The organism is uncultured Gelidibacter sp., from assembly GCF_947500795.1.
Classification (GTDB): Bacteria; Bacteroidota; Bacteroidia; order Flavobacteriales; family Flavobacteriaceae; genus Gelidibacter.
The window spans coordinates 344483-398215 of the sequence record NZ_CANMTE010000004.1; the positions used below are offsets into that span (position 1 = coordinate 344483).

The following is a 53733-nucleotide window of genomic DNA, read 5'->3' on the forward strand; positions in this document are numbered from 1 at the left end:
AAATGGCTATAGAATAATACATCACCGTCGTTATAAAATTTTCCAGATGCAAGGTTATTGAAACGTTCTAGCGTATATACCTTAGTACCTTCGCTGACGTAGAGCATCCCTTCATTGCTGGTCTGCGCCATTAAACCGCCGGTAAACAGTAAAAAAGCACTTATATGTAATAAAGATTTTTTCATTAATCTATTATATTTAATTTAGGATAGTGTTTTACTCTGAGAACATATATATGGAAACCACTAAACATTTCCGGTTCTAAACTTCAAATCAAAAGCCTTTCAAGGACATTAATTTGACTGACTGAATAATATCGGCCATTGACGCTTGTATTCCTGTTGTGCAATACAAGCGTCATGATCCGCTTAAATTAAATTTATTTTTTAGCAACGATAATCGTCATATATGACGGTAAGTTGCCACTATTAGCTTTAACAGTATACGTTAATACGCCGCTATCGCTAATTTGAACATTCTCAAATTTTGTAGTATCATACCATGTAATGAAAAAATTCAATTGGCTGCTTGGTACCACTGGAAGGGCAGCTGTAGCGCTTGGATTTTGAACCATTGGAGAACCTTGAGCTTGGTACATTGCGTAAACATTTACACTACCAAAAGTTTGCCCTGAAGGAACTTGGTTTTGATTTGTATACACAGGCACTGGAGGCAAGTATAAGTAAGTTGGCACTGAAGTACCAGAGTCTCCTTTAGGACCCTGTGGACCTTCTGGACCTTGTGGACCTGCTGGACCTGCTGGACCTGCTGGACCTTCATCACCTCTTTGCCCCTGAATTCCCTCTGGTCCTACTGGACCTTCCAAACCTTGAGGACCCGCTGGGCCTTCAATACCTTCTGCTCCAACTGGACCTGCTGGACCTTGCGCACCAATTGGACCACGTGGTCCTGCTGGACCTTCTGGACCTGCTATTCCTGCTGGACCTGCTGGACCTGCTAATCCTCTAGGACCTGCTGGGCCGGCTGGGCCAACGGCACCTGTAATACCTTGAATTCCTCTTGGTCCTTCTGGACCTTCTTGACCTTCTGGACCTACAGCCCCTACATCTCCTTTTTCTCCTTTTGGACCTTGAGGACCTGTTTCGCCTTGTGGACCTGTTAGACCAGTTGGGCCTATTGCTCCAGTATCACCTTTAACACCTTTCAATCCCATTGGACCTTGTGGACCCGCTGGACCAACTGGACCTTGAACTCCTGGATCTCCTTTGTCTCCCTTAGGACCTTGGATGCTTACGGTAACAGAACTGTTATTTTCGTTTGTAAATGTGAACGTCCCATCATTGTTATCAACAAGGTTCGTTACACTTTGGAAATTTTGAATAATTGTCTTTAGATCAATTTTTGTAAGATTTTCATCCTCATCCATATATTCTAAAGTAAAGCCGTCTGCATTTAGACGTAACATTGTAAGCGTTTGAAGACTCGCATCTCCAATAACTTGAACGTCGCCATTCGCATCAATACGTATAAATTGATTGTTTACAACATCCCAAAGAACAACGTTGTCTGGCAAAGTCATCTCTGTACTTGTAGCCAATTTGTTCCAACGTCCTTGGCTCCAGTAATAATAACCAGGTGTTACTGCGTTGCTGTTACTCGTATTGTATACAAGTAAACTCTCAACATTACCTCCAGTGATGGTCACTTGATCGGTAACGCCTGTTAACGCTATCTGAGGAATTAATACCCCTCTATCTGATGATTTTATTTCTAATTGAGTTGAAGGATTAGGCACATCTGTACCAATACCAACCTGTGCAAAAATAAAATTACCCGTAAGTAAAGTAATTAGTAGTAATAGTTTTTTCATAATTAATTAATGTGAGAGCTGTTCTTATTTAGTTTTTGTTGAATAGATTAATTTTAAAATTCCTTTAAATCAAGCTTTTGTAGTAAAATACTGAACAAAGAATATTCGTCAAAAATATATTGAAAATCATGCGAAAACAAGCGTTCTGTTAAAAATAAATTAAAAATTTTAACATAATTAATACAATAAAATCACAACAACCTGACTATCAACACTTTAAAATATATTATTGTTTAAGTCAATTCTCATTTAATTAAACAAATGAACTCCTTTGACAGGGCAAATTTAGTGTTTAGACCAATTTACATTGCTCTATACGCTAAAAAACAGAACTCAAAAGAAAACAATCGTCAAAAATTATTTCTACAGAGCTCACGATTCCATGGGTTGGAAAGAATGTGGTATGTTTCATTTATCGTCCTTACCCTTAATACGATAATTATTTTTAAAAGATTAATTTTATAGAAAAAAGTAGATGAGTGGAAATATTCTTTTAGAAGCCATAATTTTTCTTGCCGGTGGTGTCATTTGTGTAGCGATTGCCAAAAAGATCGGACTCAGTTCCATAATTGGCTATTTATTAGCAGGGATGATGATTGGCCCGTTTATACTTGGGTTCATGAAACATGAGGGCGAAGAAATTTTAGCCTTTGCGGAATTTGGTGTGGTGATGATGCTTTTCCTTATTGGTTTAGAAATAGAACCCAAGAGCTTTTGGAAAATGAGAAAATCCATATTAGGACTGGGGTCAATGCAAGTTATTGGGACCATGGCACTCACCTTTATAATTTGCCACTTTATGGGTCTGGAATGGAAAATGGCCCTTACCGCAGCAATGGCGGTAGCACTTTCGTCCACTGCCATAACTCTTCAAACCAATAAGGAAAAGGGCTTAATGAAAACCACTTACGGTGCATCGTCATTTTCAATTTTATTATTTCAGGATATTATGGTCATCGTCATGATAGCCGCCCTACCCTTATTATCCAATGTGCCCGAAGAATCATTAACTGAAGAAGGCGTCGCTGCTTCATCCGCCAACCTCCTTGACAGTTTACCTTTGGCCTTACACGCCTTAGCTATTTTTGTCCCTATCGTACTTATTATTTTGTCAGGACGCTATTTGATTGTGCCTATGTTACGGTTGGTAGCTCAAACTGGCGTAAGGGAATTATTGGTGGCTTCAGCCTTATTGATCGTTTTTTCAATTTCATTTTTAATGGAATTGGCAGGCTTGAGTCCAGCATTGGGAGCCTTCCTAGGCGGTGTGGTATTGGCGTCCAGCGAATTTAAACATGAACTTGAAAGTTCTCTCGATCCTTTTAAGGGCCTGCTTCTGGGATTATTTTTTATGGCCGTCGGCGCTTCGATTAATTTTTTGGTGATTGCCGATCAACCTGTATTAATCGTTAGCCTAGTTTTTGCTGTCATTTTAGTGAAAGCAGTAATTCTGTTTATTGTAGGTTGGATTTATAAACTGAAAATAGACCAGCGCATGTTATTGGTGGTAGGTTTATCCCAAATTGGTGAATTTGCCTTTGTCCTTCTATCCTTCGCGTTTCAACTAAATATTTTCTCACAGGAGGAACATGATATTCTTCTTGTAGTAACAGCACTAACAATGACCTTAACGCCCATTTTATGGATGATTAATGAACGCTTATTCTTACCTAAAATCGGCACCAAGGAATCGCAAAAATCTTCGGATAAAATTGAAAAACATCATAAAATTATTCTCTTAGGATTTGGACATTTTGGAAGCACTATAGGCCGATTTTTACGTGCGCACGGCATTGAAGCCACCGTCATTGACTCCAACTCAAATCATGTAGATTATTTAAGAACTATGGGATTTGATGTTCTTTATGGCGATGTGTCGCGTATTGATTTGCTTGAGTCCGCGGGAATTGCAGAAGCCGATTTTTTAATCTCGGCTATTGACGGCCCGGATGTGAGTCTGCATTTAATGAAGAAACTAAAGAAGAAATATCCCAAATTAAAACTCATCGTTCGCGCAAAAAACAGCTTTGATGCCTACGATTTTTATAACTTAGGAGTAGATCACATCTACCGTGAATCGTTTGCCACATCTGTAAAGTTAGCGAGTGATTTACTTTACAATATGGGATTCGATAAAAAAGCGACGGAAGAGCAAGCTGAGAAATTCATTCAATTGGATATGGAAAGTTTTGAACGACTTGCCAAAACATCCGCTACGGGAAAAGAATACATCTTTAAGGCTCGTGAAGAAATGGAGATGCAAGAAGAAATTTTACAGGGTGCATTTAACTTACGGAGTAGCGCCATTGACAGCCATAAAAGAGAGTCCTAAAAAAATGATTCTAAAAAAAACATCCTTCTTGTCAATGAAGAAGGATGCTTAAAATATTTAAAAAATTCGAAAGTTAAATTCCTATTGTTAATCCGCTAAGAGGACATTTGTAGTTCCACCACCAGTCAAGCTGATATCTACAGGCGCATTCGTTTTCCAATGCCCTCGTGTAAAATCTGGCACATCAATAGAGTTAGAACGATTTGCTACAGATTGCTCACTTAGAGGCGTCACGGCACTCCATAATGCCGCGTCATACACGTCTTGATCTAATGGAAGTCCGTTACGCAAACAGTCAATTAAGCGCCAGTCCATAATAAAGTCCATACCGCCATGACCACCAACGCGCTTGGCAAGATCACCTACTTTTTTTACAATTTCTGGGGTGTATTTTTCTTCCACCGCTTTATATTCTTGCTCGTTTAACCACGAGTGTCCTTTCGAAATTTTTCCCGGTTCTGGATATTTTTGAGCAAAACCTTCCGTACCGCTTACCATATGAATTCGCGAATAAGGTCTTGGCGAACTCACATCATGCTGCATCATCATACTTCTACCATTCTTTGTTTTAATGATGGTCGTGTTCATATTTCCTCTAAAATTAGCGTTTTTAAATTCGCTGAAAAAAGGATCTTCCCCAGCCAATTTGGTGGCTCGTTTATGCATCGAAAAATCGGCACTTGAAAGCGATGTTAAATAATCCATTTGATCACCTCTATTCACATTCATAATCTGACAAATTGGACCTAATCCGTGCGTAGCATAAAGATTTCCGTCGCGACCAATGTTTTCCTTTAAACGCCACATATCTTCGTAACCGTTTTTATCAAAATTTAAATCCACCAAATCATGGATGTAAGCACCTTCACCATGTACAATATCACCAAAATACCCTTGGCGCGCCATGTTAAGTGTCAATAATTCGAAAAAGTCATAACAACAATTTTCAAGCATCATACAATGCATCTTGGTACGCTCTGAAGTTTCCACCAATTCCCAGCACTCATCAATCGTTTTTGCTGCTGGCACCTCCACGGCCACATGACGTCCCGCATTCATCCCATATACGGCCATAGGCACGTGCAAATCCCACGGTGTAGCAATATAAATCAAGTCTAAGTCTTCAGTGTCGATCATTTGTTTCCAAGCATCTTCACTGCCACTATAAACTTTCGGGTTGTGTTTTGTACCATCTAAAAGTTTCTTGGCATATTCAGCTTGTTTAGGTCGTAAGTCACACAAGGCTTTTATTTCCACACCGTCTATATAACTCATTCTTTTAACTGCCGATGGGCCTCGCATTCCCAAACCGATAAAGCCAATCTTTACGGTTTCAATTTTAGGCGCGGCGTAGCCTGACATGTTAAAACGAGAAGTCCCCATGTTTGGTGGGACTATAATTCCCGAAGTGGAACTGCAGCTTACGAATCCGCCAGTTGCAACACCCAGTCCTGCTAATCCAGTTAGCTTTAAAAAATTTCTTCTGTTATTTGAATTACTCATTGTTTAGGTATTAGTTGTATATCAATTTCTAACTTCAAAAATCATTAGAAAAAAATTGACAATTCAATAACCAAAATGAGCGATTATGAAGGTCAGACACTAATGACTTAACCTATAAAGATATTCCGTTTATTGAAAATGGCAAAAGTTATTTAGAATAAAAATCCACTTGCACTCTAATGTGGAAGCTTGCACCACAGTGAAGTGATGACTCTCAAGTGGATACTTGAATCGTCGAAAAAACAATCAAAAAAAAATGCCTCTACATCCAAAAGGGCGTAAAGGCATTTTATTATTTATAATCATTTAGTGTCCAGCAAAAACCAATTTTAAATTATCAAACCCAATTAAAGTAAGGGACATTGGATAATTTTCGAAATGGGACTTTGCTTTTTTAAAATTATTTCTACCGAGATTGAATGGGAGATTGCAATTTAAATTACCGCTGTTTGTTATTTAGTTTCAAGCAAATCTTTATTCTTGATTCTAGAAGCGAAGCGGACTTGATTCTTTTTCGTCCAACAATGATTTATAAATTAAAACTTACAATTTATTCCAAGTATCATTTAACATATTGACATCTGCCAACATTTTATTCGGATCTAATACGACGCGTTGCACGCTTTTAGTCGTTTTTAATAAATGGCTCCACGTATTTCCACGCTGCCAAATTTCAACTGGAAGTCTAACATTTTCGGTAGTATTATCTGAATAAATCACCTGAAGTTCTACAGGCATCGGAATTTCTCCAGTATTCTCAACAGTAATCAAATAGTTCCCTTGATATTCCTCCACGGAAGCAATTCCCATGTCAATGTTACCATTCCCATAAAACCATCCTTTCCAGAAATACGACAAGTTTTCACCAGATACATTTTCCATATGATTGAAAAAGTCATTAGGCTGTGGGTGTTTAAAGGCCCAATGGCGGATATAACTATTAAAAGCATTATCAAAGCGCTCAGGTCCTAAAATGTACTCGCGAAGCATAAATAAGCCAGATGCCGGTTTGTAATAGGCAGTATAAGCCAAGTTTCTTGCATTGGCAACATCTGGAGCGGTATCAATACCTTCACGTTTTTCGTAAGTTAAATAATTTACCAAATTACGCGGCTTGTCTATTGAGGTGGAAAATTCACCCTTATTGAATGCTGCCGTACTGTAATGGTTGATAAATGTATTAAAACCTTCGTCCATCCACGGATAAAGACGCTCATTACTTCCCACAATCATCGGGAACCAATTGTGTCCAAACTCATGGTCTGTAACGCCCCATAAATCTGAGCCTACACTTTGATAATGACAAAAACTAACCCCAGGATATTCCATTCCGCCCACACTTGCCGCTACGTTAATGGCATTGTAATATGGATAAGGAAAGTAAGTGGTTGAATAAAATTCTACCGACGCTTTTGTAAATTCCGTTGAACGCGTCCAAGCTGCCTTACCTGCACTTTCTTTAGGATATACGGATTGCGCCATCCCTGTTTTGCCGTTACCAAGATTCATACGTGCAGCATCCCAAATAAATGCTTTTGATGAAGCCCAAGCCACATCACGCGTATTTTCCATTTTATAATGCCAGGTCAGCGTGCCGTTTGGTTTTGCTTGCGACGCAGGTTTGCCTACCTCATCAGGCTTGATAATATAAACGGTTTCATCGCTCTTTTCTGCTTTTGCAAAACGCTCTTGTTGCGTTTTTGTAAGCACCTCTTTCGGATTTTGTAAAACCCCAGAACACACCACCGTGTGATTTGCCGGAGCCGTAATTTTTACATCAAAAGTTCCGTATTCGCAATAGAACTCCCCTGCTCCTAAATACGGTTCTGTATTCCAACCCGTAACATCATCAAAAACCGCTACACGTGGATACCATTGTGCAAGTGCGTAAATAGTTCCGGCTTCAGTTTCCAATCGGCCCATACGGTCCATCCCTTCTACAGGAACTTTGAATTTAAAGTCCATACCAATGGTCACTTTTCCTCCATTGGCAGCCAAAGGTTTGTCAAGAAAAAGTTGCATGCGGGTATCGGTCACTAAGTATTTTGAAGAGGTTCCTGTTGCCGTTTTAGCAGACACATTGTTCAATTCAAATCCGCCTTCAACATCACCAGCATAACGGCTTCCTAAGACAGAGGTCGTTAAGGTGCCTCTTGAAGTTTCCGTAAAACGGTTTTGTTCCAAATACAGCCAAATAAACTCTAAAGCTTCTGGGCTGTTGTTGGTATAATCAATGGTAACGGTACCAGAAACGGTATGATTTTTATCGTCTAAGGCCACATCTAAATTATAATCGGCTGAATTTTGCCAATATTCTGGACCAGGTTTGCCTGATGCCGTTCGATAGATATTGCCTTGGCGATAAGACACATTGTCAAATAAATGCTGATTGTTCTTTACTGCTTCTTGAGCAACTACAGACAAGGAAAAAGCGAATAACATGAGCAACATGCTATTTTTTAAATACTTCATAATTAAAAATTTAATGATAGGAATGCGAATATACTAATTAGAACGAAAGAAAACAGGCGCTACGCTTGCTTGAGGATGAGTTTATGGATTATTTAACATCCTGATTTCAATCGCCAACAAATGTTTAAACTTGAGCGTATTTTAAATTCCTAAGATTAACAATAACCCATTCCAATCATCTACACACAACATGTTTACAAAATAAAATCCGCCGCCAATCCATTTGTAAAACTTTAACAATTCGTTAAAAAAACAGAAGGGTGTTCATAAATTCACTAATTTTGCAACGTATGAAACAATTTTTACAAAAATCAATGGCTTTTTTTATGGCATCTGTCGTTCTGATGACGACATCGTCATTTGCTGTTGATTTGCATTATTGTGGAGATACAATGGTCGATTTTTCATTTATGCAGCAAGTTGAAACTTGTGGCATGGAAAAACTGCCGGTCAGTACAAGTTGTGAAAATCCAGAACTTGCTGTAAAATCATGTTGTACCGACAAACAAATTGTTAAGGAAGGTCAAGATGATCTTAAAGTGTCTTTCGATACCTTAACGCTCGAGCAACAAGTTTTCATTACCTCATTTACGTATTCTTATATCAGTCTGTTTAAAGGAACTGAATCTAACAGTGTTCCTTTTGTAGATTATGCGCCCCCCTTTATTGAACGGGATGTGCAAGTGCTGCACCAGACTTTCTTAATTTGATTTATTAGTCAGTCCTGATCTATATCAGGAAAACAAGCCCTACGTCATTACCGTTTTGGGCACGTTTTGTTAACCCTATTTCAATAGTTTTAACTTAACCGCTTTGTTTAACTGTCTAATAATTACCACTCATGCTCAATAAAAGCATCAAATTTCTAATAGAAAATAAATTAGTAGCTGTACTCCTTTTAACCTTATTCGTTGGTTGGGGATTAGTCAACGCACCTTTAGATATAAATACTGGTTTCTTACCCTCTGACCCCGTATCCGTAGATGCTATTCCGGATATTGGAGAAAACCAGCAAATTGTATTTACCAAATGGGACGGGCGTTCTCCACAAGATATTGAAGACCAAATCACCTACCCTCTTACAACGTCGTTGTTAGGAATTTCAGGCGTAAAAACTATTCGTAGTTCTTCAATGTTCGGTTTTTCGAGCATTTATATCATTTTTGAAGAAGATGTTGAATTTTATTGGTCCCGCAGCCGAATCCTTGAAAAGCTAAATTCACTACCTGCGAATCTATTGCCAGAGGATGTGAATCCTGCTTTAGGACCAGATGCAACAGGATTGGGCCAAGTATTTTGGTACACTTTAGAAGGTCGTGATAAAGACGGCAACGTTACCGGCGGTTGGGATCTTCATGAGCTGCGCAGTATTCAAGATTATTATGTGAAATACGGATTGTCTTCTGCAAGTGGTGTTTCTGAAGTGGCTTCTATTGGTGGTTATGTTCAGGAATATCAAATTGATGTGGACCCTGAAAAGATGCGTCAGTACAATATCGGCTTGAGCGCTATTGTAAAAGCGGTTAAGGAAAGTAATCAAGATATTGGAGCGCAGACCTTGGAAATTAATCAGGCGGAATATTTAGTGCGTGGTCTTGGTTATGTAAAATCGGTGGCTGATATCGAAAATGCGGTGGTGACTTCAGAAAATTTCACCTCTATTAGAATCAAGGATATTGCCAATGTCAACCTCGGGCCGCAAGCCAGACGTGGGATTTTAGATAAAGAAGGCGCTGAAGTTGTGGGTGGTGTTGTCGTTGCCAGATATGGTGCCAATCCATTAGAAGTTATCAATAATGTTAAAGATCAGATTGCAGATTTATCTTCCGGACTACCAAGTAAAACATTATCGGATGGACGCACCTCACAAATAACTATTGTGCCATTCTACGATCGCTCTGAACTAATTCAGGAAACCTTATACACGCTTAACGAAGCACTTATTCTTGAAATCCTGATCACCATTTTGGTGATTATCGTGATGGTCTTCAACTTACGGGCTTCCATCCTTATTTCAGGTTTATTGCCGGTGGCCGTTTTGATGGTATTTATTACGATGAAACTGTTTAATGTGGATGCCAACATTGTAGCCCTTTCAGGTATTGCGATTGCGATTGGCACCATGGTGGATGTAGGTGTGATTCTCGCCGAAAACATGATCCGACACATCGAAAGTGAAAAGTTACGCCTTCGAGAAGATGGCACGGAATACACCACAAACGAAATCATTTACAATGCGACCACTGAAGTTTCTGGAGCTATATTAACTGCGGTGTTAACCACAATTATCAGTTTTATTCCGGTATTTACGATGATAGGTGCGGAAGGCAAATTATTCCGCCCGTTAGCATTTACCAAAACCATGGCGCTTACAGCATCATTGATTGTGGCACTGTTCTTAATTCCGCCTTTTGCTGCGTTTTTGTTCAGAAAAAGCAATATTATGGAGCGCACCAAATACATCATGAATGGCGTTCTGATAATTCTGGGTATAACCGCAATTGCTTACGGCTTTTGGCTTGGAAGTATTTTGATAGCATTTGGAATTGTAGGAATTTTAAGCATCCGAAATGTGGTTACTGAGAAGCGTGCCAACCTGATTAAAATTATCATTTCAGTTATAGCGATTGTCGTTTTACTGGCAGAATATTGGCGACCGCTCGGATTTGATCGCAGCATCATCATGAACTTGATCTTTGTGGGCATTATTTGCTTTGGATTGCTTGGCGTGTTCTCCATTTTCCAGAGGTATTACCACGCTATTTTAAGCTGGGCACTTCAAAATCGATTACTGTTTTTAATCATCCCAACTACCGTTTTGATTTTAGGCTTCATCATTATGCGTAATACCGGCAAGGAATTTATGCCAGCACTTAATGAAGGCTCCTTTTTATTAATGCCAACCTCCCTACCTCACGCCGGTGTAGAAGAAAATAAACGTGTTTTACAACAGCTCGATATGGCTGTAGCGAGCATCCCTGAGATTGAAACTGTAGTCGGTAAAGCGGGTAGAACAGAATCTGCTTTAGACCCTGCGCCACTTTCCATGTATGAAAATGTGATTATTTACAAGTCCGAATACATGCGAAATGCTGATGGTGACAGACAACGCTATCAAGTTAATGACGATGGATTTTATGTCATGAAAAACAAACGCCTATTCCACAATACCAATAGTGATGTCAGCGATGATGCTCTGGAAAATGCTCGTAATAAGGGACTACTTTCCACAGCAATAACAGTATCAGATAAAGACCTTATACAGGATAATGATGGCGAGTATTTCAGAAACTGGCGACCAGATATCAATAGTCCGAATGACATTTGGAACGAGATCGTAAATGTTACCAAAATACCTGGTGTGACTTCTGCACCGAAGTTACAGCCGATTGAAACCCGATTGGTGATGTTGCAAACGGGAATGCGTGCACCAATGGGTATCAAAGTTAAAGGTCAGAATTTAGAGCAAATTGAGGCTTTTGGAATGGAATTGGAAGGCATTTTAAAACAAGCCGAAGGTGTAAAGGAACAAGCAGTGTTTGCTGATCGTATTGTTGGAAAACCGTATTTGCTGATCGATATCAAGAGAGAGCAGTTGGCACGTTACGGCATCACCATTATGGAAGTTCAGGAAATCCTACAGATTGCGGTTGGCGGAATGCCATTGACCCAAACGGTAGAAGGTCGTGAGCGTTACGGTGTACGTGTGCGTTATCCGCGTGAGCTGCGTTCTAATCCGGAAGATATTAAAAACATTCACGTTCCTGTTGAAAAAGGAAGCCCTGTACCATTAGGCGAGTTGGTAGATATTAGATATGAACAAGGTCCTATGGTTATTAAAAGTGAAGACACGTTCTTAATCGGCTATGTACTATTTGATAAACTTGACGGGTTTGCAGAAGTTGATGTGGTAGAAAATGCACAAGCCCTCATTCAAAAACACATTGATAATGGCGACTTGGTAGTGCCGCAAGGCATCAGTTACCGATTTACGGGGACTTATGAAAACCAGCTTCGCGCCGAAAAGACATTATCCGTGGTCGTGCCCTTAGCCCTATTAATTATTTTTGTTATTCTCTATTTCCAATTCCGCTCAGTATCTACATCGTTAATGGTGTTTACTGGAATTACGGTAGCTTTTGCTGGCGGATTCATCATGATCTGGTTGTATGGACAGGATTGGTTCTTCAATTTCAACATTTTTGGAGAAAACATGCGCGACCTGTTTAATATGAAAACCATCAACCTAAGTGTCGCGGTGTGGGTCGGATTTATTGCGCTTTTTGGTATTGCTACCGATGATGGCGTGGTCATGGCCACGTACCTCACCCAAACGTTTGAAAGAGAGCAACCAACCGATAAAAAAGGCATTAGACGTGCTACTTTAGAAGCGGCAGGCAATAGAATTCGTCCGTGTTTAATGACCACAGTAACCACGGTGCTCGCTTTATTACCGGTATTGACCTCAACAGGAAAAGGAAGCGATATCATGATCCCAATGGCCATTCCTATTTTTGGCGGGATGTTGATAGACACGACCTCTTACTTCTTGGTTCCTGTTCTCTACAGTTGGAAAAAAGAACGTGAAGCAAAAAGACAACTTAAAAAGGAATCAAAAACACTAATTACTGAATAATGAGCAACAAGAATAAATATATCGTCCTCTTTATCTGCTTTGCATTGGGCCTGTCGTCATTCAACAGTTATGGTCAAGATTTGCAATCGTATATTGAAGAAGCCATTGCCAACAACCCTGAGATTCAGAAAGTGGATTTGCAATATAAAATCGCTACTGAAAAGATCAAGGAAGTCAATAGCTTACCTAACACTGAATTTAATTTTGGTGTGATGGCCATAGCGCCAGAAGTAGAGATGCCTATGGAACGTTTTAGAGTTTCTGTAATGCAAATGTTGCCTTGGTTTGGCACCATCACCTCGAGAGAAAATTATGCATCAGCGATGGCAGATGCACAATATGTGGAGGTGACCATCGCCAAACGAAAACTGGCACTTTCAGTCTCCCAACTGTATTATACGCTTTATGAAATTAGAGCAAAGCAGGCGGTACTTCAGAAGAACATTGCGCTTTTAGAGACTTATGAGCGACTTGCCCTAACCTCTTTGGAAGTCAATAAGGCTTCTGCCGTTGATGTGTTGAAATTACAAATTAGACAGAACGAATTACAACAGGAAATTGACGTTTTAGATCAGCAGAACAAAGGCATACAGGCAGCAATGAACAGCTTATTGAATAAACCTTATGATGCAGCAGTTGAGGTGTCAGAAGCGTTGGAAATTCCAGAAAACGATATCATTTTTAGTTACGATAGTTTAGCGGTCAACCCTGAATTGCTCAAATATGATAAATTGTACCAATCTGTTGAACAGTCAGAATTGATGAACCTAAAGGAAAGTGTTCCAATAATCGGGCTTGGTGTAGAATATATCAACCAGGAAAAGAGTCCGATGAGTACGAGTTCTTACCAAGATATGGTGATGCCTATGGTTTCGTTATCCATCCCTATATTTAATAACACTTATAAATCGAGAACGAGACAAAATACGCTTCAAAAACAGGAAATACAATCGCAAAAAGATGAGCGTTTGAATATGTTGACCGCCGATTTGTCTAAGGCCATTTCGCAGCGTAACCAATCTCGCATAAAATTCAACAGTCAGCAAAAAAACCTGAAGCAGGCTGAAGATGCGGAAGGCATCCTCATTAAAAATTATGAAACAGGCACTATCGATTTTAATGATGTTTTAGACATTCAGGAGTTGCAATTAAAATTTCAAATGAATCAAATTGAATCGATCAACATGTATTATGTACAGTCGGCCATCATCAACTATTTAGTTCACTAATTATGATAAAAGACTTCTACATCAAAAATATGGTTTGCGATCGCTGCATTAAGGTGTTACGAGATGAACTGAATGCTCACACTATCGAACTCCTTAACATTGAATTAGGGCGAATCACTTTGGATGTACAAGACTCAGACACCACAGAAATTTTGGTATCCATATTAGATAAAAATGGGTTTTCATTAATTGACAATCCTGAACTACATCTTGTAGAACAAATAAAAATTGAACTCATTCAGTTGTTGAAACATTTACCATTACAAATTGAGCAAAAGCTATCCTCCTATTTAGAATCTAAGCTTCACAAGGATTATTTTAAAATGAGCAAACTTTTCTCAACTAACGAAAGTGTCACCATAGAAAAATATTTTATCAAATTAAAAATAGAAAAAGTGAAAGAGCTGATTCAAAATCAAGCATTGAATTTTACAGAAATCAGCCAATTGCTCAATTATAGCAACATCAATCACCTGAGCCGACAGTTTAAGAGAGAAACAGGCATGAGTTTGTCAGAGTATAAATCGGCACAGAAAAACGACAGAACCTCTTTGGACCAAATTGTATAACAATCAGCCAAGATTATGAAACAAAGTATTGAATATCAATTGTAATTTTGAAAAAACTAATCTTATGAGAACATTAAATCTAGTATTTATTCTCACGCTTTTGGGGCTGAATGGCACAGTTGCGCAACAGCTTGAAGGTAACGTTGATAATTTACCCGTACAAGAACACAGGCTGACCATTAGGGAAGCTGTGGTTTCTAAAACTGATAAAGAAGTTAAAGCAATGACGGTTAACGGAAGTATCCCTGGGCCAACCCTTGAATTTACTGAAGGTGAATATGCGGTGATTTACGTAACAAATGAGATGAGCGTAGAAACGTCCATTCATTGGCACGGCTTGTTGTTACCCAATTTTATGGACGGCGTGCCATATTTAACCACGCCACCTATTAAACCAGGAACCACCTTTAAATATGAGTTTCCCTTGCGACAATCCGGCACCTATTGGTACCATTCGCATACCATGTTACAGGAACAAAGCGGTGTGTTCGGATCTTTGGTCATTCATCCAAAAGAAAGAACATTAGCGTATGATACTGATTTAGTAGTGATGCTTTCTGATTGGACTAATGAGCAACCTAAAGATGTGATGCGCAATTTGAAACGGGGCAATGAGTGGTACCAAATGAAAAAAGGCACCTCTACCCCCTTAAATCAGGTTATTGCTCGAGGCGCCTTTGGTTCGCAACTCAACTTTTGGAAACAGCGCATGGAAGGAGCTGATATAGCCGATGTATATTACCCTGCATTTTTAATTAATGGCGAACCTACTAAGGAGTATCCAAATTTTAAGCCGGGAGAAAAGGTGCGTTTACGCATTATAAATGGCTCTGCTTCGTCTCAATTTTGGATGACTTTTGGTGGCGAAGCACCACTTTTAGTATCTGCAGATGGTTTGGATGTGGTGCCTGTGGCGCGCTCCAAATCGTTTATTGCAACGGCAGAGACTTACGATTTTATCATCACCATTCCTGAAGATGGGAAAGTTGAATTTAAGGCCATGGCGCAAGATGGGTCTGGCACCGCAACGGCATATTTTGGAGAGGGCAATCTGCTTCCGGCAGAAACCTTGAGTCCGCCAGACAAAATAAAAATGATGCAAGACATGGCAAAGATGGATATGAAGATGGGCGCCCATGCCATAAAATTCCAACCTAAAAAAGATGAGCGTCATGAAATGAAAGAAGAATACGGAATGAAAATGGATCATGGCAGCATGGCAATGCCAAAAGATGATAAAAAGACAGCACCCATGGATCATTCAAAAATGGATCACGATACTATGACAAAATCAAAAGATTCTTCCACCACAAAAAAAATGGATCATTCTAAAATGAACCACGACAACATGGAGATGCCTAAAGATTCTGCCACCACCAAGGACATGGACCATAGTAAAATGGACCATTCCAAACCTAAAGAAGATCCTGCCGGAATGGATATGGAGGGTATGGACAAGGGGCCTCAGTACACTTACGATTATTTGAAATCGGCTGAAAAAACCACCTATGATACCAACCTGCCCGTAAAAGAGATTTTGTTAAATCTTACCGGGAATATGCAACGCTATATTTGGAGCATGAACGGTGTGCCGTTAAGCGAGGCCGATAACATAAAGATAAAAAGTAGTGAGGTTACCCGCATCACTTTTAATAACCTGACCATGATGCACCATCCGATGCATCTTCACGGCCATTTTTTCAGGGTTATTAATGAAAATGGCGATTATTCACCTCTAAAACATACGGTGAATGTCCCGCCAATGGAAGAAGTAACCATCGAATTTAGTGGCAATGATGGGGATGAAAACGGCGATTGGTTTTTTCACTGTCACATTCTTTACCATATGATGAGCGGGATGGCACGTATTGTGAGTTATGATACACCTCGCGACTCAAGGATGGAACAACACCCTGTAACACATTTAATCAACGAGGCGGATCAGTATTACACCTGGTCGCTTTTAGATGTGGCCTCCCATATGGCTGAATTTAATTTTGTGGCTTCAAATCTCCGTAATCAATTTAATGTATCAGCGGAATATGGCTGGAATGAAAATTTAGAGGCCGAAGTAACCTATGAGCGTTATTTACATGATTATTTCCGAGTTTTTGTTGGGGTCAATGTTGAAAATGAACTAGAGGATAGTTTGGACGAGATCAATACCACGGCCATTGCAGGGATCCGATTTTTAACCCCATACTTATTCAACTTGGATGTGCGAATGGACAGCAAACTTAGACCACAAATCAGTTTGAGCCGAGAACTGTTGGTATTCCCAAGAACCGCCATTTTTGGCAATTATGAATATCAAGCAGATTTTGGTTGGGTAGACCCTCTCCCAACAGGAGAAAATTATTCCAATGAAGTCAGTTGGAATGCCGGTATAGAATATTACCTGTCACGAGATTTTTCACTTACAGCCAGTTACGATAACCGTTTTGGTGCAGGTGGTGGACTATCACTCAGGTTTTGATAAAAATTAAATAGAATTATTCACCATAAAATGTTAACCCTATGAATTATTATTTTAGTAAAACCGTCAAAGGAACTTTTGAAGAAGTTATCGACAAAGTCACAAAAGGCTTGAAGGAAGAAGGTTTTGGCATTCTCACGGAAATAGATATAAAGGAAACCCTCAAGAAAAAACTCAATGTAGATTTTAAGAACTATACAATCTTAGGTGCATGCAACCCTCCATTTGCTCATAAAGCTTTGGTGGCAGAAGATAAGATTGGGACGATGTTACCGTGCAATGTCATTGTTCAAGAAATAGAGCCAGGTGTTATGGAGGTTGCGGCTGTAAATCCGATGGCCTCTATGCAAGCAGTAGAAAATGAAGAACTTCATGAAATTGCTTCCCAAATAACAGCACTGCTGGAAGCTATTATTGCTAAATTATAAGAATATTAACTTAGTAATCAATTATAAATTAAAACAACCCTTAAACAATTAACAAATGAAAACAATTAAAAGAAGTATTGGATCCGTAGCACTTGCCGCAACCTTAATGTTAACCGTATCGTGCAAAGACGCAAGCAAAACTGAAGCCACTACAACTAGTGAAAGTACTACTGAAAACACGGTAGCATCACAAGAATCGGTAGCCACGTCTGATAAACAAGACGCCAAAGCTGAGGTTATTTTAAAAGATTATTTTAACTTGAAGGATGCATTGGTAGGTGATGATGGTGAAAAAGCGAAAGAATTTGGAGCGACTTTGACCAACTCATTAAAAGCTTTTGAGGTTTCAAATTATTCTGCTGACGAGCAAACCGAGTTAAAAGAAATTATAGAGGATGCAACAGAACATGCAGAGCATATTGCAGAAAGTGATATTAAACACCAACGTGAGCATTTTAAAACCTTAAGTAAAGACATCACTGATATGGTGGCTATCACAGGTACAAAAATGACTTTATATGAGCAGTTTTGCCCAATGTACGATCGTGGGTCTGCATGGTTAAGCACCAAGGAAGAAATTAGAAATCCTTACCATGGGAGTGCAATGTTAAAATGTGGTTCAGTACAGCGTACAATCAACTAAATGAAGGTTATTAAAATTATAGCAGGGATAGCTCTTTTTCTATTTGTAGCGATTCAATTTTTCCCTACAGATAGAAATGAGAGCTATACTGTACCTCCTTCTGATTTTATGTTGGTGAATACCGTGCCAATTGACATTCAGAAGAGATTGAAAGCATCATGTTATGATTGTCATAGTAACCTTACAGCATACCCTTGGTACAATAAAGTTCAGCCCATTGCTTGGTTTTTAGAAGACCATGTTAAAGAAGGCAAGGCTGAACTTAATTTTAGTGAATGGGATACCTATTCTGACAGAAGAAAAAGAAGCAAGTTACGCTCAATAATCAAACAAATTGAAAATGATGAAATGCCTTTAATAAGTTACACGTATCTTCATAGAGAAGCCATATTATCTGAAGAGGATGCTAACATCATCATCAATTTCATGAATCAATTGAAGGATAGCTTACAATAGACTCTTAATAGAGAGAAAGGGTCAGTACATAACTTTTAATGCCCTTTCTCTCATTTAAGCAGACTTGATTAGTGATTAAGAAATCTTAGAGGTAAAAGTCACCAAGAAATCCACTTTGAAAGTCAGTACATTAATTATTTATAAAAATCATCATGGTTTTTTGAAACGCTTAGTTCACAACTCTAATTACAAAAAATGAAACATACATATCACATACAAGGAATGACCTGCAATGGCTGTAGAAATCATGTTGAACAAACACTTTCCAAAGTGGATGGGGTTACGAATGCTGTAGTAGATTTAGACAAAGCAGAAGCCACTATAGAAATGGCGTCGCATATTTCTCTCGAAACGTTTCAAAAGGCACTTCAAAAAGATGGTGGTAATTACAGTATTCACCTACCAAAGGTTGATGAGAAGGGAGACATGGTCACCACATATCAAATTCAAGGCATGACCTGCAACGGTTGTCGGAGCCATGTAGAGCAAATACTATCAAAAGTGGATGGGGTTTCCAATGCTATGGTCGATTTAGAAAAAGCGGAAGCTACTATTGCCATGTCCACTCACATTCCCCTAAAAACCTTTCAAAAAGCTTTAAAAGAAGATGGTGACAGTTATACCATTCACCCATTAGGCACAAAACCAGCGGAAAAGACTTCTGCCAAAGCTGCAAAAAATGGCAACGGCACTTTTTACTGCCCTATGCATTGTGAAGGTGATAAAACCTACGATAAACCTGGCGATTGTCCTGTATGCGGAATGGATTTGGTGGAAGAGCAAAACCTATCTGCAGTGACAGCCCAACAATGGACTTGCCCGATGCATCCTGAAGTAATTAAAGATGAAGCTGGCGCCTGCCCTATTTGCGGCATGGATCTCGTACCTATGGAACCAGATTTGTCTTCTGAAGAAAAGACCTATAAAAAATTATTGAAGAAGTTTTGGATAGCCGTGGCATTCACGCTACCTATTTTCTTTATCGCCATGAGCGAAATGATTCCAAACAATCCGCTGTATGAGGTGATGGATCAAAAAATGTGGAATTGGATCCAATTCGGATTATCGATTCCGGTGGTATTCTACGCTACCTGGAAGTTCTTTGAACGCGCCTATCGCAGTATCAAAACCTGGAACCTCAACATGTTTACTCTCATTGGCATTGGTGCCGGTGTGGCGTGGCTTTTCAGTGTCTTCGGGATGTTAGTTCCTGATTTTTTCCCTGAACAGTTTAAAACAGAATTTGGCGCGGTTCACGTCTATTTTGAGGCGGCCACAGTGATTCTTACCTTGGTATTGATGGGTCAAGTTTTGGAAGCTCGTGCCCATAGTAAAACAAATTCTGCCGTCAAGGAATTATTAAAACTCGCCCCGAATAAAGCAATCAGAGTTGTTGATGGTGTTGAAGAAGAAGTCTCCATTGATCATATTCATAAAGGCGATATTTTACGTGTTAAACCGGGTGATAAAATCCCTGTGGATGGCGTGGTTACTGAAGGCGAAACCACGGTTGATGAATCGATGATTTCCGGCGAGCCTATTCCAGTAAATAAAGCATTAGATGATAAAGTGAGCAGCGGCACCATTAATGGCAATCAAACATTTTTGATGAAAGCGGAAAAAGTGGGAAGTGATACCCTACTCTCTCAAATTATTCAGATGGTTAACGACGCGAGCCGCAGTCGTGCACCAATTCAGAAGTTAGCAGATACCGTTTCTGGGTATTTTGTTCCGGTGGTCGTGCTCATCTCTGTCATTACATTTTTCGTGTGGGTATTTTGGGGACCAGAACCAGCCTATGTGTACGGTTTGGTCAATGCCATTGCGGTATTAATTATTGCCTGCCCATGTGCTTTAGGATTGGCCACACCAATGTCCGTTATGGTAGGTGTGGGTAAAGGCGCGCAAAATGGCGTGTTAATTAAAAATGCCGAAGCTCTAGAAAAAATGGACAAGGTGGACACCTTAATCGTTGATAAAACAGGCACGATTACCGAAGGCAAACCTACTGTAGAAAAGATGGGTTCTTTTAGTGCTGGTCTGTCTGACATGGATATTGCACACCGCATCGCATCCTTGAACAGTTCCAGCGAGCATCCCCTTGCGGAAGCCACGGTAAAATATGCTAAAGAACAAAAAGTCAGCATTTCAAAAACAGACAAGTTCAGCGCGGTCACCGGAAAAGGCGTGGAAGGTACGGTTAATGGCGAAAAATTAAATTTAGGAAACGCCAAGATGATGGCCCACGCCAATGCGACAATTTCACCAGAAATGGAAGCAGAAGCACAAGCATTCCAAAAACAAGGGAAAACCGTTTCGTATTTGGCTATAGACGGCAAGGTTTCGGGCTATGTGGTGATTAGTGATAAAATCAAACAAACCAGTGCGAAAGCCATTAAAGAATTACAGGACAAAGGCATCGCGGTGATTATGCTTACGGGCGATAATCATGACACTGCCCAAGCGGTCGCAACGGAATTGAATCTTACCAATTTTATGGCAGGCATGCTACCTGAGGATAAGTTGAAGGAAGTCACCAAACTGCAGCAACAAGGCAAAGTGGTAGCGATGGCTGGCGACGGCATTAATGATGCGCCTGCGCTTGCTAAAAGTGATGTAGGCATTGCGATGGGCACAGGAACCGATGTTGCCATTGAAAGTGCGATGATCACCTTGGTAAAAGGCGATTTACACGGCATTGTTAAAGCACGGAATTTGAGTCATGCCGTGATGCGCAATATTAAACAGAATCTATTTTTTGCTTTGATTTATAACACCCTTGGGGTTCCTGTTGCGGCAGGTGTTTTATTCCCATTTTTCGGAATATTATTATCGCCAATGATTGCGGCATTGGCTATGAGTTTTAGTTCTGTGTCCGTTATAGGAAATGCACTTAGACTACGCTCAAAATCAATCGGATAATCATTTAAAACCAAACACAATGGAAGAGGATCACACAAGGAAACAACACAACATGAAGAAAAATCAATACACCAAATTTGTAGGTATGCTGGCAGCATCGTTTGTAGCGATGTACATCACCATGTATTTAAACACCTACGCTTTTGACCATGTATATTTTAGCTTGACGCGTTTTTACATGTCATGTCTGGGTATTTCTGCCATGGCCATAATTATGTTCGTGGCCATGCGAAATATGTATCAAAATAAGAAAAAGAATATGGCTATCATATTTGGGAGTATCGCCCTATTTATTGGTGCATTCAGCTTAGTGCGCGCTCAGGCACCAATTGTTGGTGATGTGTTATGGATGAAAGCGATGATTCCGCACCATTCCATTGCCATTCTGACCAGTGAGCGTGCTGCTATTAAAGATCCTGAAGTCAAACAACTGGCTGATGATATCATCAAGGCTCAGAGAAAAGAAATTGAAGACATGAAAAAGATGATTAACCGTTTACAAAATGAAAATTAGAACTAATGAATAAACAGATTTTAACTATCAGTATTGCAGTTGTTGTTGGTCTTTTGGCAGGCTGGCTCATATTTGGAAATAAGGATGCAGCATCCAAAAATGCTGCTGACCAGCATGATCACGCAGGAGAAACTGCAGCTCAAATGTGGACCTGCTCCATGCACCCACAAATTATGCAGGCTGAACCGGGCGATTGTCCGTTATGTGGTATGGACCTTACTCCGGCCGAATCGGGTGCTGATGGTCTTGCCATGAATGAGATAAAAATGACCGAAAATGCGATGGCCTTGGCAAATATCCAAACAACGGTTGTGGGGAGTGCAGTTGCTGATGATGCTGCTGACGGCATGATTTCACTATCCGGAAAAATTGCGATCAACGAAGAAAACAAGTCGGTGCAATCGAGTTATTTTGACGGGCGTATTGAACGCTTGAATGTGAGTTATGAAGGGCAACAAGTCAACAGAGGACAATTGCTAGCTACCATTTATGCACCAAACTTAGTGGCCGCACAACAGGAATTAATTACCACGGCGTCGTTAAAAGCATCACAACCTGCTTTATATAACGCTGTTCGCAATAAATTAAAAAATTGGAAACTGTCCGAAAAACAAATTGACGCTATTGAAACATCAGGCAAAGTATTGGAAAATTTCCCAATCTATGCGACAGTTTCCGGTACCGTTTCAGAAGTCATGGCCAGAGAAGGCGATTATGTGAAGCAAGGGCAACCTATTCTTAAAGTGAGTAATTTAAACTCCGTGTGGGCACAATTTGATGCTTATGAAAGTCAAATTTCAAACTTAAAGGAAGGCCAAAAGATTAAGGTGGTTGCCAATGCGTATCCAACTAAAGAGTTTGATGCAACGGTATCGTTTATTGACCCGATGTTAAATAATGCTACACGTACGGTGACGGTAAGAGCGACCCTTAAAAACACGGACGACTTGTTTAAACCTGGAATGTTTGTGACCGGAAAAATCAAAGGTGCAACAACAGCCAGCAGCGAGATGTTAACCATTCCTGCAAGCGCGGTTATGTGGACGGGAGAACGCTCATTGGTATATGTAAAGACGGATCCTAATGCCCCAGTTTTTGAAATGCGCGAAGTGACTATTGGGAATCGTAATGGTTCACAATATACAATCACTAAAGGTTTGAACAACGGCGATGAGATTGTCACCAACGGAACGTTTACCGTAGATGCTGCAGCACAATTGCAAGGTAAAAACTCGATGATGAATAAAGGAAAGGAAAAACATGCTCAGGTGCCACTTTCTGAAATGAAAATTGAATTGTCAGAAAAATTCCAAAAAGAGTTTATGAAGATTCTCAATCCTTATCTTCAAATGAAAGATGCTTTTGTTGCAAGTGATGCCAAACAGATTTCAGCCCACGCTAAAACGACGTTAAAAGCGCTTAAATCATTAAAATTAGAGGATTTAGGACAGACGGAAAAAGCCCATATGATTAAAAGTATTGAAATGGTTGAGGTCATTTCAAAGAATGACGATTTGGATAATCAACGTGAACATTTCGTCATCTTAAATGAAAATTTAGTGCCAATAGCGATGAACGTCAAAATATTAGACGCGGCACTTTATGTTCAAAAATGTCCGATGGCCAATAACGATAAAGGCGCCATTTGGTTGAGCCACGAAGAAGCGGTCAGAAATCCGTATTATGGAGACCAAATGATGACCTGCGGAAGTGTGATTGAAACCGTAAAATAAGTGTTGAAATCGTTAAGATTGTAAGCTTATAAAAAGCGACGCAGACACCATAAATCAAATAAAAACCCGACAAGAGCATCTCAAATGTTCGCGTCGGGTTTTTTAATTATGATCAACCATCACTCAAATGAGCGTGTTTTATCAATCGTTAGATTTGATAAATTTCGGATTGATATAGAGTTTTCCTTCCTTTAATTTTTTCCAATATGCTTTCATATCCGCGTTAATTTCAGGCGCCATAATATACAAGCCTATAATATTTGGAAAGGACATGGCGAGAATCATCATATCAGCAAAACTCAACACGGCACCTAAACTTACGGACGCCCCTAATACGACGAATAACAAATACAAGACTTTATACACCAGTTCCAATTTTTTACTTCTTCCAAAAAGGTAGCTCCAAGAACGCATCCCGTAATAGGACCATGATACCATCGTAGAAAATGCAAATAAGAATACGGCAATGGCCAATACGGAAGGGAACCAAGATACCACACTACCAAAAGCATCGGCCGTAAGTTCCACGCCTCCCAATCCGCTGCTAGTTTCATGCATTCCGGTAAATATGAGCACCAAAGCGGTCATGGTACACACCAACATCGTATCAATAAAAGGTTCCACCAAAGAGGTGAATCCGTCAGCAATAGGGTGATTTGTTTTGGACGCACTATGGGCGATTGCGGCTGAACCAACTCCAGCTTCACTCGAGAAGGCCGCACGTTGCAAGCCTATAATCAACACGCCAATAAAGCCACCTTTTAATGCTTCCGCAGAAAAAGCACCATCTACTATCGCCATAAAAGCACCGCCAATAAACTCGAAGTGATATCCGATGACCACCAAACAACCCACCACATAAAAAATGGCCATAATTGGAACCACTTTGGCAGTTACTTTAGCAATACTTTTAATGCCGCCAATAATCACAGCGCCTACTAATAAAGCAAATCCGACACCGAACCAAAATCCGTGGCCTTGTAAAAATGGAAGTTCTTCAGAAACAATTTTAAACGCCTGATTGGATTGTAGCATATTTCCACCACCAAACGATGCGCCTACACCAAGCACTGCAAAAAGTATGGCCAAGAACTTCCCTAATTTCTTAAGGTTTCTTTTCTCCAATCCATAGCGCAGATAGTTCATCGGTCCACCAAAAATTCGGCCGTCCTCATCAATAATACGGTATTTTACACCTAAGGTACATTCGGCAAATTTTAGCGACATTCCGAAAAATCCAGCGAGGAACATCCAAAAAGTAGCTCCTGCCCCACCTAAGGAAATAGCTACGGCAACACCTGCAATATTTCCTAAACCTACGGTTGCAGAAACGGCGGTAGCCATTGCCTGAAAGTGCGTTATGGTTCCGGGCGCATTAGGATCGTCGTACTTTCCTCGTGCTAAATCTAGCGAATGTTTAAATCCGCGGATATTAACAAATTTCAATCTCAGGGTAAAAAAGATACTTCCCAAGATGAGCCAAATAACAATGAACGGAATGTTTTTGGTTTTTACATCGCCATTAGGATGTAATAAGGGTTGCGGCGTATCAAAATTAATTTTCGCTACAAGAGGCGATTTAAAAGATCCCGTTTCCGGCTTTCTTGAAACTATGGTGCCTTCTTTGGTCACCTGTTCTAAAGCGCCTTCAGCGGTGGCATACACAAAAAATTCTTGATTGGCATTGCTTTCTAAAACCGCAATTTTGTCGCCAGCCTTTACGCGACTGCCATCAGCCACAAGCCATTTTTTGAATGTATATTTCTGATCAGAAGTGATGTCTTTGGCCGATAAGGGTAAATTTCGATGTGAGGCATATACAACAGGATCATAGAGGCCAGCCGTTGCAAAAGCATCCCAAAAGAGTACAGCACCTAACACATCTACTGCAGGCTGCACTTTACTGTTAAAAATTTCCGTGATGGATTCCGCAGGAATTTTAAAGGTTTTGGAGATTTTAGTTCCGTTGGCATCACTGACTGTTACGGAATGTTCCATGCCTTCAATTAATCCCACAGATTCGGCATCATCTAAGGGCGTGTTGATATTACTCCATTTGTATTGATAAGGTGCTACCCCACCTGTCACCTCAACTTTTGCTACACCATCATTAATTTCAGAGGAGGGATTGTGCAACGCTATAGTAACGGACATCCCATTGGAAGACCCGTTCTGAGCACTAGTATTAGAAAAGGTAATGAACAACAGTGCCACAAGGGCAAATAGCCTAGATTTTATCATCAAATAATTTAAAAGTTTTGGATTTACATACGGATTATCACAATATTAACAATAAAAAGAGGCTCTCCCAAGGCAATCTGAGTGTTTTTTGAAATTTTGCGAAGATTCAAAATGCAAACACCACCATCTAAACACCTGATTTATTGATGATTCAATAATGACACCCATAAAATTTATAAAATATCCCCATAAATGGCTATCCGCAGTTGTGATTTGGTAAAAATCGATTAGAAGATTGAGCGTGCGATAATTGTCCGGCAATAGTGCCAACTCCTCAAGATAAAAATGTAGCAAAAGCACTTCTTGATCATTCCATTTTCGCTAAATTAGAGGTGTTAATCAATCCACAGGCTTAATAAAAAAGCTAAATTCAACTATCACTCATGAAAACTTGCCCCAATTGTAAATCAGACGTAGAGGATCATTTTGAATTGTGCTGGAACTGTAATTATAGTTTTTCAGAACAACGCGTCATGACCACAGCAGAACTTACACAAACAAAACCTACCCGAGACCTTAAGTGTTTAAGATGCGCAACGCCAATGGAAGATTCTGGGCGTTTCAAATTTCATGAAGGTGATCGTGTTGGGTTTTATGGCAGCATCTTTGAACTCTTCCAAAATAGAGAAGCCTTTGATGTATACCATTGTAAAAATTGTGGCAAAGTGGAGTTCTTTCTGCCTATGGATTGATGCATTTAGGAAGCAATATATATTTTAAAACGAGATGTCCTTATGACAAAACAAGAAATCGCCGAATCCTTTTTAATGCTGGCCGGCACCGGGAAAGTGGCAGAAGCATTTGACACGCATGTTGCCGCCGATTTTATCCATCATAATCAATATTTTGAAGGAACTCGAGACGCTTTACAAAAAGCCATGGCGGATGCCCATCAAACGAGCCCTAACAAGTCCATCGACATTAAATTTAGTTATAGAGATCAGGATACGGTTATTACCCATTCGCTCGTCATCAAAGAGGACATGGACATCGCGGTGGTCCACATCTTCCGATTTAGCGGAGACAAAATTGTAGAGTTATGGGATTTAGGGCAGGTGATTGCCAAGGATTCCCCTAATCACTATGGATTGTTTTAGACAACAAATCGCTGACTTCAATTTCAATCGACACCATAATTTTTCTAAGCCTATTTTTTAATGCCTGTTATAAACCTGAAAAAGGAAGCACAGTATTTGTTAACGGTGCTTCCTTTTAGTACTAGTGCAATATTTTTTTAACGTGTCACAAAATCGCTTAAGGTGATATACATATTCCCTGTTTTTTCGTTGCGGAAAATGTTGTATTTCGTTGGATAATTATTCCCTGGCTCTTCGAATTTTCGCGGTTGTGAATAATCGCCACTAAATGAATCGCCTGACAATAAATATTCTACGGTCACCATCGGTTCAATAAAATTATTCATTTGGGCATAGGTTCCCAAAATCATAACATGGGTAAACGGATTATATCCCGTTTGCCAATCTGCAGGAACCCAATGTTTGCCCATCATTCCGTAAACACCACCTGGTCCTGGGAATTTAAAATAATCAGTAGGCATTTTATCCATATCAGGAAAATAATTGAATGCATTTACAATACTCTGATTGCTACCATCATAATCTGGAATGAGCAATCGTTGTTCATTGGTAATGGTGTAAAAATGAAAATCGAAATGTTCCTCCCAAAATACGGGCCCGTGACCTGCGGGTTGGTAGTTCAGTCCCAAATGTTCAAATGGTGTGAGCTCTTTCGCTTTTTTATGCAATGGCAATACAACGGTCATTTCATGTCCCTCATGCAAAAGCGATAAATCGTTAAAAACTTTAGAGGTGAGCTCAATTCCTATTTCTTCAGGAAAACCAGCGCTGTTGACGCAAATCCATGAACGGGCTTTACCGCTTCCATACTGAACTTCTGGCCCTTTAAAAACATTAATGACGTTGGAGCTCCTGTTAGCGAGGTAGTCTTTCGATTTTTCAATCGCAACGCCGTCGTTAGAAAGTGCTTCTTCATCTTGGCTACATGCAAATACACCAAAAAGAAGCACAACTATTAAACACTTTCTAAATAGTTTGAATTGTGTTTCCATAATACTAAATTTTAAGAATTAATAATTCGATTAAAATGAATGACTTGAGAGCAAGCAGTTCAATTTTAATCGCCTATTTTGATTGGGGAAATTTATCCTTAGGGGAAGTATTTATTGTAGGAAAGCTGACAGTGACTGTTTAAACTTTAAACACTCATAAAAATCGAGGAAGGACAGTTGCTTTTGCTATAGGAAACTGCAATTAATAGATTTACATGACCAAAGCGGCCAATTTTAGATCAGCTTTACTGGATAAAATGTCACTGTTATTAAAATGAAGAAATTATTAATTAATTAGGTTCCAGAACCCTTTCATAATAGTAAAACACTTGTGTTGGGCCGTAGAGTGAGTTTTCAAAATTCCAATCGTATTTTAAAACTAATTCTGTTGGAGTTACTTTAATGAGATAGATAATGTCGTAAACATAGATTTTGAATCGATTTTCTTCAATCAATTCCCATTTAGCCATTTCTGAAAACAATGTACACGTGCCATCATTTTTATAATAACTATTCTCGAAAACAACACCATCGTCATTAAACTGTAAAAAGCTGAAGCCACAACTTTTATGCTCAAAATCTTGATAATTATGATATTTTATTGTGCCGTCATTGTTTGCATCTATGCCCAATTTTACGATTCTCCATCTTCCAATTACTAAGTTTGAAGGAGAACTTTCTATTGGCATATCAATATAAGTATCAGAATCAACATCACCGTCCAAAAATCCAAAATACACATTTAATGTGTTACCGTCATTTTTCACACCTGGGATTACCGCCAGAGACTACAGGCGTTTGGGGCATATTGGGTGTATCAGTAGTACATGAAACCAATACTATTAAACTCAGTATAGATATTGGTAATTTAAGTAAATTTACCATGTTCAATACAATTTTAATTACCTGACTTAAAGGTAGTTAAAATACTAATCCGCGAATTAGAACAGGTTCTCTATTTTTACACTTTAACACAGAAACAGAATTGACTTACAACAATCCAGATAATTGGGAGAGCACCACAAACCGAATGCTTTTTAATGGCCAACGTTCTATGAGATGACGAAAATTCCCGCAGATTTTTCAAATGCGTTTGTAATTACTACATTTATTACTTTTATCAAACTAGACACCTAATGCCCTTATACAATACGACATCAAGATAATACAGGCGATTCGCGAAAACGGATTGCACTATTAAAACCCATCATAGCTCATGAAATTCAAATTACTCTTAGTTCTTTTTACCATTACTACCTTATTTGCCAACGCAGCTCAAGTTGACACAGTGATGGTGGTCAGTACTTCCATGAATAAAATTATCCCCACTGTGGTTATAACCCCGGATACTTATTCAGCCGAAAACAAAAATTACCCTGTAGTGTATGTACTGCATGGCGCTGGCGGCACGTATGCCAATTGGATTACAAGAGTGCCGGAGTTGAAAGCGTATGCTGACACCTATAACATGATTATTGTGTGCCCTGACGGCGGACTTACAAGCTGGTATTTTGATAGCCCGGTGGATGACAGCATGAAGTATGAGACCTATATTTCTAAAGAACTGGTGCAGGCTATTGATTCGAAATACAAAACCATCGCAGATAAATCTGGGAGAGCCATTACGGGGTTAAGCATGGGCGGCCATGGTGCGTTTTATTTAGCGTTTAAACATCAAGACATTTGGGGCGCTGTTGGCAGTATGAGTGGCGGTTTGGATATCCGTCCCTTTCCGAACAATTGGGACCTCAATAAACGACTGGGAGACTATGCTGACCACAAAGAAAACTGGGAAGAGAACACCGTTATCAATATGGTTTATAAATTGAAAAAAGACAGTATAAAACTCATTTTTGATTGCGGCATTAGTGATTTCTTTTATGATGCCAACAAGAGGTTGCATGAAAAGCTATTGGAAAGAAATATTCCGCATGACTATATAGAACGTCCGGGAAATCATAATTGGGAGTATTGGTCGAATTCAATTAAATACCAACTGCTGTTTTTTAATGATTATTTTAGATCTGTACCAACGCCTTAAATTGATGTTTAAAATTGACTCACTATACGCTGAAATAGGCGCCGTTAATTCTCATAAATGAATAAGTTCTTCCTTATTTTATGCCTCTTTATTTATGCGGTTTCAGAAACCTACAGTCAACACGAACAAGGTCCTAAACCTACTACGGCAGAACTGAGTGTTTTATTCGTTGGAAACAGTCTAACCTACACCAACAATCTGCCCAAATTGGTTAAGAAATACGCCAAACAGGAAGGTGTAAACCTTACTTATAAAATGGTCGCCTTTCCAAATTATTCGCTAGAAGACCATTGGAATGACGGCGAAATTCAAAAACTCATAGCAAGCACATCGTTCGATTTTATAATACTCCAGCAAGGACCGTCTTCTCAGCATGACGGGAGGAAAATGCTGATTGAGGATGACAAGAAGTATAGCAATCTGGCACAACTCCATAATGCAAAATTGTGTTATTTTATGGTGTGGCCATCCATGAGCAACTACCATACATTTGATGATGTAATTAAAAACCACACAGACGCTGCTGCCATTAACAATGCTATACTACTTCCTGTGGGTGAAGTTTGGAAGACCCATTTTGACAACACTAAAAATTTCCAATATTATGGTCCGGATGGATTCCATCCCTCATTAGAAGGCAGTAAAATAGTGGCAGAAGTCATCGTGCATCGTCTTCTAAACTCCCTTAAAAAATAAATCCACGCTATTTATGAAAAAATTTCATTTCGTCATTACTTTATTATTTATCTCAAATGGTATTGTAGGTCAAGAAACTTCCTCAGTAACACAATTTGACAGCATCTTAAACCAATTTATCAATGTGCGCGATTTTTGCATTTCGAAGGATGGCAAGGAAGCGTTTTTCACAATCCAAAGTCCCAACCAAGAAATTTCACAACTGGCGTACATCACAAAGGAAAATAATGCATGGTCAGCACCTCAGCTCCTCCCCTTTTGTGATGAATTTATGTATCTAGAACCATTTTTATCATATGACAATAACCGTTTATATTTCGCTTCTGACCGACCTTTGAACGCCACTAGCACTGAAAAAAAGGATTTTGATATTTGGTATGTTGACAGAGCCACTGCACATGCGCCATGGTCAGCGCCTAAGAACTTAGGATTGCCAGTGAATTCAGAATTGGATGAATTTTACCCTTCGGTCAGCAAAAACAACAATCTCTATTTCACTATGGTTTCTCCCGATGGTTTTGGAAAAGATGATATTTATGTCAGCACATGGGAAAACGGCAGTTATTCCAAGCCCGTTATATTGGACGCCAACATAAATAGTGAAGGTTATGAGTTTAATGCTTTTATTTCAGCCAATGAAGATTTCATCATTTATTCTAAATATAATGAAGCTGACGGCCTTGGAAGTGGCGATTTGTACATTTCAAAAAAAGACGCGCATGGGACATGGCAAAAAGCAACCAATTTAGGTGTCGCGGTCAATTCTAAATATATGGACTATTGCCCGTTTTATGATGAAGAAAACAACATCCTATATTTTACAAGTAGAAGAAATAATCTGACACCGAGAAAATTTAATTCCGTTTCAGATTTTACTAATTTTATAATGGAAAATGAAAATGGCCTCAGCAAAATTTATAAGACTTCCATAAATTTGACAAATTAAGAACCCCATCACACAACAAACCATAAACTAACACGTTAGCAGAAATCAAACCATCACTTATGAAAAAAACAGTTTACATAACGCTACTATTAATTTGTCCTTTTATTTCATTTGGGCAAGTAGTTGGTGACTCCATTAATTATGAAGGTCTAAGCAAAGAGATTGAAACCTTAAAAAAAACAAACGAGACCCTTTTAAATAGCCTTGAAATTACAGGAAAAACCCTGAACGAATTGGTTAGGGACAAAAAAGTTTCAGATGAAACGAAATGGAACACGGTAAAGCGAAACATTAATGCATCAGCGCAACTTTACAAAGTGCTTAGTGATGATATCATCAATCTGAAATCGCGATTAACCGACGAAGAATATCAAGGTTATATTAAATCGTTGAGTAGCATTCAAGAAGGACCATTAGGGTTTTCATTCCAGGAGGTCATTATTGAATCGGCTACTAAAATTGGGATTTTCGATAAAAAATCTAAGATGGATCGCTTCATCAGTATTGCAAGAAACGTGATGAGCAGTCCGCTTATTGCAAGCATTCCGTTTGTTTCCACCGCAGTAACGGCTTCAAATTCTATTTTAGACATTGCTTATGGTTCATCAATGGGCGATAAAAATGCAGATTTAGACCGATTACAAAAGTTTGAAGGTGAGTTGAACAAATACCTAACTTACTACACTACTCTTGACAAAGCCAACATTTTAAACCAGTCTTCCAATGGCGACAGAAGAGTGCTTTTAGAAAATCTACAACTCGATCTTTTAAATAAATTAAAGAAAGACGCACCACGATTGAATTTCACGGTAGCTGAAAGAAAGACCAATGAAACTATTGATGCCTATTTTAATAGAGTTTTAAGCGCTTTTAATCATGAATATAGCATTAAGCATCTTACCGATTTAGAAAATAAATATAAGAATGACAGAGGCGAAATCAACTATTCTGATCTGCTTCAAAAGGAACGTGATGCCAAATATTATAACAACAACATCTATGGGCTTGTTGAATTGGCTAAAAAATACACGCTGTACTATGAAAATTTCTTTGAAGTAGCTGACAGTTATCAAAACAGAATTATTGAAGCGGTAGATTTAGCAAAGGGCAATGGCATTATTGAAGGCAAAAAAGAAAATGGCAAAGTATTAACCGCTGCACAAGTTTATGAGGAAATCATAAAAAGCTTAAAGGATAAGAAAGTTGAAAGAGATAACGGGATCAGACATAGCATCAACATTCCTGAATTGAAACAAAAAATGGAACTTGTTGAGGAATTTAAACTCATCTAAAACCTTAAAATATAGGATTGTGCTCTACATGATTTAAAACCAACTATGCACAACGAGCTTATTTTTGGCTTATGTAATAAACTCAAACGCGTTTTGACAACAGTCAGGACGCGCTTTTTTTATTTGGTATTTTGAAGGGAAATTTCACAGTAACACACAAACAACAAAACACATAGAATCCACTTAAATCATAAAAAAACTCGATAACTTCAAAATATTCCCTCATAAATTCCGTATCTTTAAGTATAACAAAGATTCCAATCCAGTTATCATACATGAAGTCCTTTACAGCATCATTTCCTGATGCCATAATTGTGATTTACCAATCCAAAAGACAGCGCTTCAAAGCATCTAATTGTTATTTTGGAACCTTCAATTCTATAAAGGTTTGTAATGCATAGGATTTGTGTTCCTCGTTAAATCGTTCGGATTTTGGACACCTTAAAACCATCAATCCTTCCATCTAAAAACTCACGTCATGGCAAAAATAATATCAGTAGAATTACTCGAGATTCCAGATAAAATCCATGTTGGCGTGAACAACACAGACATCACTGTACTGACTACAATTGATTTTCATGAAATGGATATTAAAGGAAATGTGGAGTACTGCCTTCACCTCTTTGTGTATGATGTTCACGGAAAAATTGATCCGCCATTAATCATCTCAAACTGGGACGAAAGCTATGTGATTTCTATTCAGTCGTCATTAGACAGAAGGGATGATTTTTTAGGGCAAACCACTGTCATGTTTAAGGCGTGTAAACGTCAAGTTACCATCGCAACACCCATGATATTGCAATTGGGCTCACTGTCCAGAAGAGGAATTTACCTGACACGTCAATTAGAAATTTTTGCCACTGCTACACCAGCTGTTGGACGTATTTCTAAATGGTCTATGCCTTACGAAACGCAAGTGTATCATTAAGTAAATATCCTTTATTTACAGCTTTAATTATGAGTATTCATGTCATTTAAACTCATTCCATGACTTGGATTTTCAATACCCTATCACACCACATCATTTCCTATCAGAAAACACTTTCATAAATATACTTTTAAAACCTACCGAAGAAAATCGTAACTTAACATCACTTAATAGTACTTAAAGCCAACACACTCCGCAACGCTGCGATGGCAAAACGGTTTTGAGAATAGTTATGTCAGGTGGAGACCAGAAACCACATAAAAAACGGGTAAATTAAAACACTGAACACATGAAAAAAATATTTTATCTACTTCCTATTTTAGGATTGATGATGGCTTGCAATGAGGAAAAGAAACAGCCACCACAGGCCGTTGAAGTAGACAAAGAGCAAACTGAAGCACTCGAAAAATCTATTGAAAATCTTGATGAATTAATGGAATCTACAGAATTTGAAATGGAAAGAAACCAAGCCGAAATAGACTCCTTATTAAACACCCTTTAAAGATAAAGCCATGAAAAAAATATTAATAATAGCGCTGCCATTCTTTATTTTCAACACGTATGTGTTTGCTCAAGAACAAGGCAAAGGTAAAGGTCAACAAAAGCAACACGTAGAGCACGCTCAGAATCAAGGGCAAGAAAAATCAGCCAAAGAAAAAGCTGGACATGAGAAAGACAATCATAAGCGACAGGCAGAGAAAATGAAGAATGAACCTCAAGGCAATGCTTATGGTAAAAACAAAAATGGTTTAGAAGGAAAAGCATTCGGACAACAACGCGCTTTTGACGCTAAAAACAGCGCTATAAAGAAAAGTAATTATGCCGAGCAGAGAATTAAGGGCCACGATGACAGAATTAAGGATAATGAAGATCGTATAAAAGCAGCGAAGGAAAAGGTTAAAGAACAACGAAAAATGGGCAAAATTTCTGCAGAGGAAGAGAAGATGAAAAATGAAAAAATTAAACTTGCCGAAGAAAAAGTAAAGCGCATGAAGGATCTTGTAGAGAAGAACAAAAAAGAACTCAAAGATTTAAAGGAAGAACTTAAAAAAACTGAGTAAGATTAACATTCAGTACAGTTGGTAAAATCGCTAGTATGTAGTCAACCCTTGTGGGTTAACGATATACTAGCTTTTTAATTTCTATGATGTTTTTAAGTCCATGATTGGCGATGATGTGCAGTTGGTGGTACAGAATTTTAAAGACCATTTTAGAGAACTGGACTTTTTAAAATAAAAGATCTTTAGATGAATTTTAGTGCAAAAAAACCTTCCTACTTCAAAATATTTTAAAAAATAATGGAGTAACTTTAGCTATAGAAGCAGACGAAACCACAATCGGTTCGGAATAAAGTACAAGAATTTGGCCTAAAGGAGCATACTCTTTGAATGCGCATTTCAGGTGACAAGCAATTTAAAATCTTAAACATTAGAACACATGATCAAGCAAGCTTTAATGGCCGAATTTCAACATGAAGCCGAAAATACAAGAAAACTATTATCTATGATTCCAGATAGCGCTTTGGACTATCGCCCACAACCACAACTATGGTCCGTAGCTGAATTGGCATCGCATATTGCTGAAGTCTACAATTGGTACGACGTAACTTTTAATAAAGATCAATTTGAAATGAGCGGCTATACGTATGATAAAGGCGACATTAGCAAAAGCGCCAATATTTTAGAAAAATTTGAGGCGAACGTAAAAGCAGCACAACAGGCTATTGAAAAGTCAGATGAATCTCAATACATGAATGAATGGACGATGACCATGAACGGCAAAACAAGTTTTCCTGCAATGCCTAAAGTGCAGGTGATTAGAGGTTTTTTATATAATCATTTATACCATCATAGAGGAGAGATGGTTTCACATTTAAGAGCCACTGGCAACAAAGTGCCATCTATGTACGGCCCTACATATGAAGACTCTCAACAGATGGGACAATAACCATCACTAATTTTACAAAAAAAGACCCTATGGCAACGGTTAATGTATATCTAACATTTGATGGCACTTGTGAGGCTGCCTTCAATTTTTACCGCTCTGTTTTTGGAGGGGAATTTCAACATATTGGACGTTTTACGGAAATGCCTAAGGATGAAAACTGTGCATCTATAAGTGAGGAAGATGGCAATAAAATCATGCATGTTTCTCTTCCCATCAGCAGCGCATCTATTTTAATGGGAAGCGACGCTGCTGGCGGCTGGGCGCCTAATTTAATTCATGGGAATAATTTTTCCGTTTCAATTTCTGCTGAAAGCAAAGCGGAAGCCGACACTCTATTTGATAGCTTATCAGAAGGTGGCACTCTAACGATGCCGATGGCCAAAACTTTTTGGGGCTCTTATTTTGGTATGTTTACGGATAAATTTGGCATTAATTGGATGGTGAATTTTGACGAACACCTACCGCATTAAAATCAACAATGGCAAAAAACAAAACAGAGTACACTTCTGAAAGCGTCGTAGAATTTATCGAGGCCTTTGCAAATACTGAGCAAAAAAAGAAAGATAGTTTTGAACTCATCAGACTCATGACCGACCTCTCGGGTTTTGAGCCAAAAATGTGGGGCCCGAGTATTATCGGGTTTGGTAACTACCACTACACATATGCCAGCGGCCATGAAGGCGATGCTCCTATTATTGGATTTTCGCCTCGGAAATCGGCCATTTCACTCTACGTTTATACCGGATTAGAGGCACATGCGTATTTGTTGGAAAATCTCGGTAAATTCAAAAAAGGGAAAGCCTGTATCTACATCAAAAAACTTTCTGACATCCATCAAGATCAACTTAAACAACTAATAAAAGAAACCATCACTTATAGCACTACAACCTATGGGGAACATTAAAATCGAAATTAAATGGGCATTACTATTTGTTGCCATGTCTTTACTTTGGATGGTATTGGAGAAATTGGCAGGACTCCACAGCACCCACATTGATAAGCATATGTATTTGACCAACTTGTTTTTTATACCTGCAATATTGGTTTATATCGCGGCTTTAAAGGACAAGAAGAAAAAAGACTATAACGGACAGATGTCTTATAAACAAGGTTTTATTTCGGGACTCATCATCACGGCCATTGTAGCCCTTTTTGCGCCTTTTACGCAATGGATTATTTCCACCATCATTACTCCCGAATACTTCCCAAATGTCATCGCATATTCCGTAAAAATAGGTTATCACAGCTCTTTGGAAGAAGCACAGGCATTCTTTAATCTTCAAAACTATATGGTTCAAAGTGTGGTAGGCGCCCTTGTAATGGGCGTTGTAACCGCTGCCGTAGTGGCGTATTTTGTGAGAACCAAACCAACAGTATAAAAAATGCTTAGTGCTGTGGAAATTAGTTCAAAAAAGTCTACTTTTCAGTTTCAACACAACACCTATTTTTAACCAGAAGAACTTTAATCAACCTGTAAAACGCAACCTTTGAAAAAACGCTATATCCTCTTCTTAGCCATTCCGCTTCTCATAGTAATTGGGGTTTTTGCTTACAAGAATAACACTACTGTTACCAGCTATGAAGTTGGACAGGAAATTGACAGTTTTAATGGCGTAGCGGTGTATTATAATGGGAATGTTGGCAATGTTGAAGGCAGACAATTGGCACCTGACGGTTATAATCTGGGTCTCAAATACCAATGTGTGGAGTTTGTAAAACGCTATTATTACGAGGCGTTGCATCATAAAATGCCGAACAGTTATGGGCATGCCAAAGACTTTTTTATCGCTTCCATAAAAGACGGGAAAAAGAACCCACAGCGAAATTTAACACAGTTTACAAATCCGAGTAAATCCAAACCGAAAGTCAATGATTTGGTTGTTTACTCAGGAACAAGATTCAACCCATACGGACACGTCTCAATTATTTCCAAGGTATCCGACACTAACATTGAGATCATTCAACAGAATCCGGGACCTTATGCCAGTAGCAGAGCCACTTACAAACTCAGTCGCATCAATGGGAAATGGCGCATCAACAACGATCAAATTTTAGGTTGGCTTAGAAAATAGCCTTTTTATGATCTGTTCAACCACACACGACCTACAGATTCAGGATATTAAAAATTTCTTCCGTTAATTTGCACAGCAATACTAAAAGTTGGCATTGCAATACTACTTTTGTGATGAACATGATGTGCAGCAACGCAGTTTATTCCCATTGAGGAACATGAAGATTAGGTAATTTAGAGAACAGTGAAAAAGGCCATCCAGCCCGTTCAGTCAAGTGTCAAATATGCCTCTTTAGGGTTTTAGCCAAAGCCTTATCGCATAATTTTAATTCTAACGTCTTTCCCGGTTTGAATACACTCTTTCCTTTTTTAAGTGTTTTAGGTTGCAAATTTATACCTCTAGCAATATATTTTCTTTCGGAAAATTACTATTTCGCACAACTATTTTATGCAATTTATTAACATTTACTAGCGGAATTTCGATAGATTTTAAAATTAATTTGTATTTTTCAAATTGCTAAATGAATTAATAAAATTGTTCGAATTTAGCCATTTCATAAATAACAGGATTTTTCAGATAATCTCATATTAAAATGTCCAATAAGAAAAGATTAAAACAAAAACTGAAAACTTCTTTAGAGTTTTCTAAGAACCTATTTGTAACAGGTGCTATCACAGAAACTAGTCCTAAAGTTGAGCTTGAGATATGCCGGCATATCCCTAGGAATAGGGATGTTATTATAGTAGAATTTGGTATGGGACATGGTAATATAACAAAGGCAATTCTTAATAAAATCTCACCAAATTCTAAGTTATATTCTTTTGAAGTTAATAAAGAATTCTGTGATTATGTTCGAAAATCAATTCCAGATGAGAGACTCGAAATTATAACCGATGGGGCTGAAAATATGAGTAAACTTATAAATGAAAAAATTGATGGTATTATTTCTTCAATTCCCTTTTCGTTTTTTTCAAAAGAAAAAGGAATGAGTATTATCCAAAATGCCTATGACTCTTTGTCAACTGAAGCATATTACAGTCAAGTTTTGTACACCAAATTTAATTTCAAAAAGTTTCAAATGATATTCGACGTTTGTGAAATTAAAAAGTTCTATGGAATTCCAACGGAATATATTTATCATTGTCAAAAAAAATAAAACTTTCAGAAATCAGGTTATATCCAAAGTTAGAATATCAAATAAAATTTTAAAACGAGAATATAAATCAACAATGGAGTCTAAAAATAAACTCACCACAATTTCAATTTTCGTTTTCGTTCAGGCAATACTACCTATAATTGCAATTATTATTTATCAACAATCTTATTTATTAAAACCAGAACTTATCATAGCTCACTTATTTGTGGTTTTTTTATTGAATTCTGCAATTACAGGATTAGGTCTGGTGTTTTTGACAAGGCAATTTATTGATTATAAAAGTTATACAAAATACTTAGTTGCAAGTTTATTTGGCATATTAAATGTCATCTTATATTATACTTATCTATTTGCTTTCTCAGGCCAACATTTCAATTCTAATATATTTACCTTAGAAATGGTTCTGGGATACCTCAAATATCTCGATCAACTTGTCGCCAACTTTTCGATTAATCCCATTTTAGTTTACGTCATTTTATTAGTCATCCCAATTTTAATTTTTTCAGGAATCCTATTGCTTACCAATTCCATATATCTTCTTATGGTAAGCCTTAAAAAATTAATTCAGAGACATCATTTCAATAGCCCGTCGAAGGTAATTAAATATAGAATCATTGGATTTTTACTGTTCGTTGGATTCTCTTTAGGAGTAATTTCGGCTATTTCTCCTAAAATACCCTATTTCTTGTTCCGTGCCAAAGAACCAATCGCTACCGTTTTCATCAAGAATGATCCTTTTGACGGAAAGCTTCTAAAGGACAATAACAAAGGTATCGAAGTAAGAAATTCGTATCCAAAAAACATCGATTTTCAGAAAAAAAATGTTATAATAATTGTTATAGATGCATTGCGTGCTGATCATTTGAGTCTGTTTGGATATGAAAGAGAAACGACCCCTTTTTTAGATAGCCTTTATGCCTCAGGTAACCTGCGCAAGATAGATTTGTCCTTTGCTGTTGTTGCAGAGTCATACAAAGGGATTAATGCGATATTAAGATCTAAAATATGGGCCAATTTAGGGAAGAACGATTTCTCCTTGCAACATCTCTTAAAAGATCAAGGATATGAACTCAATTTTATTTTATCTGGAGACCATACCAATTTTGATGGGTTAAAATATTCTTATGGAGATGATAGCGATTTCAATACTTATCTAGATGGCGCAATCACTAAAAAATATTCAGACCCCAATGATGACCGAATCATATGGGAAGGTCTTGAAACCATATCTAATTATAACAAGAACCCTTCTTATTTTCATTTTCATCTTATGTCAGTCCATAACTTAGGATTAAGACTGAATAAATTCAAAAATTACACTCCGGCAGCTAATACAACTTTTGATGTTGAAAATTATACAAATGGGTATGACAATGGTGTATTACAAGCGGATAATAATATAAAGGATATTTTCAGTAGTTTATCTGAAAAAGGCTATCTACAAAACAGTATTGTAGTTATAACTGGAGATCATGGTGAGTCTTTAGGTGAAAAAGGAAAATTTGGACATGGTCGTAGTATATATACCAACCAAATTCTAACACCTATTCTAATTTATGATTCTGAAAATGCTGAATACAAGAATACGAGCTATGCAAGTTCAATAGATATTGCACCAACAATAGTTGATCGATTGGGCTTGCCAATCCCCCAATCTTGGGAAGGGATTTCATTATTTAGTGATACATTCGACAGGGAATTTACATATCACCAACAAGGAACTCAGTATGCAATCATACATAGCTTAGAAGATATGAGGTACAAATTGATATATGATAGCAGTACTAGTAAGAAAGAGCTTTTTGAATTAAATTCTGATTTGTACGAGACTAAAAATTTAATTGACTCCTTAGATACTAATTATATTAATAATTTAATATGGTATATGAGTGAATTTAATTTAGATGTCAATAAATTATATAAATAGTAACTGCAATCTCTTATTCCGGTGTCCAAGATTATTTAAAAATCATCCCATTTCAACTTAGATTTTGAGGTATTGGTCCAATATTAATTAGGACGATATAGTCTAAGAGACATCAAACAAAATAAATTACTGTTTTAGCATTACTAGCAACTATTATCCTCCTAAAAACCAACATCAGATTTAACCAATACGGACACGTCTCAATTATTTCCAAGGTATCAGACACTAACATTGAGATCATTCAACAGAATCCGGGACCTTATGCCAGTAGTAGAGCCACTTACAAACTCAGTCGCATCAATGGGAAATGGCGCATTAACAACGACCAAATTTTAGGTTGGCTTAGAAAATAGCCTTTTTATCATCTGTTCAACCACACACGACCTACAGATTCAGGATATTAAAAATTTCTTCCGTTAATTTGTACAGCAATACCAAAAGTTGGCAGTGCAATACTACTTTTGTGATGAACGTGATGTGCAGCAACGCAGTTTATTCCCATTGAGGAACATGAAGATTAGGTAATTTAGAGAACAGTGAAAAAGGGAGTACATGAACAGGATTTCTGGAGCAAATGCCCAGAGTGTCATGGCAGTGGCAAGAAGACGGGACGGTTACGCAAGCAATTGCGACGCCAATACCAACTAGCGCTCGAACAGTTTGAGAAATCGAATGGCCAAGGGCCAGCTCCAGTCCGACCTAAATCGCCACAAACCTTATGTAAAACCTGTAAGGGTTCAGGGTTAATTCCTTCTGCCCACCCTCCTATTCCTGAACATGATATTTATCCGCGCGTGGCTATTATTGGCGGCGGCATTGGAGGCGTAGCGTTGGCGGTTGCTTGTTTACACCGCGGCATTCCGTTTACACTTTATGAACGCGACAGCAGTTTCAATGCACGATCTCAAGGCTATGGACTCACTTTACAACAAGCCAGCAAAGCGATTGAAGGTTTCGGGCTTTTTAGCTTAAAAGAAGGCGTTGTTTCGACGCGGCACGTGGTACATACGACAGACGGAACTGTAGTGGGCGAATGGGGCATGCGCAAATGGCTGCAAGACGATTCCAACTCATCACCAAAGCGGACCAATGTCCATATTGCGAGACAATCGTTGCGCTTGGCCTTACTGGAGCAACTTGGCGGACCTGAGGCCGTGCACTGGAACCACCAGCTAATTGACTTCAATATAAGTGAAGTCGATGGGGTCACCTTAAATTTCAGTGTTGACGGGACGTTAAAAACCGCTAAAGCAGATCTTGTTGTGGGCGCCGACGGTATTAGGAGTGTGGTTAGAAACTTGCTGATTGGTGACGCGATTGCACCTTTACGATACCTGGATTGTATTGTCATTTTGGGAATTTGTCCATTATCTGGGCTGAAAGGCGTGGATAGTACCTTGTTGGATTCGGCTACGGTATTCCAAACTGCGAATGGCAATGAGCGGATCTATATGATGCCTTACACTGCGGACAGCATCATGTGGCAATTGAGCTTTCCTATGACGGAGCAGGACGCCAAATCACTAAGCGACAAAGGGCCAAAAGCACTCAAAGACGAAGCGGTAAGGAGAACCCAGTGGCACACTCCCATCCCGCAAATTGTGGCTGCAACTCAAGAGGCGCAGATTTCTGGATATCCAGTATATGACCGCGAATTACTCAACGCTGAATTGTTGGAAAAAGCAGGACCCATCACTTTAATTGGTGATGCGGCGCACCCCATGAGTCCTTTTAAAGGCCAAGGCGCAAATCAGGCGCTGTTAGATGCATTGGCATTGGCCAGAGGCATCTCAAAAGGCTGCAGTCCTTTTTCTCAATGGAAAGCAAAGGGCATTCGGCAAAGTGTCTTAGCAGATTTTGAATCTGAAATGTTAGCCCGAAGTGCTACTAAAGTAAAAGATTCCGCCGAAGCTGCACAATTTCTACATTCTGAGATTGTACTCCATGAAAGTGATGCACCGAGAGGACAATGCCTAAAGAAATCAAACGTCCAAAAAAAGGGATAACAACTTCGTATTGCAACAGCACTTAGTGGCGCGTATCAAAAATAAAATATGTAGGTTTTGCTCTTCAGAACCCCAAAAGTTCAGTATTTTTAGTACCTAAAGTCACCAAAAACAGAGCACTAACACATACCGCATATCACACTATGGGCAAACCAACCTTAATTAAAAACGGCTTATTTTTCTCAGGAGACCAAAATGAAAAAGCAACGGTAAAAGACATTCTCATTCTTGAAAATGGTCGCATAGGGGACATTGGCACTTTGGAGGCTGATGCGGATGTAGAGGTCATTGATGCTGAAGGAAAGTGGGTTGTTCCCGGTTTTATTGATTCGCACACCCATTATGATGCTGAACTCATTGCCTCTCCCGGACTTAAGGAATCTGCTCGGCATGGGGTTACTTCCGTCATTCTTGGCAGCTGTTCTGTCTCCGCTATATTCAATTCGCCTGAAGATGTTTCGGACTCATTTACGAGAGTTGAAGCCATTCCGAGAGATGTTATGTTGCCTTTATTGGAGCGTGTTAAAACTTGGCATACTGCCAAAGCGTGGAAAACCTATGTCAACAATCTGCCATTAGGCATCAACGTAGCCTCATTTGTTGGCCATTCCGATTTACGAATGAAAGCCATGGGCATTGACCGTTCTTTAAAAGCTAATGAAACGGCTACTAAAGCAGAGCAGGAGGCCATGTATAACATGCTTAGCGATGCGTTAGATGAAGGTTTCATCGGCTTGTCAACCATGGACAATCCGTGGGATAAAATGGATGGCGACAGGTATTGGTCGCATAAAACTCCTTCCTTTTATTCCTCTTGGAAAGAGCGCAAGAACCTTATAGCATTACTACGTACAAGAGATGCAATTTTGCAAGGCGCACCAAATCTTGTAACGCGTGTTAATGCGCTCAACTACATGTTGGCAAGCTCAGGACTCTTTAGAAAACCACTTAAAACCACTATGATTGCCATGATGGATTTAATTGGCGACCGTTATATTTTACCATTAATTTCCACTGGAAGCAAGGTTATAAATACGCTGGCGAATGCAAATTTCAGAATGCAGTCCCCTCCTATTCCATTCACCGTGTATTATGATGGTGTTGATTCTGTAATGTTTGAAGAATTCCCAAGTGGCGAAGCTATGAGACATCTCGCCAAGAAATTGGACGAACGCAATGATTTGATAAAAGACCCGGAGTTTAGAGCATCATTCAAAAAAGAAATAAAGAAAAAATTCGCACCTAAGGTGTGGCATAAAGATTTAAGCAAAGCCGTTATTCTGGAGTCGCCCGATGAACGCATGATAGGCAACAACTTTTATGATCTTGCGGAAGCGCATGAGCAGCACCCAGTGGACTACTTTTTGGACAGCATAATTCAATATGATAAAAAGATCAGATGGACCACAACTATTGCCAATGACAGGCTTGAAAAATATGACATGCTCTACAATCATCGACATAATCTCATTAGTTTTTCAGATGCCGGCGCACATTTAAATAATATGGCGTTTTACAATTTCCCTTTAAAAATGATGAAAATCGTTCAAGAATCCATCGCTAAAGGGAAACCAATTATGACTATGGAGAAGTGCATTTGGCGATTAACAAAAGAACAAGGCGATTGGTTTGGATTGGATTGTGGCCATCTTGCAGTAGGTAAGATAGCAGATTTGGTAATTATTGATCCTGAAAAATTTGATGCTGTTACGGAAACTGTAACCCTCGGACAGATTGAAGAATTTGACAATTACAAGAGGCTTGTCAACAGAAACGAAGGCACTGTGTCTCGGGTTATGGTAGGTGGAAAAACTATTTTTGAGAATGACAATTTTGTGCCCGACTATGGCACCACCACCAAATACGGACGGTTTTTAGAGAAAATTTAAATGGCATACCTCTCCGGCAATCCCATCAAAAACTAACTGGAAATTGACCTTGGAAAGCAAACATGATAAAGCGCTTCCAATGTCATCATCAAAATTGAACCACAACAGGACGCCAACGCACCTATTACATAGATTCTAAGAATTTAAAAGGATATAAGCACTGTAAAGGCTATATACTATTAACCACTCGTTTTTTCAATCATATGATTGATGACTTGAGTATGTTCGTGCTGCGGGCTGAACATCACTATTTCAGCATCTTCATTGACCTTTACATTATGACCGGGAGGCCAGTAAAAAAGCTCGTTTGCGTGTACAGTTTCTTGTTTTCCGGACACATCCGTTGTGGTAATGCTTCCGCTTGTGAGAAATCCCCAATGCGGGCATTGGCACGAATTACCTTTTAAGCCAATAAACAAGGGTGTTGTATCAACGCCGGCAGAAAGGCTAAAATATTCTGCGCTAATTTTTCCTAATCCGGTAGCATCTCCAAAATCAGTCTGTTGACGGAGAATAGCACCAGGAATCTGCATTTTGACTTGAATGTCGTCTTTTGCGATTTTCATGAGTGTTGTTTTTAGATGATATGAATAATATTATCCATATAAGAATGTTTTAATCCCTGCTCAATCAGACAAAAAACAATTCCAACGAAACAACAACTATAAAATTTCTCATCACTAAATTAACCTAATTACACTCATTATCAAAGCATTGAACTGTTAAATAAGATGACATCACAATTCATTTGTTCGCTGAATTCCGAAGCACAACGCATTTCAAAAATTCCAAAATCCATCTGAGGCCACAGCATTTCCGTCGCTTAATAATCGCCAACCATAATCGCTTACAAGCATTAAAAATCCAATAAAAAGAGACGATTCTAAAATAAATATACTTCACATTAGAAGCATAAAAAATTTACAGGGCATATAAATTAAAATGCAAAACCCAATTATCCTATCTTTGTCCAACTAAATACTAAGATGGCCTCTACTCTACTTTCATCACCTTTACAAGGATTTACAGATTTCAGATTTCGTAATGCCTTCCATCATTACTTTGGCGGGATTGACACCTACTATGCACCATACATTAGGCTGAATGGGAAGTTAAAGATTAAGCAATCTTATGAAAATGACTTATTACCTGAAAACAACACCACTTTAGAGGTCATTCCGCAGGTGATAACCAATGACGCTGAAGAGTTTTTATTTGTTGCCAAATACGTGCAAAGTTTAGGTTATAAAGAGTTGAATTGGAATTTAGGCTGCCCGTATCCTATGGTTACAAAATCAGGAATGGGTTCAGGTTTAATTTGCAATCCCACAAGAATTGATGAGGTATTACATAGGGCACACACCGAAACTGATATTTTGGTATCGATGAAAATGCGGATGGGTTATGACAATCCTGAAGAAATTTTAGATGCATTTCCTATTTTAGATCAATATCCGCTTAAAAACATTGCAATTCACGCCAGAATTGGAAAGCAACTTTACAAAGGGCCGGTCAATTTAGAGGCTTTTGAAAAGTGCATCAGCAGCACCAAACACAAGCTGTATTATAATGGCGATATTACGAGTGTTTCGGCCTATAAAGCCATTGCAGAACGCTTTCCGGAGATTGATCATTTTATGATTGGCCGCGGATTGATTGCCGATCCGTTTTTGCCGAGCATGATAAAAAATGACACGACCGAATATCCCGAAAATAGATGGGCTATTTTTTCAGAATTCCATGACACTATTTACCAGCAATATGACGCTTATTTGTCAGGACCTACGCCTATAAAAATGAAGATGTTAGGTTTTTGGGAGTTCTTTTCGCAATCTACTTCCAATCCGCAAAAAACTTTTAAAGCCATAAAAAAAGCGGTAAACCCTGTAAAATACAGACAGGCGGTGGATCAGATCATAAAAGCAGAAATGAAAATTAAAAGGTCTTAGCAACGCTCTTGATATTTGTTTATAAAACGAGCAAACCTATGTTCAATAGCGCGTCTGAACGCCCTTATAAATAACTTTTCCCATAGCCATCCAAATCATCTAAAGGACTTTTAACCTGATTTATTTGTTTTTGGGTGACATGCGTATAAATCATGGTGGTTTTAATGTTGTGATGCCCCAATAAATCTTGAATTATTCTAATATCTGTACCTGTTTGCAGCAGATGAGATGCATAGCTATGTCGCAAACCATGTATTCCTATTGATTTATTAATCCGAGCTTTTTGCATGGCATTCCTAAAAACACTTTGCACACTCCCTTTGGAATATTGTCCGCCATACTGACCTTCCAACAAATATTCTTTTGGCTTAAACTCATAATAATACGCCCTTAGCAACGGCACCACGGAAGTTGGCAGTGGGACATACCTGTCTTTTTTCCCTTTTCCTGCCGCGATGAGCACAATTTTATCTTTAGAATTGATGTGCGCTAATTTTAGATTCACCACTTCACTTACCCGCAATCCCATACCATAACACAGTTGCAATGCCAAAAGATGCTTGGCGTTAGTCACCTGACGGAACAGTCTTTTTATTTCTTGTTGTGTGAGTAATTTTGGCAATGTTGACGGTTTTTTAGGACGTGGAATGTCAAAAAACATTTTGTTGTGGTGAAGCACCTGCTCAAAATAAAATTTAATGGCATTGATCTTACCATTAAGTTTTCGCTCCTTCATTTTCTCATTCTTTAGGCAGTAAAGGAAATACGCCTTAAGCCTTTCCGGCGTTAGTTTGTCGACTGGATACTCTCTAATTAAGAGCAGCAAATGTTTTAATTCAGCACAATACACACGGACGGTGTTCTGGCTATAGGCTTTAAGTTGTAATTGGTTTATGAAATCTGACATTGCCTTTTGGTTGACAGGATGGATATCTTGCAACCATTTATTTTCAATGTCTTCTTGGGGCATTTGCAATGCCGTTCTAACAGCGGGAAGATCGGGCATGTACCAGGATTTATAGGTTGGATTCCATCGGGCAGAAGGCAATTTCTTTTTCAAATCGTTTATGAGTGCGTGCTCGTACGGAAACTTGATCCAAATGACTTGTTTATTATGGAGTATTCCTGATTGAAAGTTGCATTTGTCTAAGTTCATAGCACCTTGTTATAAGGTATATCACAACAAAACAACATTAGGATATACATCCTAAAGATATACAAAATAAGCAACACCAAAACCAATTAACCCATTGATTTTCAAGGAACAGCATAAGACTACACTATTTTGACAATTTGTAGAAGATATTTAATATATTTGAGTGTTGTAAGTAATGCCGAAAAACCCAGAAACCAAGTGAATAAAACAATATTTGAAATTACCAAAATGGATTGTCCTTCAGAGGAAAATCTTATCCGAATGAAATTGGACGGAATTTCAAGCATTGCGAATTTGGACTTTGATATTCCGAATCGAAAATTGACCGTTTTTCACAGCGGAGAAATTGACCAAATCGAAAAGTCCGTTATCGAATTGAATTTAGGTGGAAAAAAAATCTCAACGGAACAAACCGACCAAACGGAATTTAAAGAAAACGAAAATCAGAAAAAACTACTTTGGTCTGTACTTGCCATAAATTTTGCTTTTTTCATTATTGAAATGACAACAGGAATTATCTCAAAATCTATGGGACTTGTTGCCGATAGTTTAGATATGCTTGCGGACAGTTTTGTGTACGGAATTAGTTTGTTTGCGGTTGGCGGAACAGTAATAAAGAAAAAACGGATTGCCAAACTTGCTGGATATTTTCAAATAATACTTGCGATTATTGGATTTGTAGAAGTCTTGAGAAGATTTTTCGGAAACGAGAAACTTCCCGATTTTTCAACAATGATTATAGTTTCGATTTTTGCACTTATTGCAAACGGAATTTGTCTTTATATTTTGCAAAAGTCAAAGAGCAAAGAAGAAGCACATATGAAAGCGAGTATGATTTTCACTTCGAATGACGTGATTATCAATTTGGGAGTAATTATTGCAGGAATTTTAGTGCATTATTTGAGTTCTAATAAACCTGATTTGATTATCGGAACAATTGTTTTTGCATTGGTAATTCAAGGAGCATTTCGGATTTTGAAATTAAGTAAGTGAACTAAAAAAGCACTACTTACAACAACGTGTATAATTAATGGCTGGTTCTCGCCTACTTACGAAAATCCTCGCGGATTTTCTATTCGGTTTTTATTTGCTAAATTAGGTGCTTAAACACGCCACTAATCATACACAAAACCGTTGTGGTGCATTTGAGAAAAACCGAAATACTATGAAACTGAACTACATAATATCATTTTTAACGTTGATTTTAATCAATAGTAATTTATTTGGACAAGCGAAAAAATTTGACATAGAAAATGGAGAAATAAAACCTATAGTGCAATCCATAGACGGAATGAAAAGCGACTCGCTTTATATCAAATCTAATGAATGGATTAATTACAATTTTAAAAAAGCAGATGCTGTAATTGGTAGTGCAATTGACAATAAAATGATAAGGTTTACTGGAATTAATCCAAGTTTTGCAAAAAGTTTCGGTTACACTTACGACCTCGAATTTACAGTCAGAATTAAATTTAAAGAAAACCGATATAAACTGACAATCGAAAATTTACGCTCTGGAAATAACGGAACATTTGCGAATTTTAATTTAGAAGATTATTATAAATCAAATGGACAACCAAGAAAAGCGTATAAAGACTTTGTTGTCGGAATTGAAAATACGTTGGACAATCTAAATTTATCAATCTATAATTATTTAACTGGAAAGACAGAAAAAAATGATGATTGGTAAAAAACAAAAAACGCACCACAACACCGTATAAAAATAATTGCGGTTTAGTGCTTAATCAAAGGTCGTTGCGTGTTTGTAACGTCTGATTTTCCTTCGGAAAATCCTCGCATACAAACCCGCAACTATTCTTATACATAAACGTTACCCACAAGCTAAAAAAAGAGCAATACACCAAAAATGTTTCATTTTTCCATAACCATTTCCAGTAAAAGATTTTAAGTTCCTATCAAAACTTAAAAAAGGAATAGACTATTCAATTATTTATCGTAATATTGCAATTAAACAATGAAGGGATATAAAAAATGTATACTGACCAACAAAAAGAAATCGCTCTATTCGCAAAAGTCTTCGGACATCCTGCTCGAGTAGCTATTTTACAACAATTATTTAGAATTGATGCTTGCTATTGCGGAGATTTATCCGAACAAATTGGTCTTGCCCAACCTACTATATCACAACATTTAAAAGAATTAAAAACCTTAGGACTAATTAAAGGGACTGTTGAAGGTGTCAAAGTGTGCTATTGTATTGACAATGAAAACTGGACTAAAATGAAAGTTTTAATGCATCAATTCTTAGATCAAGACATTCCTAAAACAGATTGTTGCTAAATTTTTTAATTAAATCAATCGTTAAATCGCAATAAACAAATAATATAAAGATATGAAGCTATCAGAGATTAAAAATAAATTAAATATACTAGATAAGATTGCTTTCCAGTTACCGAACGGAGAATTAGTACCCAACCACTTTCACGTAACAGAAGTTGGAAAAATCACAAAACATTTTATTGACTGTGGAGGAACTGTGAGAAAGGAAGAAGTTGCAAACTTCCAACTTTGGAATGCAAATGACTATGACCACAGGTTGCATCCAGAAAAACTATTAAGCATTATTGAACTATCCGAACACATTCTAGGCACTGGAGATTTAGATATCGAGGTGGAATATCAAGGTAATACGATTGGGAAATTCGGACTTGACTTTGATGGTAAAAACTTTTTGTTGACCAATAAAAAAACCGATTGTTTGGCAAAAGATAAATGTGGGATTCCTGAAGAAAAACCAAAAACAAAGCTATCTGAACTAAAAAATGAACCTTCTTGCTCGCCAGGCAGTGGCTGTTGCTAAAATAATAATTTAATATTAGGAAAATGTCAATAACAAAACCAACAATGTTTTCAGAAATTGAACAAGTAATTAAGGGATTAAATCCTCAAACAATTTCAGTTGAACGTAAAGCAATTTTACAGTCGCTAACGGATTTTGTTCAGTCTAAAGTTTCAAATCATCGAGAAATTAGAATCAACTTTATCTGTACTCACAATTCACGAAGAAGTCATTTATCACAGGTTTGGGCACAAACTTTAGCGCATTATTTTAATGTCAAGAATGTATTTTGTTATTCAGCTGGTACAGAGAGCACAGCACTTTTTCCAATGGTTGCAGAAACTTTACGAAATTCGGGTTTTCAAATTAAAACTATTTCAAAAAGCGAAAATCCTGTTTACAGCATTAAATATACGTACAACCAGCATCCAATAATCGGATTTTCAAAAAGATTGGATGACGATTTTAACCCGAAATCTGAATTTGTTGCAATTATGACTTGCGATTCAGCAAACGAAGCCTGTCCATTTGTTAGCGGAGCAGAAAAACGGATTCCCATAACTTTTGAAGACCCAAAAGCATTTGACAATACACCACAACAGGCAGAAAAGTATAATGAAAGAAGTCTGCAAATTGCAACAGAACTGTTTTACGTTTTCTCTCAAATAAAAACCTCCTAAATGTTTTCAAAACCTTTTAATTCAAAATAGAACTAATTATGGAATACCAAATTAAAGGATTAGCCATTTCAAATAAAGACGCTGCTATTCAAATAAAGCAAAGCGATATAGTTTTCGGAACAACATCAAAGTCTGCTGAAATTTTACCTAATCCTGCCGAGTTGTTTTTAGGAGCTTTTGCTTCGTGTATGTTGAAAAATGTCGAGCGTTTTTCTTCGATGATGAAGTTCACTTATTTGAAAGCCACAGTAGATGTGTCAGCTATACGAACGGAAAAACCATTGAAAATGGATCATATAGCTTATAAACTAATTATTTACAGTTCTGATGAAAGTTTAAATATTCCATTGCTAAAAAAGAATATTGAAAAATTTGGCACAATATACAATACGGTAAAGTTATCGTGCAATATAGACGGAGCCATTGAACAGGAAAAAGACTTATTAAATAATTAGAAAAAAGAGGTTATGAAAAAAATGAGTTTTCTCAATAATTATTTAACGCTATGGATATTTCTTGCTATGCTCTTGGGCGTAGCAATTGGGTTTTTCTATCCTTCCTTTCCAAGCATTATTGATTCAATGAGTAGAGGCACTACAAACATTCCCATAGCAATAGGATTAATTTTAATGATGTATCCACCTTTGGCTAAAGTGAACTATGCTCTTTTGCCAAAAGTTTTTAGAAACACTAAAATTCTTTCCATCTCACTTTTTCTAAACTGGATAATTGCTCCCGTTTTAATGTTTGTTTTGGCAATTACTTTTTTACGTGATTATCCAGAATATATGGTAGGTGTTATTTTAATCGGATTAGCTCGCTGTATCGCAATGGTTTTAGTTTGGAACGACCTTGCTGAAGGAGATAGCGAATATGGAGCTGGTTTGGTCGCTTTAAATAGTATTTTCCAAGTTTTTGCCTATAGTTTCTATGCTTGGATTTTTATAACGGTTCTTCCACCGTATTTTGGATTTGAAGGAGCTATTGTCGATATCTCAATTGCTACTGTTGCAGAAAGTGTAGCAATCTATTTGGGTCTACCCTTTTTAATGGGAATTTTAAGTAGAGTGATTTTGGTAAGGTTAAAAGGAGAAAAGTGGTATACAGAAAAGTTTATTCCTGCCATTTCACCAATAACGCTAATTGCGTTATTATTTACCATTGTCATTATGTTCTCGCTCAAAGGAGAGTTAATAGTTGAAATTCCAATGGACGTTTTAATTATTGCAGTTCCTTTAATTTTGTATTTTAGTTTAATGTTCATCATCAGTTTTTTCTTTACTAAAGCAATGGGAGCTTCCTATAAGGAAAATGCAGCCGTCTCATTTACAGCGGCAGGAAATAACTTTGAATTAGCGATTGCTGTTGCTATAGCAGTATTTGGACTAAATTCCGGACAGGCTTTTGCGGGTGTAGTTGGACCATTAGTTGAAGTTCCAGTTCTTATCTTTTTGGTTCGAGTTTCATTTTGGTTAAAGAAAAAATATTATGACAAAGTCAGTATTTGATGACGTATTAAAGAAAGAAAGCCAGTGGGTAACATTGTATAAGCGTAATGCGGGATTTATAGCTAAATTGAACATTTCGTCAAGTAATAAAAATTTATATAAAATGAAAGTATCATCTTCGAAAGCCCGCACTACGCTTATACTTGACCGTTGTAAAACATTTGAAAAAACCAATCTACATAGCGTTAATCCTTGGTATTCTGACAAGTTGTTCGGTAAATAAAACTATTTCCGAAATCAAGAATTACGTAAATGTAATAGAAAATCGAACTGACCTCAATGAATCTATAACAGAATATAATACAGAGCATTTAAATGGAGAAGTTGTTGGTGGAACTTCGACCTATGAATTAACTGACGAACAAAATAAACTCTACCGAATAATAACGGAAACAGCTCAACCAAATGATTCATCAGCTAACTTTGAGTTTTATTATAAAGAAAAAGTCTTGGTTTTTGCTAAAGTCTTACAATTTTCAAATAAAAAAGCAGAATTAGATACAATTACAAATACAGAATTATATTTTAATAAAGGGAAACTAATAAAGCAAATTGATTTTAAACCAAAAAAAATAGATTCCGAAAAAATAAAGTTATTAGCCGAATCTTATACTGTTGAAGGACTTGGAACAAAATAAAAAACGCTTTACAACAAAGAACTGAGGCAAAAAACAAGCCTATTCTCCATTAAATTTTGACAAATGTGTTCCTGGCATTGTTGAAGTG

48 protein-coding genes (1 of these 48 running past the window's edge) are annotated in these 53733 nt (G+C 38.0%); 39 read left to right on the plus strand and 9 right to left on the minus strand.

Translation table 11 applies throughout. The features are described 5' to 3' along the window. Positions 1–185, minus strand: partial view of a gliding motility-associated C-terminal domain-containing protein gene (locus tag Q0947_RS11745; protein ID WP_299397532.1) — the 5' end (the start) only. It extends 1057 nt beyond the left edge of the window; the window shows 185 of its 1242 coding nt (coding positions 1–185); it begins with the start codon at positions 183–185; its stop codon lies off the left edge, out of view. 194 nt (positions 186–379) lie between these two features. Continuing rightward, on the minus strand, positions 380–1831 hold the full coding sequence (locus tag Q0947_RS11750) for a hypothetical protein (protein ID WP_299397534.1): 1452 nt from the start codon (positions 1829–1831) through the stop codon (positions 380–382). Positions 1832–2306: 475 nt separating this feature from the next. Here Q0947_RS11750 and Q0947_RS11755 point away from each other — a divergent pair, with 475 nt between their 5' ends. After that, complete coding sequence (locus Q0947_RS11755; RefSeq protein ID WP_299397539.1) at positions 2307–4163, plus strand: monovalent cation:proton antiporter-2 (CPA2) family protein; 1857 nt, start codon at positions 2307–2309, stop codon at positions 4161–4163. A gap of 87 nt (positions 4164–4250) precedes the next feature. Here the strand turns inward: Q0947_RS11755 and Q0947_RS11760 are convergent, their stop codons facing one another. Together Q0947_RS11760 and Q0947_RS11765 are read right to left on the minus strand one after the other, a co-directional pair. Beyond that, a complete protein-coding gene (locus tag Q0947_RS11760; protein ID WP_299397541.1) occupies positions 4251–5666 on the minus strand; it encodes a Gfo/Idh/MocA family oxidoreductase in 1416 nt (471 codons plus the stop codon). Positions 5667–6209: 543 nt separating this feature from the next. Then, entirely contained in the window at positions 6210–8138 is a 1929-nt protein-coding gene (locus tag Q0947_RS11765; RefSeq protein ID WP_299397544.1) for a M1 family metallopeptidase, read from the minus strand. Positions 8139–8428: 290 nt separating this feature from the next. Here Q0947_RS11765 and Q0947_RS11770 point away from each other — a divergent pair, with 290 nt between their 5' ends. The 11 genes from Q0947_RS11770 (at position 8429) to Q0947_RS11820 (ending at position 23744) form a co-directional block, all read left to right on the plus strand. Continuing rightward, positions 8429–8848 (plus strand): hypothetical protein, encoded by a 420-nt coding sequence (locus Q0947_RS11770; protein WP_299397546.1) that lies wholly within the window; start codon positions 8429–8431, stop codon positions 8846–8848. Between the two features lie 131 nt (positions 8849–8979). Further along, positions 8980–12774 carry an efflux RND transporter permease subunit gene (locus Q0947_RS11775; RefSeq protein WP_299397549.1) on the plus strand — a complete coding sequence of 1265 codons (3795 nt, stop codon included), beginning with the start codon at positions 8980–8982 and terminating at the stop codon, positions 12772–12774. After that, positions 12774–14003: a TolC family protein gene (locus Q0947_RS11780; RefSeq protein ID WP_299397551.1), complete on the plus strand. Its 1230-nt coding sequence runs from the start codon at positions 12774–12776 to the stop codon at positions 14001–14003. Before Q0947_RS11775 ends, Q0947_RS11780 begins: the two co-directional genes overlap by 1 nt. Before the next feature lie 2 nt (positions 14004–14005). Then, positions 14006–14572 carry an AraC family transcriptional regulator gene (locus tag Q0947_RS11785; protein ID WP_299397554.1) on the plus strand — a complete coding sequence of 189 codons (567 nt, stop codon included), beginning with the start codon at positions 14006–14008 and terminating at the stop codon, positions 14570–14572. 64 nt (positions 14573–14636) lie between these two features. Then, on the plus strand, positions 14637–17048 hold the full coding sequence (locus tag Q0947_RS11790) for a multicopper oxidase domain-containing protein (protein WP_299397556.1): 2412 nt from the start codon (positions 14637–14639) through the stop codon (positions 17046–17048). Between the two features lie 41 nt (positions 17049–17089). After that, positions 17090–17476 carry a DUF302 domain-containing protein gene (locus Q0947_RS11795; RefSeq protein ID WP_299397559.1) on the plus strand — a complete coding sequence of 129 codons (387 nt, stop codon included), beginning with the start codon at positions 17090–17092 and terminating at the stop codon, positions 17474–17476. A 55-nt stretch (positions 17477–17531) separates the two neighbouring features. Beyond that, positions 17532–18119 carry a DUF3347 domain-containing protein gene (locus tag Q0947_RS11800; protein WP_299397561.1) on the plus strand — a complete coding sequence of 196 codons (588 nt, stop codon included), beginning with the start codon at positions 17532–17534 and terminating at the stop codon, positions 18117–18119. After that, the gene (locus tag Q0947_RS11805; protein WP_299397564.1) at positions 18120–18575 is read left to right on the plus strand and encodes a heme-binding domain-containing protein; all 456 of its coding nucleotides are present in this window, start codon (positions 18120–18122) and stop codon (positions 18573–18575) included. A gap of 195 nt (positions 18576–18770) precedes the next feature. Beyond that, positions 18771–21497: a heavy metal translocating P-type ATPase gene (locus tag Q0947_RS11810; RefSeq protein ID WP_299397566.1), complete on the plus strand. Its 2727-nt coding sequence runs from the start codon at positions 18771–18773 to the stop codon at positions 21495–21497. 52 nt (positions 21498–21549) lie between these two features. Then, positions 21550–22011, plus strand: coding sequence for a DUF305 domain-containing protein (locus Q0947_RS11815; RefSeq protein WP_299397655.1), 462 nt, complete (start codon positions 21550–21552; stop codon positions 22009–22011). 5 nt (positions 22012–22016) lie between these two features. After that, positions 22017–23744, plus strand: coding sequence for an efflux RND transporter periplasmic adaptor subunit (locus tag Q0947_RS11820; RefSeq protein WP_299397567.1), 1728 nt, complete (start codon positions 22017–22019; stop codon positions 23742–23744). Between the two features lie 141 nt (positions 23745–23885). Here the strand turns inward: Q0947_RS11820 and Q0947_RS11825 are convergent, their stop codons facing one another. Next, the gene (locus tag Q0947_RS11825) at positions 23886–25985 is read right to left on the minus strand and encodes an amino acid carrier protein (protein WP_299397574.1); all 2100 of its coding nucleotides are present in this window, start codon (positions 25983–25985) and stop codon (positions 23886–23888) included. Positions 25986–26368: 383 nt separating this feature from the next. On the opposite strand from Q0947_RS11825, the gene Q0947_RS11830 reads away from it, so the two are divergent. Both Q0947_RS11830 and Q0947_RS11835 read left to right on the plus strand, forming a co-directional pair. Then, positions 26369–26677, plus strand: coding sequence for a hypothetical protein (locus tag Q0947_RS11830; RefSeq protein ID WP_299397576.1), 309 nt, complete (start codon positions 26369–26371; stop codon positions 26675–26677). A gap of 42 nt (positions 26678–26719) precedes the next feature. Continuing rightward, positions 26720–27082 (plus strand): nuclear transport factor 2 family protein, encoded by a 363-nt coding sequence (locus Q0947_RS11835; RefSeq protein WP_299397578.1) that lies wholly within the window; start codon positions 26720–26722, stop codon positions 27080–27082. A 137-nt stretch (positions 27083–27219) separates the two neighbouring features. Here the strand turns inward: Q0947_RS11835 and Q0947_RS11840 are convergent, their stop codons facing one another. Together Q0947_RS11840 and Q0947_RS11845 are read right to left on the minus strand one after the other, a co-directional pair. Then, positions 27220–28074, minus strand: a complete 855-nt coding sequence (locus Q0947_RS11840) for a hypothetical protein (protein ID WP_299397581.1) — start codon at positions 28072–28074, stop codon at positions 27220–27222. A 290-nt stretch (positions 28075–28364) separates the two neighbouring features. After that, entirely contained in the window at positions 28365–28841 is a 477-nt protein-coding gene (locus Q0947_RS11845) for a lipocalin family protein (RefSeq protein ID WP_299397584.1), read from the minus strand. Between the two features lie 449 nt (positions 28842–29290). Here Q0947_RS11845 and Q0947_RS11850 point away from each other — a divergent pair, with 449 nt between their 5' ends. From Q0947_RS11850 to Q0947_RS11925, 16 genes are all read left to right on the plus strand, one after another. After that, the gene (locus tag Q0947_RS11850; RefSeq protein WP_299397587.1) at positions 29291–30115 is read left to right on the plus strand and encodes an alpha/beta hydrolase family protein; all 825 of its coding nucleotides are present in this window, start codon (positions 29291–29293) and stop codon (positions 30113–30115) included. A 57-nt stretch (positions 30116–30172) separates the two neighbouring features. Continuing rightward, on the plus strand, positions 30173–30811 hold the full coding sequence (locus Q0947_RS11855; protein ID WP_299397590.1) for an SGNH/GDSL hydrolase family protein: 639 nt from the start codon (positions 30173–30175) through the stop codon (positions 30809–30811). Between the two features lie 13 nt (positions 30812–30824). Continuing rightward, positions 30825–31757 (plus strand): hypothetical protein, encoded by a 933-nt coding sequence (locus Q0947_RS11860; protein ID WP_299397593.1) that lies wholly within the window; start codon positions 30825–30827, stop codon positions 31755–31757. Positions 31758–31816: 59 nt separating this feature from the next. After that, positions 31817–33049 (plus strand): hypothetical protein, encoded by a 1233-nt coding sequence (locus Q0947_RS11865; RefSeq protein WP_299397596.1) that lies wholly within the window; start codon positions 31817–31819, stop codon positions 33047–33049. A 478-nt stretch (positions 33050–33527) separates the two neighbouring features. Then, positions 33528–33977, plus strand: coding sequence for a hypothetical protein (locus tag Q0947_RS11870; protein ID WP_299397597.1), 450 nt, complete (start codon positions 33528–33530; stop codon positions 33975–33977). 289 nt (positions 33978–34266) lie between these two features. Further along, the gene (locus Q0947_RS11875) at positions 34267–34479 is read left to right on the plus strand and encodes a hypothetical protein (protein WP_299397599.1); all 213 of its coding nucleotides are present in this window, start codon (positions 34267–34269) and stop codon (positions 34477–34479) included. A gap of 10 nt (positions 34480–34489) precedes the next feature. Then, on the plus strand, positions 34490–35038 hold the full coding sequence (locus Q0947_RS11880; protein WP_299397601.1) for a hypothetical protein: 549 nt from the start codon (positions 34490–34492) through the stop codon (positions 35036–35038). Between the two features lie 376 nt (positions 35039–35414). After that, complete coding sequence (locus Q0947_RS11885; RefSeq protein WP_299397604.1) at positions 35415–35924, plus strand: DinB family protein; 510 nt, start codon at positions 35415–35417, stop codon at positions 35922–35924. 29 nt (positions 35925–35953) lie between these two features. Further along, positions 35954–36394: a VOC family protein gene (locus tag Q0947_RS11890; RefSeq protein ID WP_299397607.1), complete on the plus strand. Its 441-nt coding sequence runs from the start codon at positions 35954–35956 to the stop codon at positions 36392–36394. 8 nt (positions 36395–36402) lie between these two features. Further along, positions 36403–36828, plus strand: a complete 426-nt coding sequence (locus tag Q0947_RS11895) for a DUF1801 domain-containing protein (protein ID WP_299397610.1) — start codon at positions 36403–36405, stop codon at positions 36826–36828. Then, the gene (locus Q0947_RS11900; RefSeq protein ID WP_299397613.1) at positions 36815–37303 is read left to right on the plus strand and encodes a DUF4199 domain-containing protein; all 489 of its coding nucleotides are present in this window, start codon (positions 36815–36817) and stop codon (positions 37301–37303) included. The genes Q0947_RS11895 and Q0947_RS11900 overlap by 14 nt, the downstream gene beginning before the upstream one ends. Before the next feature lie 108 nt (positions 37304–37411). Further along, positions 37412–37996: a CHAP domain-containing protein gene (locus Q0947_RS11905; protein WP_299397616.1), complete on the plus strand. Its 585-nt coding sequence runs from the start codon at positions 37412–37414 to the stop codon at positions 37994–37996. A gap of 532 nt (positions 37997–38528) precedes the next feature. Next, on the plus strand, positions 38529–39092 hold the full coding sequence (locus Q0947_RS11910) for a methyltransferase domain-containing protein (RefSeq protein WP_299397618.1): 564 nt from the start codon (positions 38529–38531) through the stop codon (positions 39090–39092). Next, positions 39049–41019, plus strand: coding sequence for a sulfatase-like hydrolase/transferase (locus Q0947_RS11915; RefSeq protein WP_299397621.1), 1971 nt, complete (start codon positions 39049–39051; stop codon positions 41017–41019). The genes Q0947_RS11910 and Q0947_RS11915 overlap by 44 nt, the downstream gene beginning before the upstream one ends. A 536-nt stretch (positions 41020–41555) precedes the next feature. Continuing rightward, positions 41556–43025, plus strand: coding sequence for an FAD-dependent monooxygenase (locus Q0947_RS11920; protein ID WP_299397624.1), 1470 nt, complete (start codon positions 41556–41558; stop codon positions 43023–43025). A 143-nt stretch (positions 43026–43168) separates the two neighbouring features. Continuing rightward, positions 43169–44914, plus strand: coding sequence for an amidohydrolase family protein (locus tag Q0947_RS11925; protein ID WP_299397627.1), 1746 nt, complete (start codon positions 43169–43171; stop codon positions 44912–44914). A gap of 179 nt (positions 44915–45093) precedes the next feature. On the opposite strand, the gene Q0947_RS11930 is transcribed toward Q0947_RS11925, so the two are convergent. Next, positions 45094–45480, minus strand: coding sequence for a cupin domain-containing protein (locus tag Q0947_RS11930; RefSeq protein ID WP_299397629.1), 387 nt, complete (start codon positions 45478–45480; stop codon positions 45094–45096). A gap of 420 nt (positions 45481–45900) precedes the next feature. Between Q0947_RS11930 and Q0947_RS11935 the strand changes: the two genes are divergently transcribed. Further along, positions 45901–46863 carry a tRNA-dihydrouridine synthase family protein gene (locus Q0947_RS11935; RefSeq protein WP_299397633.1) on the plus strand — a complete coding sequence of 321 codons (963 nt, stop codon included), beginning with the start codon at positions 45901–45903 and terminating at the stop codon, positions 46861–46863. A 64-nt stretch (positions 46864–46927) separates the two neighbouring features. On the opposite strand, the gene Q0947_RS11940 is transcribed toward Q0947_RS11935, so the two are convergent. After that, positions 46928–48019 (minus strand): tyrosine-type recombinase/integrase, encoded by a 1092-nt coding sequence (locus Q0947_RS11940; protein WP_299397636.1) that lies wholly within the window; start codon positions 48017–48019, stop codon positions 46928–46930. 198 nt (positions 48020–48217) lie between these two features. Between Q0947_RS11940 and Q0947_RS11945 the strand changes: the two genes are divergently transcribed. The 8 genes from Q0947_RS11945 to Q0947_RS11980 all read left to right on the plus strand — a co-directional run bounded on the left by Q0947_RS11945 (position 48218) and on the right by Q0947_RS11980 (position 53645). Next, positions 48218–49012, plus strand: coding sequence for a cation transporter (locus Q0947_RS11945; RefSeq protein ID WP_167919739.1), 795 nt, complete (start codon positions 48218–48220; stop codon positions 49010–49012). 172 nt (positions 49013–49184) lie between these two features. Continuing rightward, positions 49185–49709, plus strand: coding sequence for a DUF4468 domain-containing protein (locus Q0947_RS11950; protein WP_299397643.1), 525 nt, complete (start codon positions 49185–49187; stop codon positions 49707–49709). A gap of 302 nt (positions 49710–50011) precedes the next feature. Continuing rightward, a complete protein-coding gene (locus Q0947_RS11955) occupies positions 50012–50320 on the plus strand; it encodes a metalloregulator ArsR/SmtB family transcription factor (RefSeq protein ID WP_299397644.1) in 309 nt (102 codons plus the stop codon). Between the two features lie 52 nt (positions 50321–50372). After that, positions 50373–50840, plus strand: coding sequence for a DUF6428 family protein (locus tag Q0947_RS11960; RefSeq protein ID WP_299397645.1), 468 nt, complete (start codon positions 50373–50375; stop codon positions 50838–50840). A gap of 23 nt (positions 50841–50863) precedes the next feature. Continuing rightward, the gene (locus Q0947_RS11965; protein WP_271425001.1) at positions 50864–51499 is read left to right on the plus strand and encodes a protein-tyrosine-phosphatase; all 636 of its coding nucleotides are present in this window, start codon (positions 50864–50866) and stop codon (positions 51497–51499) included. 38 nt (positions 51500–51537) lie between these two features. Continuing rightward, positions 51538–51954 carry an OsmC family protein gene (locus Q0947_RS11970; protein WP_299397646.1) on the plus strand — a complete coding sequence of 139 codons (417 nt, stop codon included), beginning with the start codon at positions 51538–51540 and terminating at the stop codon, positions 51952–51954. A 12-nt stretch (positions 51955–51966) separates the two neighbouring features. Next, positions 51967–53007, plus strand: a complete 1041-nt coding sequence (gene arsB / locus Q0947_RS11975; protein ID WP_299397647.1) for an ACR3 family arsenite efflux transporter — start codon at positions 51967–51969, stop codon at positions 53005–53007. A 161-nt stretch (positions 53008–53168) separates the two neighbouring features. Next, entirely contained in the window at positions 53169–53645 is a 477-nt protein-coding gene (locus Q0947_RS11980; protein WP_299397648.1) for a hypothetical protein, read from the plus strand. Positions 53646–53733: the final 88 nt, after the last annotated feature.

Excerpts from the sequence above, each read along its gene's own strand:
- Q0947_RS11750 (WP_299397534.1), bottom strand. The coding sequence starts at position 1,831 with ATGAAAAAACTATTACTACTAATTACTTTACTTACGGGTAATTTTATT.
- Q0947_RS11755 (WP_299397539.1), top strand. The coding sequence starts at position 2,307 with ATGAGTGGAAATATTCTTTTAGAAGCCATAATTTTTCTTGCCGGTGGT.
- Q0947_RS11760 (WP_299397541.1), bottom strand. The coding sequence starts at position 5,666 with ATGAGTAATTCAAATAACAGAAGAAATTTTTTAAAGCTAACTGGATTA.
- Q0947_RS11765 (WP_299397544.1), bottom strand. The coding sequence starts at position 8,138 with ATGAAGTATTTAAAAAATAGCATGTTGCTCATGTTATTCGCTTTTTCC.
- Q0947_RS11770 (WP_299397546.1), top strand. The coding sequence starts at position 8,429 with ATGAAACAATTTTTACAAAAATCAATGGCTTTTTTTATGGCATCTGTC.
- Q0947_RS11775 (WP_299397549.1), top strand. The coding sequence starts at position 8,980 with ATGCTCAATAAAAGCATCAAATTTCTAATAGAAAATAAATTAGTAGCT.
- Q0947_RS11780 (WP_299397551.1), top strand. The coding sequence starts at position 12,774 with ATGAGCAACAAGAATAAATATATCGTCCTCTTTATCTGCTTTGCATTG.
- Q0947_RS11785 (WP_299397554.1), top strand. The coding sequence starts at position 14,006 with ATGATAAAAGACTTCTACATCAAAAATATGGTTTGCGATCGCTGCATT.
- Q0947_RS11790 (WP_299397556.1), top strand. The coding sequence starts at position 14,637 with ATGAGAACATTAAATCTAGTATTTATTCTCACGCTTTTGGGGCTGAAT.
- Q0947_RS11795 (WP_299397559.1), top strand. The coding sequence starts at position 17,090 with ATGAATTATTATTTTAGTAAAACCGTCAAAGGAACTTTTGAAGAAGTT.
- Q0947_RS11800 (WP_299397561.1), top strand. The coding sequence starts at position 17,532 with ATGAAAACAATTAAAAGAAGTATTGGATCCGTAGCACTTGCCGCAACC.
- Q0947_RS11805 (WP_299397564.1), top strand. The coding sequence starts at position 18,120 with ATGAAGGTTATTAAAATTATAGCAGGGATAGCTCTTTTTCTATTTGTA.
- Q0947_RS11810 (WP_299397566.1), top strand. The coding sequence starts at position 18,771 with ATGAAACATACATATCACATACAAGGAATGACCTGCAATGGCTGTAGA.
- Q0947_RS11815 (WP_299397655.1), top strand. The coding sequence starts at position 21,550 with ATGAAGAAAAATCAATACACCAAATTTGTAGGTATGCTGGCAGCATCG.
- Q0947_RS11820 (WP_299397567.1), top strand. The coding sequence starts at position 22,017 with ATGAATAAACAGATTTTAACTATCAGTATTGCAGTTGTTGTTGGTCTT.
- Q0947_RS11825 (WP_299397574.1), bottom strand. The coding sequence starts at position 25,985 with ATGATAAAATCTAGGCTATTTGCCCTTGTGGCACTGTTGTTCATTACC.
- Q0947_RS11830 (WP_299397576.1), top strand. The coding sequence starts at position 26,369 with ATGAAAACTTGCCCCAATTGTAAATCAGACGTAGAGGATCATTTTGAA.
- Q0947_RS11835 (WP_299397578.1), top strand. The coding sequence starts at position 26,720 with ATGACAAAACAAGAAATCGCCGAATCCTTTTTAATGCTGGCCGGCACC.
- Q0947_RS11840 (WP_299397581.1), bottom strand. The coding sequence starts at position 28,074 with ATGGAAACACAATTCAAACTATTTAGAAAGTGTTTAATAGTTGTGCTT.
- Q0947_RS11850 (WP_299397587.1), top strand. The coding sequence starts at position 29,291 with ATGAAATTCAAATTACTCTTAGTTCTTTTTACCATTACTACCTTATTT.
- Q0947_RS11855 (WP_299397590.1), top strand. The coding sequence starts at position 30,173 with ATGAATAAGTTCTTCCTTATTTTATGCCTCTTTATTTATGCGGTTTCA.
- Q0947_RS11860 (WP_299397593.1), top strand. The coding sequence starts at position 30,825 with ATGAAAAAATTTCATTTCGTCATTACTTTATTATTTATCTCAAATGGT.
- Q0947_RS11865 (WP_299397596.1), top strand. The coding sequence starts at position 31,817 with ATGAAAAAAACAGTTTACATAACGCTACTATTAATTTGTCCTTTTATT.
- Q0947_RS11870 (WP_299397597.1), top strand. The coding sequence starts at position 33,528 with ATGGCAAAAATAATATCAGTAGAATTACTCGAGATTCCAGATAAAATC.
- Q0947_RS11875 (WP_299397599.1), top strand. The coding sequence starts at position 34,267 with ATGAAAAAAATATTTTATCTACTTCCTATTTTAGGATTGATGATGGCT.
- Q0947_RS11880 (WP_299397601.1), top strand. The coding sequence starts at position 34,490 with ATGAAAAAAATATTAATAATAGCGCTGCCATTCTTTATTTTCAACACG.
- Q0947_RS11885 (WP_299397604.1), top strand. The coding sequence starts at position 35,415 with ATGATCAAGCAAGCTTTAATGGCCGAATTTCAACATGAAGCCGAAAAT.
- Q0947_RS11890 (WP_299397607.1), top strand. The coding sequence starts at position 35,954 with ATGGCAACGGTTAATGTATATCTAACATTTGATGGCACTTGTGAGGCT.
- Q0947_RS11895 (WP_299397610.1), top strand. The coding sequence starts at position 36,403 with ATGGCAAAAAACAAAACAGAGTACACTTCTGAAAGCGTCGTAGAATTT.
- Q0947_RS11900 (WP_299397613.1), top strand. The coding sequence starts at position 36,815 with ATGGGGAACATTAAAATCGAAATTAAATGGGCATTACTATTTGTTGCC.
- Q0947_RS11910 (WP_299397618.1), top strand. The coding sequence starts at position 38,529 with ATGTCCAATAAGAAAAGATTAAAACAAAAACTGAAAACTTCTTTAGAG.
- Q0947_RS11915 (WP_299397621.1), top strand. The coding sequence starts at position 39,049 with ATGGAATTCCAACGGAATATATTTATCATTGTCAAAAAAAATAAAACT.
- Q0947_RS11925 (WP_299397627.1), top strand. The coding sequence starts at position 43,169 with ATGGGCAAACCAACCTTAATTAAAAACGGCTTATTTTTCTCAGGAGAC.
- Q0947_RS11930 (WP_299397629.1), bottom strand. The coding sequence starts at position 45,480 with ATGAAAATCGCAAAAGACGACATTCAAGTCAAAATGCAGATTCCTGGT.
- Q0947_RS11935 (WP_299397633.1), top strand. The coding sequence starts at position 45,901 with ATGGCCTCTACTCTACTTTCATCACCTTTACAAGGATTTACAGATTTC.
- Q0947_RS11940 (WP_299397636.1), bottom strand. The coding sequence starts at position 48,019 with ATGAACTTAGACAAATGCAACTTTCAATCAGGAATACTCCATAATAAA.
- Q0947_RS11950 (WP_299397643.1), top strand. The coding sequence starts at position 49,185 with ATGAAACTGAACTACATAATATCATTTTTAACGTTGATTTTAATCAAT.
- Q0947_RS11955 (WP_299397644.1), top strand. The coding sequence starts at position 50,012 with ATGTATACTGACCAACAAAAAGAAATCGCTCTATTCGCAAAAGTCTTC.
- Q0947_RS11960 (WP_299397645.1), top strand. The coding sequence starts at position 50,373 with ATGAAGCTATCAGAGATTAAAAATAAATTAAATATACTAGATAAGATT.
- Q0947_RS11965 (WP_271425001.1), top strand. The coding sequence starts at position 50,864 with ATGTCAATAACAAAACCAACAATGTTTTCAGAAATTGAACAAGTAATT.
- Q0947_RS11970 (WP_299397646.1), top strand. The coding sequence starts at position 51,538 with ATGGAATACCAAATTAAAGGATTAGCCATTTCAAATAAAGACGCTGCT.
- arsB (WP_299397647.1), top strand. The coding sequence starts at position 51,967 with ATGAAAAAAATGAGTTTTCTCAATAATTATTTAACGCTATGGATATTT.